Origin of the sequence: Psychrobacillus sp. NPDC096389 (genome assembly GCF_044762855.1) — a bacterium.
GTDB lineage: Bacteria > Bacillota > Bacilli > Bacillales_A > Planococcaceae > Psychrobacillus.
This window is the reverse complement of record NZ_JBIWFB010000014.1, coordinates 1-52964: the sequence shown is the minus strand read 5'-3', so window position 1 is coordinate 52964 and position 52964 is coordinate 1. Positions and strand designations below refer to the sequence as shown.

Annotated in this window: 52 protein-coding genes, 2 tRNA genes and 1 rRNA gene; 52 read left to right on the top strand and 3 right to left on the bottom strand. The window is 37.5% G+C overall.

The annotated features are described in order from the left end of the window. The 11 genes from rrf to rsmI form a co-directional block, all read left to right on the top strand. Window positions 1–86, top strand: a 5S ribosomal RNA gene (rrf, locus tag ACIQ38_RS22320); the annotation flags it as partial. A gap of 319 nt (window positions 87–405) precedes the next feature. Beyond that, window positions 406–1827, top strand: a complete 1422-nt coding sequence (locus ACIQ38_RS22315; protein WP_402828633.1) for an aminotransferase class I/II-fold pyridoxal phosphate-dependent enzyme — start codon at window positions 406–408, stop codon at window positions 1825–1827. Window positions 1828–1829: 2 nt separating this feature from the next. After that, window positions 1830–2471, top strand: a complete 642-nt coding sequence (gene tmk, locus ACIQ38_RS22310; RefSeq protein ID WP_402828631.1) for a dTMP kinase — start codon at window positions 1830–1832, stop codon at window positions 2469–2471. 46 nt (window positions 2472–2517) lie between these two features. Beyond that, on the top strand, window positions 2518–2847 hold the full coding sequence (locus ACIQ38_RS22305; RefSeq protein ID WP_142540898.1) for a cyclic-di-AMP receptor: 330 nt from the start codon (window positions 2518–2520) through the stop codon (window positions 2845–2847). A 24-nt stretch (window positions 2848–2871) separates the two neighbouring features. After that, window positions 2872–3312 (top strand): YaaR family protein, encoded by a 441-nt coding sequence (locus ACIQ38_RS22300; RefSeq protein WP_402828627.1) that lies wholly within the window; start codon window positions 2872–2874, stop codon window positions 3310–3312. A 95-nt stretch (window positions 3313–3407) separates the two neighbouring features. Further along, window positions 3408–4415, top strand: coding sequence for a DNA polymerase III subunit delta' (holB, locus tag ACIQ38_RS22295; protein ID WP_402828624.1), 1008 nt, complete (start codon window positions 3408–3410; stop codon window positions 4413–4415). Further along, window positions 4408–5238, top strand: a complete 831-nt coding sequence (locus ACIQ38_RS22290; protein ID WP_402828621.1) for a PSP1 domain-containing protein — start codon at window positions 4408–4410, stop codon at window positions 5236–5238. Before holB ends, ACIQ38_RS22290 begins: the two co-directional genes overlap by 8 nt. Window positions 5239–5250: 12 nt before the next feature. Further along, window positions 5251–5604: a DNA replication initiation control protein YabA gene (gene yabA / locus ACIQ38_RS22285; protein ID WP_185908019.1), complete on the top strand. Its 354-nt coding sequence runs from the start codon at window positions 5251–5253 to the stop codon at window positions 5602–5604. A gap of 64 nt (window positions 5605–5668) precedes the next feature. Next, window positions 5669–6415, top strand: coding sequence for a tRNA1(Val) (adenine(37)-N6)-methyltransferase (locus ACIQ38_RS22280; RefSeq protein ID WP_402828616.1), 747 nt, complete (start codon window positions 5669–5671; stop codon window positions 6413–6415). Next, the gene (locus ACIQ38_RS22275; RefSeq protein ID WP_402828613.1) at window positions 6402–6689 is read left to right on the top strand and encodes a GIY-YIG nuclease family protein; all 288 of its coding nucleotides are present in this window, start codon (window positions 6402–6404) and stop codon (window positions 6687–6689) included. The genes ACIQ38_RS22280 and ACIQ38_RS22275 overlap by 14 nt, the downstream gene beginning before the upstream one ends. After that, window positions 6667–7545 (top strand): 16S rRNA (cytidine(1402)-2'-O)-methyltransferase, encoded by an 879-nt coding sequence (gene rsmI / locus ACIQ38_RS22270; RefSeq protein WP_402828610.1) that lies wholly within the window; start codon window positions 6667–6669, stop codon window positions 7543–7545. The genes ACIQ38_RS22275 and rsmI overlap by 23 nt, the downstream gene beginning before the upstream one ends. A gap of 44 nt (window positions 7546–7589) precedes the next feature. On the opposite strand, the gene ACIQ38_RS22265 is transcribed toward rsmI, so the two are convergent. Next, window positions 7590–7865 (bottom strand): transition state genes transcriptional regulator AbrB, encoded by a 276-nt coding sequence (locus ACIQ38_RS22265; RefSeq protein ID WP_142540905.1) that lies wholly within the window; start codon window positions 7863–7865, stop codon window positions 7590–7592. A 947-nt stretch (window positions 7866–8812) separates the two neighbouring features. Here ACIQ38_RS22265 and metG point away from each other — a divergent pair. From metG to ACIQ38_RS22140, 25 genes are all read left to right on the top strand, one after another. Further along, window positions 8813–10765, top strand: a complete 1953-nt coding sequence (gene metG, locus ACIQ38_RS22260) for a methionine--tRNA ligase (protein WP_402828607.1) — start codon at window positions 8813–8815, stop codon at window positions 10763–10765. A 487-nt stretch (window positions 10766–11252) separates the two neighbouring features. Beyond that, a complete protein-coding gene (locus ACIQ38_RS22255) occupies window positions 11253–12032 on the top strand; it encodes a TatD family hydrolase (protein ID WP_402828604.1) in 780 nt (259 codons plus the stop codon). Between the two features lie 123 nt (window positions 12033–12155). Beyond that, entirely contained in the window at window positions 12156–13355 is a 1200-nt protein-coding gene (locus ACIQ38_RS22250) for a resuscitation-promoting factor (RefSeq protein WP_402828601.1), read from the top strand. Window positions 13356–13439: 84 nt separating this feature from the next. Then, on the top strand, window positions 13440–14000 hold the full coding sequence (rnmV, locus tag ACIQ38_RS22245) for a ribonuclease M5 (RefSeq protein ID WP_402828598.1): 561 nt from the start codon (window positions 13440–13442) through the stop codon (window positions 13998–14000). Window positions 14001–14003: 3 nt separating this feature from the next. After that, a complete protein-coding gene (gene rsmA, locus ACIQ38_RS22240) occupies window positions 14004–14882 on the top strand; it encodes a 16S rRNA (adenine(1518)-N(6)/adenine(1519)-N(6))-dimethyltransferase RsmA (protein WP_402828595.1) in 879 nt (292 codons plus the stop codon). A gap of 154 nt (window positions 14883–15036) precedes the next feature. Then, window positions 15037–15300, top strand: a complete 264-nt coding sequence (veg, locus tag ACIQ38_RS22235) for a biofilm formation stimulator Veg (RefSeq protein ID WP_053591096.1) — start codon at window positions 15037–15039, stop codon at window positions 15298–15300. Between the two features lie 130 nt (window positions 15301–15430). Continuing rightward, window positions 15431–15604 (top strand): small, acid-soluble spore protein, alpha/beta type, encoded by a 174-nt coding sequence (locus ACIQ38_RS22230; RefSeq protein WP_093276510.1) that lies wholly within the window; start codon window positions 15431–15433, stop codon window positions 15602–15604. Window positions 15605–15801: 197 nt separating this feature from the next. After that, window positions 15802–16668, top strand: a complete 867-nt coding sequence (gene ispE / locus ACIQ38_RS22225) for a 4-(cytidine 5'-diphospho)-2-C-methyl-D-erythritol kinase (RefSeq protein WP_402828590.1) — start codon at window positions 15802–15804, stop codon at window positions 16666–16668. A 55-nt stretch (window positions 16669–16723) separates the two neighbouring features. After that, the gene (gene purR / locus ACIQ38_RS22220) at window positions 16724–17575 is read left to right on the top strand and encodes a pur operon repressor (protein WP_402828587.1); all 852 of its coding nucleotides are present in this window, start codon (window positions 16724–16726) and stop codon (window positions 17573–17575) included. Continuing rightward, a complete protein-coding gene (locus ACIQ38_RS22215; RefSeq protein WP_402828584.1) occupies window positions 17553–17924 on the top strand; it encodes a RidA family protein in 372 nt (123 codons plus the stop codon). Before purR ends, ACIQ38_RS22215 begins: the two co-directional genes overlap by 23 nt. Before the next feature lie 779 nt (window positions 17925–18703). Beyond that, window positions 18704–18994 carry a septation regulator SpoVG gene (gene spoVG / locus ACIQ38_RS22210; protein WP_402828581.1) on the top strand — a complete coding sequence of 97 codons (291 nt, stop codon included), beginning with the start codon at window positions 18704–18706 and terminating at the stop codon, window positions 18992–18994. 176 nt (window positions 18995–19170) lie between these two features. Continuing rightward, complete coding sequence (glmU, locus tag ACIQ38_RS22205; protein WP_402828578.1) at window positions 19171–20541, top strand: bifunctional UDP-N-acetylglucosamine diphosphorylase/glucosamine-1-phosphate N-acetyltransferase GlmU; 1371 nt, start codon at window positions 19171–19173, stop codon at window positions 20539–20541. A gap of 22 nt (window positions 20542–20563) precedes the next feature. Next, complete coding sequence (locus ACIQ38_RS22200) at window positions 20564–21529, top strand: ribose-phosphate diphosphokinase (RefSeq protein WP_402828575.1); 966 nt, start codon at window positions 20564–20566, stop codon at window positions 21527–21529. A 72-nt stretch (window positions 21530–21601) separates the two neighbouring features. Further along, window positions 21602–22201 carry a 50S ribosomal protein L25/general stress protein Ctc gene (locus tag ACIQ38_RS22195; RefSeq protein ID WP_402828572.1) on the top strand — a complete coding sequence of 200 codons (600 nt, stop codon included), beginning with the start codon at window positions 21602–21604 and terminating at the stop codon, window positions 22199–22201. Between the two features lie 86 nt (window positions 22202–22287). Continuing rightward, window positions 22288–22851: an aminoacyl-tRNA hydrolase gene (pth, locus tag ACIQ38_RS22190; RefSeq protein ID WP_402828569.1), complete on the top strand. Its 564-nt coding sequence runs from the start codon at window positions 22288–22290 to the stop codon at window positions 22849–22851. Between the two features lie 45 nt (window positions 22852–22896). Further along, window positions 22897–23127, top strand: coding sequence for an anti-sigma-F factor Fin (locus ACIQ38_RS22185; protein ID WP_402828566.1), 231 nt, complete (start codon window positions 22897–22899; stop codon window positions 23125–23127). A gap of 91 nt (window positions 23128–23218) precedes the next feature. Beyond that, window positions 23219–26743 (top strand): transcription-repair coupling factor, encoded by a 3525-nt coding sequence (gene mfd, locus ACIQ38_RS22180; protein WP_402828563.1) that lies wholly within the window; start codon window positions 23219–23221, stop codon window positions 26741–26743. A 95-nt stretch (window positions 26744–26838) separates the two neighbouring features. Beyond that, window positions 26839–27375: a stage V sporulation protein T gene (spoVT, locus tag ACIQ38_RS22175; RefSeq protein WP_402828638.1), complete on the top strand. Its 537-nt coding sequence runs from the start codon at window positions 26839–26841 to the stop codon at window positions 27373–27375. A gap of 555 nt (window positions 27376–27930) precedes the next feature. After that, window positions 27931–29535, top strand: a complete 1605-nt coding sequence (locus ACIQ38_RS22170; RefSeq protein ID WP_402828560.1) for a putative polysaccharide biosynthesis protein — start codon at window positions 27931–27933, stop codon at window positions 29533–29535. A gap of 18 nt (window positions 29536–29553) precedes the next feature. Beyond that, on the top strand, window positions 29554–31011 hold the full coding sequence (gene yabN, locus ACIQ38_RS22165) for a bifunctional methyltransferase/pyrophosphohydrolase YabN (protein WP_402828557.1): 1458 nt from the start codon (window positions 29554–29556) through the stop codon (window positions 31009–31011). Between the two features lie 7 nt (window positions 31012–31018). Then, window positions 31019–31309: an RNA-binding S4 domain-containing protein gene (locus ACIQ38_RS22160; protein WP_402828554.1), complete on the top strand. Its 291-nt coding sequence runs from the start codon at window positions 31019–31021 to the stop codon at window positions 31307–31309. 78 nt (window positions 31310–31387) lie between these two features. Then, complete coding sequence (gene yabP / locus ACIQ38_RS22155) at window positions 31388–31690, top strand: sporulation protein YabP (protein WP_402828551.1); 303 nt, start codon at window positions 31388–31390, stop codon at window positions 31688–31690. Beyond that, on the top strand, window positions 31687–32184 hold the full coding sequence (gene yabQ, locus ACIQ38_RS22150) for a spore cortex biosynthesis protein YabQ (protein ID WP_402828548.1): 498 nt from the start codon (window positions 31687–31689) through the stop codon (window positions 32182–32184). Before yabP ends, yabQ begins: the two co-directional genes overlap by 4 nt. A gap of 24 nt (window positions 32185–32208) precedes the next feature. Then, a complete protein-coding gene (locus ACIQ38_RS22145; protein WP_402828545.1) occupies window positions 32209–32604 on the top strand; it encodes an FtsB family cell division protein in 396 nt (131 codons plus the stop codon). A gap of 140 nt (window positions 32605–32744) precedes the next feature. Then, complete coding sequence (locus tag ACIQ38_RS22140) at window positions 32745–33176, top strand: S1 domain-containing RNA-binding protein (RefSeq protein ID WP_282240958.1); 432 nt, start codon at window positions 32745–32747, stop codon at window positions 33174–33176. 706 nt (window positions 33177–33882) lie between these two features. Here the strand turns inward: ACIQ38_RS22140 and ACIQ38_RS22135 are convergent. Together ACIQ38_RS22135 and ACIQ38_RS22130 are read right to left on the bottom strand one after the other, a co-directional pair. Beyond that, a tRNA-Glu gene (locus tag ACIQ38_RS22135) sits at window positions 33883–33954 on the bottom strand. Between the two features lie 89 nt (window positions 33955–34043). Further along, window positions 34044–34117, bottom strand: a tRNA-Met gene (locus ACIQ38_RS22130). Window positions 34118–34501: 384 nt separating this feature from the next. Between ACIQ38_RS22130 and ACIQ38_RS22125 the strand changes: the two genes are divergently transcribed. From ACIQ38_RS22125 to lysS, 16 genes are all read left to right on the top strand, one after another. After that, entirely contained in the window at window positions 34502–36871 is a 2370-nt protein-coding gene (locus tag ACIQ38_RS22125; RefSeq protein WP_402828636.1) for a SpoIIE family protein phosphatase, read from the top strand. Window positions 36872–36911: 40 nt separating this feature from the next. Further along, window positions 36912–38297 carry a tRNA lysidine(34) synthetase TilS gene (tilS, locus tag ACIQ38_RS22120; RefSeq protein WP_402828542.1) on the top strand — a complete coding sequence of 462 codons (1386 nt, stop codon included), beginning with the start codon at window positions 36912–36914 and terminating at the stop codon, window positions 38295–38297. Between the two features lie 19 nt (window positions 38298–38316). Next, window positions 38317–38859, top strand: a complete 543-nt coding sequence (hpt, locus tag ACIQ38_RS22115) for a hypoxanthine phosphoribosyltransferase (protein WP_402828539.1) — start codon at window positions 38317–38319, stop codon at window positions 38857–38859. 98 nt (window positions 38860–38957) lie between these two features. Beyond that, on the top strand, window positions 38958–40958 hold the full coding sequence (ftsH, locus tag ACIQ38_RS22110; protein ID WP_402828537.1) for an ATP-dependent zinc metalloprotease FtsH: 2001 nt from the start codon (window positions 38958–38960) through the stop codon (window positions 40956–40958). A gap of 376 nt (window positions 40959–41334) precedes the next feature. Further along, window positions 41335–42117, top strand: a complete 783-nt coding sequence (locus tag ACIQ38_RS22105; protein ID WP_402828534.1) for a type III pantothenate kinase — start codon at window positions 41335–41337, stop codon at window positions 42115–42117. Beyond that, window positions 42118–42999: an Hsp33 family molecular chaperone HslO gene (gene hslO / locus ACIQ38_RS22100; RefSeq protein ID WP_402828531.1), complete on the top strand. Its 882-nt coding sequence runs from the start codon at window positions 42118–42120 to the stop codon at window positions 42997–42999. Beyond that, entirely contained in the window at window positions 42983–43912 is a 930-nt protein-coding gene (locus ACIQ38_RS22095; protein WP_402828529.1) for a peptidyl-prolyl cis-trans isomerase, read from the top strand. The genes hslO and ACIQ38_RS22095 overlap by 17 nt, the downstream gene beginning before the upstream one ends. 118 nt (window positions 43913–44030) lie before the next feature. After that, window positions 44031–44954, top strand: a complete 924-nt coding sequence (gene cysK, locus ACIQ38_RS22090; RefSeq protein ID WP_402828527.1) for a cysteine synthase A — start codon at window positions 44031–44033, stop codon at window positions 44952–44954. Between the two features lie 259 nt (window positions 44955–45213). Beyond that, entirely contained in the window at window positions 45214–46626 is a 1413-nt protein-coding gene (locus ACIQ38_RS22085) for an anthranilate synthase component I family protein (protein ID WP_402828524.1), read from the top strand. Continuing rightward, window positions 46623–47213: an aminodeoxychorismate/anthranilate synthase component II gene (gene pabA / locus ACIQ38_RS22080; RefSeq protein WP_402828521.1), complete on the top strand. Its 591-nt coding sequence runs from the start codon at window positions 46623–46625 to the stop codon at window positions 47211–47213. The genes ACIQ38_RS22085 and pabA overlap by 4 nt, the downstream gene beginning before the upstream one ends. Then, the gene (pabC, locus tag ACIQ38_RS22075) at window positions 47214–48050 is read left to right on the top strand and encodes an aminodeoxychorismate lyase (protein WP_402828519.1); all 837 of its coding nucleotides are present in this window, start codon (window positions 47214–47216) and stop codon (window positions 48048–48050) included. After that, complete coding sequence (gene folP, locus ACIQ38_RS22070; RefSeq protein WP_402828516.1) at window positions 48047–48904, top strand: dihydropteroate synthase; 858 nt, start codon at window positions 48047–48049, stop codon at window positions 48902–48904. The genes pabC and folP overlap by 4 nt, the downstream gene beginning before the upstream one ends. 5 nt (window positions 48905–48909) lie before the next feature. Next, complete coding sequence (gene folB / locus ACIQ38_RS22065) at window positions 48910–49275, top strand: dihydroneopterin aldolase (RefSeq protein WP_402828513.1); 366 nt, start codon at window positions 48910–48912, stop codon at window positions 49273–49275. Next, complete coding sequence (gene folK / locus ACIQ38_RS22060; RefSeq protein WP_402828510.1) at window positions 49272–49784, top strand: 2-amino-4-hydroxy-6-hydroxymethyldihydropteridine diphosphokinase; 513 nt, start codon at window positions 49272–49274, stop codon at window positions 49782–49784. The genes folB and folK overlap by 4 nt, the downstream gene beginning before the upstream one ends. 31 nt (window positions 49785–49815) lie before the next feature. Next, the gene (dusB, locus tag ACIQ38_RS22055) at window positions 49816–50841 is read left to right on the top strand and encodes a tRNA dihydrouridine synthase DusB (protein WP_402828507.1); all 1026 of its coding nucleotides are present in this window, start codon (window positions 49816–49818) and stop codon (window positions 50839–50841) included. Window positions 50842–51024: 183 nt separating this feature from the next. Further along, a complete protein-coding gene (gene lysS / locus ACIQ38_RS22050) occupies window positions 51025–52515 on the top strand; it encodes a lysine--tRNA ligase (protein ID WP_402828504.1) in 1491 nt (496 codons plus the stop codon). Window positions 52516–52964: the final 449 nt, after the last annotated feature.

Below are 52964 nucleotides of genomic sequence, written 5' to 3'. Positions count from 1 at the left end.
GTTCCCATACCGAACACGGAAGTTAAGCTCTTTTGCGCCGATGGTAGTTGGGGGTTTCCCCCTGTGAGAGTAGGACGTCGCTGGGCACATTAAAAGGAAGTCGTTACCGAGTAATCGGTAGCGGCTTCCTTTTTATTTGTAGAAGATTAACCACCAGTAAGGAATAATCATGGTATTTAAAAGGCAGATTTGAACAACTTGAATCATATATTTTGAAACAAAACATAATTTAATTAGATAATTATACTTGAGGTACAATAGTATTTCAGTTGGTTGTTTAATCTCTTATCTACATAGTATTTTATAAAGCAGTACCATTATATAAGTAACTGGAAAACATAAAAATGCTCTATTCATGTATAATAAAAGAAGATGGTTAGAAACGATATTGTGAGGTAGTATAACATGCAGGAAAAACGACCGTTAGTCGAGGCATTAGAAAAATTTCATAACAAAAGAAGTGTTTCTTTTCATGTACCTGGACATAAGAACGGACTTTTATCAAACTTGCCAAATGTATTAAAAGAAACTATGCGGTATGATTTGACAGAGTTAAGTGGATTAGATGATTATCATCATCCAGAAGAAGCAATTAAAGAAGCAGAGCAGCTACTTTCAGAAACTTATAAAACGCAGAAAAGTTATTTTTTAGTCAATGGAACGACTGTAGGAAATTTAGCAATGATTTATGCTACTTGTCAGTTTGGTGAGCAAATTATAGTACAAAGAAATGCTCATAAATCTATTTTTCATGCGATTGAATTAGTCGGGGCTGAACCTATATTTGTTGCACCAGAATGGGATGAGCGAACGAAAACAGCATCTTATGTTTCATTGGAAGTTATTGATAAAGCCATACAGCAGTATCCTATGGCTAAAGCCGTTGTACTAACCTATCCAAGTTATTATGGGGTTGCTTCTTCTAATCTGCACCATATTATCGATTTATGTCATATGAATAATATGCCGGTCTTAGTGGATGAAGCTCATGGGGCACATTTCCGTGTGAATAAGGGATTTCCCAAGTCTGCATTAATGTGCGGAGCAGACGTAGTTGTTCAATCGGCTCACAAAACATTGCCAGCACTAACGATGGGATCTTTTTTACATTTTAATTCGAAGTTAGTCAAATTAAATAAGATAAATAAATATTTGCGAATGCTACAATCAAGCAGTCCTTCCTATCTCTTATTAGCTTCACTGGATGATGCAAGAAGTTATGTCGAAAGATACAATGAAATAGATTATAAACATTTTATAGATAGAAGAAAGTTATTTATCGATGCGTTACAAACTATATCTAGTCTGGAAATAGTGCAAGTAGACGATCCACTTAAATTATTAATACGAGTAGGGGAGTATGCTGGTTTCCAAGTACAAAAAGCATTTGAAGCGCAGAATATTTATGTAGAATTAGCGGATACACATCAAGTATTAGTTATTTTGCCTTTATTAAAGGGAGAGCATGAATATCCATTTGCAGATATTAGAAAGCGTATAAAGAAAGCAGTAGATCAATTAGGAAAAGAGTTGCCAAATAGTCCTGGAGAAATCCAACCGATTATTCAATATCCTATTTCAACATTACATATGAGTGTCGGTGTATTGAATGAAAAGCAAGGTCAATGGATTCCATATACCCGTTCGATCGGAAGAATAGCAAAAGAAATGCTGATTCCCTATCCACCAGGAATTCCTCTTTTAATAGCAGGCGAGAAAATCACAGTTTCAATGCTAACTGAATTAGAAGAATGGTTGGATAAGGGTGCGGTATTTCAAGGAGAACATAGACTTGTAGAAAAGTTAATATATGTAGTGGAGGATTAATAGTGCAAAAAAGAGGGTATTTTATAACTAGTGAAGGTCCTGAAGGGGCTGGAAAAACAACCGTCATGAATTTACTTGGAGAACAATTAACACAAGAGGGTTATGACGTTGTAATGACAAGAGAACCTGGTGGGATTATGATTTCTGAAAAAATTAGAAACATAATTTTAGATAATAAGCATACAATGATGGAAAGCCGTACGGAAGCTTTACTGTATGCTGCAGCAAGAAGACAGCATTTAGTTGAAAAAGTAAAGCCTGCTCTTGAAGCTGGAAAAGTAGTAATATGCGATCGTTTTATAGATAGTTCGCTTGCATATCAAGGTTTTGCAAGAGGTATTGGTGTGGAAGAAATATTAGCTATAAATAAGTTTGCAATAGGCGATACAATGCCAAACAAAACGATTCTATTCGATATTGAACCAAGTGTAGGGCTTGCCAGGATAAACGCCCATGAAAACCGCGAAAAGAATCGTTTAGATGTAGAAAGTCTAACATTTCATGAAAAAGTAAGGGAAGGTTATTTATCATTAGTTGAACAGTATCCAGAACGTATAGATGTAATTGATGCTTCTCGTTCAGTTGATGAAGTATTAAAAGATGTATACCAAATTGTAAAAAGCGAATTAGAAATAGTTAGATAATTCATGTTATAATAAAAAGAAGAAAATACAATAGGAGTGAGTATCGATGAAATTGATAGTAGCAGTAGTGCAAGATCAGGATAGTAACCGATTGTCCAATGCTTTAACGAAAGCGAAGTTCAGAGCGACAAAACTGGCGAGTACAGGTGGTTTTTTACGATCTGGAAATACTACTTTTTTAATCGGTACCGAGGACTCATTAGTAGCTTCGGCTTTAGAATTGATAAGAGATAATTGTCGAGCAAGAGAGCAAATGGTTGCGCCTGTTTCTCCAATGGGAGGAAATGCAGATTCGTATATTCCATATCCAGTAGAGGTTGAAGTAGGAGGAGCTACAGTATTTGTTCTGCCGATTGAACAATTCCATCATTTTTAATAATGAAGGAAGGGGTAGAAAAAGTTGAAGATAAATCAAGATGTACGAGTAGGTATAGATAAAGTAAGAAAAGATTCCATTCATAATGGTCCAAGATCTACAAACTTTGGACAAATGATCACTAGACATGAACAAAAAATGCAGACGGAAACAATAACAAAACTGCTAGGAGATATATCAACGGCAGGGGATCGCCTTGCACGATCAAGAAATTTGCGTGATATGGCAAAGTTTAAAATGCTAATTCGAAAGTTTCTACAAGAAGCCGTAGATTTTGGAATGGGGTTAAAACAATCCCATACGTGGAATCGTTTTGGTGAAGGTAGGAAGTTGAAGATTGTTGAGACAATTGATGAGAAGTTAGTAGAATTAGCTGAAGAGATTTTAGACCAGGAGAAAAGTTCCATTGATCTATTAGATAAAATTGGAGAAATAAAAGGTCTACTTGTTAACCTTTACACGTAAACTTCCCGTGTTTTCGCCACCTGCGAGACACGGGATTTTTTAGAACTTACTTAAGCAAATGATAAAAGCATTCGATAATAAAGAAGGTGAGATATATGGAAGACTGGTCAATTGATGAAGTCGATAAATTACAACCGGTAGCAATTAAGCAAATTCAATCAATTGTTCAGAAGAACCGAATTGGGCATGCTTATATCATAGAAGGTGCAAAAGGTACTGGCAAAGTAAAGGTAATGCAGTTTTTTGTACAACTTATATTATGTGAGAACCGAAACGAAAATGTTCCATGTGAAACATGTAGAAGTTGTAAAAGATTAAAATCCGCTAATCATCTAAACTTTATGGAACTTGAACCAGATGGACAATTTATTAAGCGTGGTCAAATAGATGACTTAATACATGAAATGAGTAAAACAGCTATTGAAACTGGTCGTAAAATATATGTTATCCATCAAGCAGATCAATTGAATGCTAGTGCTGCTAATACATTATTGAAGTTTTTAGAAGAACCACAGAGTGAAATAACGGCGATTCTTTTAACGGATAGAATGCATGCACTCATTCCAACCATTCGTTCTAGATGTCAGCATTTAAGTTTAGCTGCTATGCCGCAATCCGTTCTAAAACAAAGACTTATAGAAGAAGGAATAACTGAATCGATGGCTTCTACTGTTTGTCGGATGACGAATCAAGTCGAGGAAGCGATAAAATTAGCGAAGGACGAGCAATTTGGACTTGCAAGGAAATCAGTGTTAAAATTGGTTGAAGCGAGTGGAAAAAGTGTGCAAGAAGCATTAATGTGTATTCATGAAGACTTTGGCCCATTGCTTAAAGAGAAGGAGCAAGCAGAGCAAGCATTAGATTTACTCCTATTCGCTTATCGTGATATAGTAGCTATAAAAGCAAGTAACATCGCAGTCTGTACTTATCCCGATATGGTTCATTATTGGAAGCAAGTTGCCCTGCATACTACGTATGAGCAATTATCCAAACAATTAGAAATAATTTTACATGCAAAACAAAACTTGCATAAGAACATGAACCGGACACTGATGATGGAGCAATTAATGCTAAACTTGCAGGAGGTATTTACTTTTGTATAATGTTGTAGGAGTTCGCTTTAAAAAAGCGGGTAAAATATATTATTTTGATCCAGTAGATTTTGCGTTAGAGAAGGATGATTACGTTATTGTAGAAACCGCTAGAGGGGTTGAGTACGGCAAAGTAGTAGTACCGATCAAACAAGTAGGCGAGCATGATGTAGTTCTTCCTTTAAAACAAGTAGTCAGACCTTCTACGGAGAAAGATCGAATTCAAGTGGAAGAAAATCGTTTAGAATCTGTACAAGCTTTGGCATTAGGCACTGAAAAGATTCTAGAAAGAGCTTTAGAGATGAAGCTTGTGGATGTTGAATATACGTTTGACAGAAACAAAATTATTTTTTATTTCACTGCGGAAGGTCGAGTAGATTTTCGTGATTTAGTGAAGGATTTAGCTTCAGTATTTAGAACTCGAATTGAACTAAGACAAATTGGAGTACGCGATGAAGCTAAAATGCTAGGGGGCATTGGTCCATGCGGACGTATGCTTTGTTGTTCTACATTTTTAGGTGATTTTGAACCAGTATCTATTAAAATGGCAAAAGATCAAAATTTATCATTGAATCCATCTAAAATATCAGGTTTATGTGGACGCTTAATGTGTTGTTTAAAGTATGAAAATGATGAATATGAAGAAGCAAGAGAACAAATGCCTGACATCGGTGATAAAATCGAAACGCCCGATGGATTTGGAAGAGTAGTAAGTATGAATATTTTAGAACGGGTTTTACGTATAGAGTTAAATGATCCCCAGAGAGTATTAGATTACACGTTAGAAGAAATTATTAGCCATTCGGAAAATCCGGTACAATGGTCGGGGCAATGAGGTGAATGTGTGATGGACCGTAATTTTTTAGATACAATTATAGAATTTGAAAAACAATTAGAGTCCACGCAGCTGCAATTTCGAGCTTTAAAAGAATTTGTGGCGATAATGGTAGAGGAACGTCAAACGCTACAACAAGAGAATAACCATTTAAGACAGAGACTCGATGAAATGCATGAAAAAGAAGCATTAAATGAGAAAGTTCGAGAAGAAAGATTAAACAAAGCTGATATTGGAGAAGGTCATGATAATTTAGCACGACTTTATCAAGAAGGCTATCATGTTTGTCATGTTCATTTTGGAAGTTCTCGAAAAGAAGAAGATTGTCTATTTTGCTTATCATTTTTAAATAAACAAAACGTATGATCAATTGACTGATGCCACTCCAAAAGAGGGTGTCAGTCTTTTGTTTTGCTTGGAGGAATCAATTATGGAACAATGGTTAAAGGATGACGAACGACTCGATTATTTATTGGCAGAGGATTTACGGATTATTCAAAGCCCATCAGTTTTTTCATTTTCATTGGATGCCGTTTTATTGGCAAGGTTTACATATGTACCGATTAAAAGAGGAAAAATAGTAGACTTATGCACTGGTAATGGTGCCATTCCGTTATTTTTAAGTGCCCGTACGCAAGCAGAAATAATAGGCATTGAATTACAAGAAAGACTTGCAGATATGGCGACAAGAAGTGTAGAGTATAACGAACTTTCAGAACAAATTATGATTCAAAAAGGTGATGTTAAAGGTATTGCTACACAAATTGGATCGGAAAAGTACGATGTTGTCACTTGTAATCCGCCTTATTTTCCAGCCCATGAAGCAAGTGAACGGAATTTAAAAGAACATTTAGCGATTGCTAGGCATGAAATCCATCTCACGCTAGAAGAAGCAGTCATTTCTGCAAGCGAACTATTAAAACAAGGTGGAAAGGCTGCATTTGTTCATCGACCTGGAAGATTACTTGATATTATAACAGCGATGAGAGCAAATCGACTGGAGCCTAAACGTATTCGATTTGTTTATCCAAAAGAAGGAAAAGAAGCAAATACACTATTAATAGAAGGAATAAAAGACGGGAAGCCAGATTTAAAAATTTTACCCCCTTTATATGTATATGGTGCAGATGGTCAATATACAGAAGAAGTAAAAGAGATGCTATATGGAAAAGAATGAAAAGATTCATACATTTTATGTTTTAGAATGCATGGATGGTTCCTACTATGCTGGTTATACGAATGATTTAGCAAAAAGAATTATGGTGCATAATGAAGGAAAAGGTGCAAAGTATACACGAGCAAGACGCCCCGTTATCTGTATATATAATGAAACATTTGAAACGAAACGTGAGGCAATGCAAGCAGAATATGCTTTTAAGCAATTATCGAGGAAGCAAAAGATTCATTATATGGGAGGGCAAATAAAGGATGAAATCTCAGAAATCGACTGAGCACGAACAAAGTAGCAGTTTATATTTAGTTGCAACGCCTATCGGCAATTTAGAAGATATGACAATGCGTGCTATTCGAATATTAAAAGAAGTAGACATGATTGCAGCAGAAGATACACGCAATACGAAAAAACTTTGTAATTATTTTGAAATAGCGACGCCTTTAATGAGCTACCACGATCACAACCAGCAAGCCGGAGGAGAAAAGATATTAGATTTGTTGAGAGAGGGAAAACGCATAGCGTTAGTGAGTGATGCTGGACTTCCTTGTATCTCAGATCCTGGTGCAGACATTGCTGCAAAAGCGGTTAGTGAGGGGTTTGCGGTCATTCCGGTCCCTGGAGCAAATGCAGCACTAAGCGCATTAATTGCTTCAGGGTTATCGACACAGCCTTTTTTCTTTTACGGATTTTTAAGTAGAAATAAAAAAGAAAGAAAAGCAGAGATTACACAGCTTCAAAAAAGGCAAGAGACTGTAATTTTATATGAATCGCCTCATCGATTAAAGGATTCCTTAAAAGATATGCAGTCAATTATGGAGGGCACTCGTCAAATTGTATTAGCGAGAGAACTGACAAAAAAGTTTGAGGAGTTTCTAAGAGGGACAATTGATGAAGCGGTAAACTGGGTAGAGCAAAATGAAATTCGTGGGGAATTTTGCATTGTATTAAATGGTAATAATGAAGCTCCTTTAGATGAATCAGATGTACCGTGGTGGCAAGAGTTAAGTATAGAGGAACATGTGAACAATATAATAGAAGAAAAACAATTTACGACGAAGGAAGCTATTAAAGAAGTAGCAATCCAAAGAGGTTTGCCAAAAAGAGACGTTTATCAAACTTATCACATAGAATAAATAAAAACATCCGTATTCTAAAAAAGAATGCGGATGTTTTTCTATTATTTTAAGTTATTTTGAATCTCTTTAATTAGTAATTCTGCACCTTCAGGGCTTAGAATTAGTTTACCGCCAACAAGACGAAGGTTATCATCTGATACTTCACCAGTTACAGCGCAAGTCATGTTAGGCATGTATTTTTTTAGAATGATTTTATCGTCATCAACGTAGATTTCTAGAGCATCCTTTTCTGCAATTCCTAGTGTGCGGCGAAGTTCAATTGGAATAACTACGCGTCCTAATTCGTCAACTTTACGAACAATACCTGTAGATTTCATAATAGTTTTCTCCTCTCAAGAGTTCAAATTTTTCGTCATTTTTCGACATAAATCTATTACATATATATAATCATACCAAGTACTACCATTTACGTCAATAATTAAATTATGAAAAACATTGCGTTATATCATAAAAATTTGATCAAATAATATATTAATAGATAAAAATTTGATTAATAAATTTAAAAAAAGTCATTATTTTGGAATAATAACCATTTTATTTAATAATTTAGGTAGTTAAACATAAACTAAGAATATGTGTGCAGATTAGTTAATTTATACTAATACCATTTCACTATATGGGGGGTAAGTATCTTATTTTTCACTAGAACAGTTTTAGTTCGCCTTAGACAAAATAATAACAACGTCATTTTCGATAATTTTATTGTGGGTATTTAAAGGAGCATGGTCTAAATATGCGACATCATGGTTGCTCTCCGAATATGCGATTTTGGCACACTATCGCTTTTAGCAGGTATTTCTTGCTTTTTATTTGCAGAGCTCGTGCTAGTAATATGTTGATACTATATTGAAGGGGAATACCTCTTTCCAATTGAAAAGGCGAAAATGTGAAAGAGAAGGACTGAGCAGCCAAAATTACATCTTTGGCTGCTTTTATTTGGATAGGAAAGTTGCCATTTTTTTATTCTCAAAAGCTTGGGCACTTTAATTACCAGTGTTTTTGAAGAGTGACGGACCAACAACTACCACCCATCTTTTAAGTAATGGTATAAAACTTGTTTCGTTCAATGCGCACCAAAAGCATCTATATAATAGAGTGCTTTTGGTGTTTTACAATCATAACAATCAATTTACTGGATAATTGTATTTATTCAATATGTGGGAGTCGACAATTATACAGTATAGTTATTAATTATTTGAAACAAATACTTTGTTTAGATAGAATAGAATATAAAGTAGATTTTCGCATTGGAGGCATTTTTACATTGAAAGATCAACAAAAAACATTTTATTTAACAACGCCGATTTACTATCCAAGTGGCAAGTTTCATATTGGTACTGCATACACAACAGTAGCATCCGATGCAATGGCACGTTACAAACGACTAAGAGGCTATGATGTTAGGTTCCTTACAGGAATGGACGAGCATGGTCAAAAAATTCAAGAAAAAGCACAAGAAGCAGGTAAGGAGCCACAAGCATACGTCAATGAAATTGCGGAAGCAGCGAAAAAGGTATGGTCTTTGATGGACATTTCATATGATGATTTCATTCAAACAACAGAAGAGCGCCATACCAAAACAGTTGAAAAGATATTTCAACGTTTTTTAGACAATGGAGATATTTATAAAGGTGAGTACGAAGGGTGGTATTGTACTCCTTGTGAATCTTTCTTTACAGAGAACCAGTTAGTAGATGGTAATTGTCCAGACTGTGGTAGACCTGTTCATAAAGTAAAAGAAGAGTCTTATTTCTTTAATATGAAGAAATATACAGATCGTTTATTAACTTATTATGAAGAAAATTTAGAATTTATCGAACCGGAATCTCGAAAAAATGAAATGATTAATAACTTTATTAAACCCGGATTAGAGGATTTATCTGTTTCCAGAACATCATTCGATTGGGGAATTCAAGTACCAGGAGATCCGAAGCATGTTATTTATGTATGGGTGGATGCGCTAACAAACTACATTACTTCACTAGGTTATCTTGCAGAAGACGATTCATTATTTAAAAAGTATTGGCCGGCGGATGTACATGTTGTAGGAAAAGACATTGTAAGATTCCATACAATTTATTGGCCGATTTTCTTGATGGCACTAGATTTACCACTACCTAAAAAAGTATTTGCACATGGATTTATTATGATGAAAGACGGCAAAATGTCTAAATCTAAAGGAAATGTTGTGTACCCAGAAATGTTAGTGGAACGTTACGGGTTAGACGCAACGCGTTATTTCTTATTGCGTGAGCTACCATTTGGACAAGATGGCGTATTTTCTCCCGAATCGTTTGTAGAACGTACAAACTTCGATTTGGCAAATGATTTAGGTAATTTGTTAAACAGATCCGTGTCGATGATCAATAAATACTTCGATGGAAAAGTACCAGTAGCTCTAAGTGAGCCGACAGAATTCGATGCAGCTCTTCAGGAATTTGCAAAAGAAACAATTGAAAAGTATGAAGCGAGCATGGAGAACATGCAGTTTAGTGTTGTATTAAGCGATTTATGGGCTTTCATTTCTCGTACAAACAAATATATTGATGAAACACAACCATGGGTGCTTGCAAAAGAGGAGGCACTTCGTGGTCAGTTAGCGGCTGTAATGACCAATTTAGCTGAAAGTTTGCGTCAAATTGCAACATTAATCCAACCATTTATGACGAACAGTCCAAAAGAAATGATGAACCAGCTTGGACTGACTGAAGAATATTTGGAATGGGATAAACTTGGAAGTTTCCATGTGATTGGAGACAATATAAAGGTAATTCAAACGGGTGTCCCAATATTCCCTCGTCTAGATGTGGATGTGGAAGTAGCTTATATTCGTGATCAAATGCGCGGGTCTGTGCAAACACCACAAGAAGAAGTAGAAGAGGTAGTAGAGGCCGAAGAAATTTCAATCGATGATTTCTTTAAAGTGGATTTACGAGTAGCTACTGTTTTGGAATGTGAACAAATTCCAAAGGCAGATAAATTATTAAAGCTACAACTAGACATGGGTTATGAAAAACGTCAAGTTGTATCTGGAATAGCGAAGCACTATAAACCGGAAGAGCTTATCGGGAAAAAAGTGATTGTCGTTGCTAATTTAAAACCAGTTAAACTTAGAGGAGAACTATCTCAAGGGATGATTCTTGCGGGTGAAAAGGATGGCTATTTGACGCTAGCAACAGTAGATGAAAAGCTTGAAAATGGCGCACAAGTGAAATAATAAGTTAAAATAGACCTGTCGCTAAAAAAGTGACAGGTCTTTTTATCGCTTTAGTAAATTCTAAAACTTTATATATGTTGTAAACCTTTTTGTAAGTAATGTAAATAATATCATTTTATAATCAAACGCAGTGTAGAGATAATGTGTCTTAGTGACCGCTGTGATTTTCGTTGTAGCCGTACGCTTTCCGCCGGGTGAGCGATGAATCATTCACGTCGCTTGCGCGTAAGTTGATCAAGCTCTACACGAAGTTGGACGATCTCTCTTCCAAACACTGCAAATAGATGAAATTATGCCTATAAGCTAAAACTAATAGTGCTTCCTTAAGACGCACTATCCCTATTAAATGCACCATATTAATGTTAACCATTTCCATTTGCCATATAGGGACTGAAATAGAAGCTTATGCTTTTCTTATTAAAAATGCTATTTTCAAATACTATTCTAAAATCTATATAAATGAATTTAAGTGAGGAGAAGAAGTTAAATGTTTATAGATACACATGTACATTTAAATGCCGACCAATATGACGAAGACTTACAACAAGTAATTGATCGAGCATTACAAGCAGATGTAAAGAAAATGGTTGTTGTCGGATTTGATCGTAAAACAATCGAACGAGCAATAAAACTAGCGGAAGAATATGCATTCATCTATGCAGTAGTAGGTTGGCACCCGGTAGATGCAATTGATTGTACAGAAGGTGAACTTCAATGGATTGAAGAACTCGCTGCACATGAAAAAGTAGTAGGTATCGGAGAAACAGGACTGGATTATTACTGGGATAAATCGCCAAAAGATATTCAACAAACATTATTCCGAAAACACATTCGTTTAGCTCAAAAAGTGAATCTACCGATTATTATACATAATCGAGAAGCGACGGAGGACGTCATACGTATTTTAAAAGAAGAGGATGCCTACCTCACAGGTGGCATTATGCATTGTTTTGGAGGAAGTGTCGAAACAGCACGACAATGTATCGACATGAATTTCATGATTTCTCTTGGCGGGCCCGTAACATTTAAAAATGCAAAGAAACCTAAAGAAGTAGCTGCGGAAATTCCTTTAGAGCATTTATTAATTGAAACAGATGCCCCTTATTTAGCACCTCATCCTCATCGAGGAAAGAGAAATGAGCCTGCCCTTGTTACACTTGTTGCAGAAGAAATTGCAAGATTAAAAGGGCTGCCAATTGAACAAGTTGCAGAAGCGACAACGATAAATGCAGAACAATTTTTCCGCATAGCAGACAAAAAAATATAGGCTTTTTGACGTCCAAAATATAGTCTACTTTTGCTGTGTTTGAATTGTGTAAAAAAATATAAAAAGTTGACAAGATGACGAGTACTCTATATAATCACTCGAGTGAACAAGGAGGCGTTTTTCATGTCAAATAATACCATGAAAAACCTGTTCTTTCATTCATTGAGGAGCAAGCAAACACTAGTAACTATTGCATCTTTACTATTGTTTCTTGCAGTCGTTTCTTTCGTTTTATACGAAGGAACTAAGAAAACTGTTGCTTTAACAGTTAACGGTGAACAACAAGAGATTTTAACGCACGCAAATACAGTCGGAGAACTACTAAAACAAAATAATATAGTAGTTGCAAACGATGACTTTTTACAACCCTCAGTGAACACTTCAATCAAAAATAATTTAAAGGTTGAGTGGGAGCAGGCAAGACAAATAGAAATTACAGTGGATGGTGAAATTCAAACAATCAACACTACTGAACATTTAGTTTCAGAAATACTCGCAAAAGCAAATGTTCAAATAAATGAACATGATGCAATAACACCTGCTGCGGATGCAGAGGTTGGACCGAAAAATAAAATTGCAATTGAAAAAGCGTTTGAAGTCACGCTTTTAGATGGTAACGAAGAAAAGAAGGTATGGTCCACTTCGACTACGGTCGCTGACTTTTTAAAACAATCTAACATTCAACTGAATGAATTCGACCGAGTAGAACGGCAAATGGATGAGATGGTCATTCCAGATTCCGTTATAAAAGTGGTGCGAGTAGAAAAGGTCACCGATGTAGTTGAGGAAGCTACAAACTTTGCAGTAGAAACGAAAAAAGATGACTCGCTATTAAAGGGAACAGAAAAAGTAGTACAAGCAGGTGAAAAAGGATCTGTTTCACGAACTTATGATGTTCAAAAAGAAAATGGGGTAGAAGTGTCCCGCAATGTTATTAGTGAAAAGGTAATAAAAGAACCTAAGAAAAAAGTAGTGGCAGTTGGAACGAAAGTAGTAACTGCTAGTGTATCCCGTGGCGCAACAGATAGTGCAGGAAATGAGTTCTATGTAACAGCAACTGCATACACGGCTTATTGTAATGGTTGTTCTGGTGTGACTACAACTGGGATTAATTTAAAGTCTAATCCAGATGTGAAAGTAATTGCAGTAGATCCTAAGGTAATTCCATTGGGCTCTAAAGTTTGGGTAGAAGGCTACGGTTATGCAGTAGCTGGAGACACTGGTGGTGCCATCAAAGGAAACAAGATTGATTTATTCATGCCATCTAAATCGAAAGCATATGACTTTGGGCGTAAGAAGGTACGCATTAAAGTATTAAATTAATGTTATATAGCTTCCCTTTCATTGATAGGGGAAGCTTTTTTGCGTTATGATAAGAAGTAATAAAGTAGAAAAGAGGAAGTACCTTTGCGAATAAAAGAAGTCATTGTTGTAGAAGGTAAAGATGACACAACAGCTATTAAGCGTGCAGTAGATGCAGATACAATTGAAACGAATGGATCCGCTATTTCTAAAGAAACACTGATGAAAATTCAGCATGCACAAGAGAAAAGGGGAGTCATCGTATTTACAGATCCAGATTACCCAGGGAGACGGATTCGTGCAATTATTGAAGAGCATGTTCCTGATGTGAAGCACGCGTTTTTATCAAAAGAAAAAACGGTTGCCAAAAACGGCAAAGGATTAGGTATTGAACATGCAAAAGACGAGGATATCCGCCTAGCACTTGCGAGTGTTTATACTCCTAAATCTGATATGGATGTAGCAGTGAGTATTCCTTTAGAGATATTGGTAGGAGGAAAGTTGATCGGCCATCCAAATTCCAAAGAGCGAAGAACAAGGCTTGGAGAATATTTAAAAATAGGATATACAAATGGGAAACAATTACAAAAGCGACTTTCCGTTTTTCAAATTAGCATACAGCAGCTAGAAGAAGCAATTTCACTATTGGATATGGAGGATAAATAATTTATGCAAAAAGATATAGCTACCCCAGTTCGAACGCAAGAAATACTAAAAAAATATGGTTTTTCCTTTAAAAAAAGCTTAGGTCAAAACTTTTTAATCGATCCTAATATTTTGCGCAATATCGTAGGACATGCAGATCTTACAAAAGATTCTGCAGCAATCGAAATTGGACCAGGAATTGGTGCTTTAACAGAGCACTTAGCAAGAGCAGCAGGAAAAGTAGTCGCTTTTGAAATAGACCAAAGACTGCTACCAGTACTAGAAGATACGCTATCACCTTATGACAATGTAGAAATTGTCCATTCCGATATTCTAGAAGCAGATGTGAAACACCTATTCGTAGAAAAGCTAGAAAATTATAAAGACGTTATGGTAGTGGCAAATTTACCATACTATGTTACAACGCCTATTTTGTTGAAATTATTAATGGATCGTTTACCTATTCGAGGAATGGTTGTTATGATGCAAAAAGAAGTAGCTGACCGCATTACTGCGAAACCTGGCACAAAAGCTTACGGATCACTTTCTATAGCAATTCAATACTATATGAAAGCAGAAGTAGCCATGATTGTACCAAAAGCAGTCTTTATGCCTCAACCTAATGTAGAATCTGCTGTTATTAAGTTGACGCGTCATGAAACATCACCTGTACATGTAATTGATGAAGATTTTTTATTTCAAGTATCTAGAGGCTCGTTCGTGCAAAGAAGAAAAACGATTATCAATAATCTGCAATCCTCCTTACCAAATGGGAAACAGAAAAAAGAGTTAATTCTACAATCTTTAGAAAAAGTAGGTATTAATCCGACGAGAAGAGGCGAAACTCTATCTATCGAAGAATTCGGTCATTTAGCGGATGAATTGTATCCTCATTTTCATTAATCCTACTTGTTACAATATTAGTAATGTTTATAAACAAAAGTATGCATGAGAAGAAATAAAAACGTTGACAAAGGGTACCTCTGGTTGTTAAAATATTTTGTTTGACAAAAAAATAAATGCATGATATAGTAGTATTCAGTGAGGTGTAAGCGGAATGCCAAAAACTTTAGCTGATATTAAGAAGTCATTAGATCATCATTTAGGCAAGCGTTTGCAATTAAAAGCAAACGGGGGACGTAAGAAAACAATCGAGCGAGCTGGTGTATTAAGAGAAACGTATCACGCCGTATTCGTTATCGACTTGGATCAAGATGAAAATTCTTTTGAACGTGTATCTTATAGTTATGCAGACATTTTGACAGAAGCAGTAGAAATCACTATTTTTGATGAAGCAAATAATTTAATCGTTGTAAAATGAGTATTTAGAACTTTTATTTTTTATATTAGCAAACAAACTCTTTCTCTGTTCTTTGGAATGGAAAAAGAGTTTTTTGCTGTTTTGTGGACATACTAGAAAAGCTAATTGTTAAAAAAGGAGGATTCACCACATGGCTAGAAAAGGTATTATGTCTAATGAATTAAAAGAAGAGATTGCAAAAGATCTTGGATTTTATGATGTAGTCAAAACCGAGGGCTGGGGTGGAATAAAATCACGTGATGCGGGTAATATGGTGAAACGTGCAATTGAAATGGCCGAGCAACAAATGAAATCACCAAAGTAAATGAGATTCCAAAATAGTGAACAATTAGCAATCAGAAAGGGCAGAGAAATCTGCCTTTTCTTTTTTTAAGTCTGCACAATGCGGACCATACAGTCGCTGCGACCTTAGAGTGCAACCTGCAGACACAGATGCTTCCGCTTTACTTATGTACTGTGGTAAAATAGGGGACAGCATATGTTGGAAAAGGAGCAGATGGGATGTACTATGTAAAAGCACCTGCCAAAATAAACTTAACGCTCGATGTATTACATAAACGTCCAGACGGCTATCACGAAGTAGAAATGATTATGACAACCGTTGATTTAGCAGACCGTATTGGGCTGGAAACAAGAGAAGATGGAGCTATACATATATTATCGGTTGATCGCTTTGTTCCAAATGATCATCGCAATCTGGCGTATCAAGCTGCGAAGATATTGCAGGAAATGTATCATGTGAAATTGGGTGTATCGATCAAAATTGAAAAAAATATTCCTGTTGCGGCGGGACTAGCTGGCGGAAGTAGTGATGCGGCCGCAACGCTTAGAGGATTGAATACGGTATGGAATTTAGGTCTTACATTGGACGAGCTTGCGCAAATAGGTACTAGAATTGGCTCAGATGTAGCTTTTTGTGTGTATGGTGGAACCGCACTTGCTACGGGTAGAGGAGAAAAAATTCAAGAGCTACCTTCTCCAGCCAATTGCTGGGTAATTCTTGCAAAGCCGACACTCGGTGTTTCGACTGCAGATATTTATGGAAACTTAAAAATAAAAGACATTACCCATCCGAATACAGAGCAAATGATTCAAGCTATTGAAGAAAAAGATTTTGAATTAATGTGTGCATCTGTAGGAAATGTACTGGAAGAAGTCACATTAAAACTATATCCAGAAGTGGCAGTCCTAAAAGACCAAATGCAAAAATTTGGAGCAGATGCTGTATTGATGAGTGGTAGTGGTCCAACTGTATTTGGGTTAGTAAATCAGGAATCGAGAGTACAACGAGTATATAATGGGCTTCGTGGATTTTGTGACGAAGTATATGCTGTTCGACTAATGGGCGATAGAGACACACTTGCTTAAACACGGATGATTGTGTTAAATTTTTATTAAAATATTCGTATTTGGAGGTGATTGGATGAAGTGGAAAAGAAGTGAACGATTAGTAGATATGACGCAATACTTGATGGAACATCCTCATAAATTAATACCTTTGACATTTTTTGCTTCTTTATACGAATCGGCCAAGTCTTCTATTAGTGAAGATTTAACCATTGTGAAAGAAACATTTGAAGAAAGAGGAAGAGGCTTATTAGTAACTGTGCCGGGAGCAGCTGGCGGTGTGAAGTTTATTCCGACGATGACAGATGAAGATGTAAAAGTAGTAGCGGCTGATTTGATGGAGCAGCTTTCTAAAGCAGAACGGTTACTACCGGGTGGCTATTTGTATATGACTGATTTGTTAGGGAACCCAACGCTGATGAATAAAGTAGGAAAAGTATTTGCATCGGCTTTTGCAAATGAAAAAATAGACGCGATTATGACTGTTGCCACAAAAGGTATTCCTATTGCGCACGCCATAGCAAGACATTTAAACGTACCTGTCGTCGTTGTCCGTAGAGATAGTAAAGTAACGGAAGGTCCTACTGTTAGTATTAACTATGTATCGGGATCTGCAAGACGCATTCAAACGATGGTTCTTTCTAAAAGAAGTATGGAAAAAGGGCAACGTGTATTAATCACTGATGACTTCATGAAAGTCGGAGGTACGATTAATGGAATGAAGAGCTTACTCGAAGAATTCAATTGTGAGCTAGCAGGTATCGCTGTATTGGTAGAAGCGGAGCATGAAGGGGAGCAGTTGGTAGAAAATTATTTATCCCTTGTAAAACTACACGAAGTAAATGAAAAAAGTGGTACAATTGCTTTAACAGAAGGAAACTATTTTGTGAAGGGTGGAAATTTAGATGAAAGCAGTATCAACAACTAATGCACCAGCAGCAATCGGACCATATGTACAAGGAGTTATTGTAAATGGAATGTTTTATAGCTCTGGTCAAATTCCTTTAACTCCAGGGGGAGAAGTCGTAGAAGGTTCTATTACGGAACAAACAGCCCAAGTATTTGCGAATCTAGAAGCTGTATTAACAGAAGCCGGCTCTTCCTTATCCAAAGTCGTAAAGACATTGGTTTTCTTGAAAGATATGAATGATTTTGCAGAGTTCAATGATGCTTACGAAAAGCACTTCGCAGGCCATAAACCGGCTCGTTCTGCTGTAGAGGTAGCAAGATTACCGAAAGACGTAAAAGTGGAAATCGAAGTAATTGCATTAGTATAAACAAAAGTATGTTTTCTTCGGAGAACATACTTTTTTATATGGAGTGCAGTATAGGGAAAGTGCGTCGTAGTGACCGCTGTGATTTTCGCTGCTGTAGATTCCAGCAGCAGAAATCAATTGAAATTGCCTAATTATTTAGCATCGTCTCGATTAAAACAATTATCTTTTCATGGTCTGTATCCGGTAAATGGCTTAGAGCAATCAACTAGTCATTGAAAGCAACTAATTCTACACTCAAAGCAACTAAAATCAGTGCAAGAGCAACTAAAATGCCGATGAAAGCAACTAGTTTCTTACAATAGCTCTTTACTTGGATTGAGACGACCATCTGCTAGACTAGTTTGTCGTGTTCAAAGGCAACATTGTTGGATTCTTAGTCTATATTGTCTCGTTTATCCATTTATTGATAGTTTATAGCGCTGATAAGTCAATGTTACTTCATTGATTTTTGCCCCAGGGCAGCGGTGAAGGCTCATCACTCACCCCCGGAAAGCGTCCGTTCTGCAGTGAAAATCCCAGCGGTCACCTAATAGAACCTTCTACCACGCCCTATCTCTATAATACTGATAAGTCATAGTCGTCTCACACCAACTACACTTGGTATCTTCAAAATTGGTTACTCAAAGCCAAATAGTCGATTTCTTTTCGCTGTGAATGACGCATTTGCTCCTTATTTTATAATATTAAAAATATTCTTATTCAAAAGAAGGAGAATCGAAACTCTTGTGGAATAGTAATTGAGAGAGATTGATGCAACTATGAAAAAGGGTGGTGATTAAATGGAAGTAACAGACGTGAGGTTACGCAAAGTACTAACAGATGGTCGTATGCGGGCTATCGCTTCCATTACACTGGATAACGAATTTGTTGTGCATGATATTCGAGTGATAGATGGGAATACAGGTCTATTTGTTGCAATGCCTAGTAAAAGAACTCCAGAAGGTGAATTTAGGGATATTGCCCACCCAATAAATCCTGGAACTCGAAACAAAATTCAAGAAGCAGTATTATATGCGTATCATTTGAGTAGTGACGCAGAAGAAGAGAGATTGACAGAGGCAAGCATCTAGTATTATAAAAATGCACAATGAAACCATTTCTATACCAGAGATGGTTTTTTTGTGCAGGAAAATTATATATATTACTTGCTTTGTCATGTATTTGTCAAGAGATATTTCCTTGAAAAATCGTTCCATTTCCGCTATAGTCAAAAGAGGAAATTAGCCCACTGGAGGGAAAACGGAAAATGACAAATACTTTTGCGGTTGTATTAGCAGCTGGTAAAGGAACTCGTATGAAGTCAAGTCTATATAAAGTATTGCATCCTGTCTGTGGAAAGCCTATGGTGGAACATGTTGTCGATAACATGGAAAGACTCGGTGTGGAAAAAATCGTGACAGTTGTTGGCCATGGTGCGGAAGTCGTTCAAAGTGAACTAGGAAATAGAAGTGAGTATGTACTTCAAGCAGAACAGCTAGGGACAGCGCATGCAGTTTTACAAGCAGAAACAAGCCTTGCCAACCTATCTGGAACGACTATTGTGATTTGCGGCGATACTCCACTTATTACGACAGAAACAATGAACGACTTATTGAATCACCATAAACAAACAGGAGCCAAAGCGACAATTTTAACGGCAATTGCAAATGATCCAACCGGATACGGAAGAATTATTCGTGCAGAAGGTGGAAATGTACAAAGCATTGTAGAGCAAAAGGATGCATCTGCAGAAGAACAGCTTGTAAATGAGATTAACTCAGGTACCTACTGTTTTGATAACGAAGCATTATTTAAGTCGTTGAAATTAGTGAAAAACGAAAATGCACAAGGTGAATATTACTTACCGGATGTAATTGAAATTTTGCAAAAAGAAGGAGAAGTAATTTCTGCTTTCGCAGCAAAAGACTTCGATGAAATTCTTGGAGTAAATGATCGAATCGCACTTTCACAAGCCGAACAGATTATGCGATCCCGTATTGCTCATCATCATATGCGTGAAGGTGTAACAATTATTGATCCCCAAAGTACATACATTAGTAGCGATGCTATCATTGGTACGGATACAATTATCCAACCAGGTGTAATGATCGAAGGGAAAACGACGATTGGAAATAACTGTACGATTGGTCCAAATAGTCATATCGTAAATAGTACTATTGGAAATGGAACAACTGTTCATTCTTCGGTTATATTATCAAGTGAAGTTGGAGATCATACAGCAATTGGTCCATTTGCACATATTCGACCACAAACCGAGGTTGGAAATGATGTGAAAATTGGAAATTTCGTCGAAGTGAAAAAATCGACAGTAGGAAATGGAAGTAAGATTTCTCACTTAAGTTATATGGGTGACGCATCAATAGGTTCAAATGTTAATATTGGATGTGGAACAATTACCGTAAATTATGATGGAAAAAATAAATTTGTCACAACAATCGAAGACGATGCTTTTGTTGGTTGTAATTCCAATTTAATAGCGCCAGTTACGATTGGCAATAAAGCGTACGTTGCTGCAGGATCTACAATTACAAAAAATGTACCTGGAGAAGCTCTAGCCATTGGACGCGCAAGACAAGAAAATAAAGAAGGCTACGTTAATAAATTAAAACTAAAATAACCCACTATCCAGGAGGATTACCATGTCAGAACAATACGCATACGAAAATTCGAAGTTAAAAATATTTACACTAAATTCCAACAAAGAATTAGCAGAAGAAATTGCAAGAGAAGTAGGCGTTCCACTTGGAAAATCTACAGTAACTAGATTTAGTGATGGCGAAGTCCAAATCAATATCGAAGAAAGTATCCGCGGATGTGACGTTTTTATCGTTCAATCCACTTCTGCTCCTGTAAATGAACATATTATGGAGTTATTAATCATGTTAGATGCTTTAAAACGTGCGTCTGCTCGTACAATTAGTGTTGTAATACCTTACTACGGCTATGCTCGTCAAGATAGAAAAGCGCGTGCTCGTGAACCAATTACAGCTAAACTTGTAGCAGATCTTCTAACAACAGCAGGTGCAACTCGTGCAATCGTATTGGATTTACATGCGCCTCAAATTCAAGGATTCTTTAATATTCCGATTGATCATTTAGTGGCAGCACCAATTTTATCAGACTATTTCTTAGAAAAAGATATCGATCCTTCTGAATTAGTTATCGTATCTCCAGACCATGGTGGAGTTACTCGTGCGCGTAAAATGGCAGACCGCTTAAAAGCTCCAATTGCTATTATTGATAAACGTCGTCCACGTCCAAATGTTGCAGAAGTAATGAATATTGTCGGAAATGTAGAAGGTAAAACAGCTATTTTAATCGATGATATTATCGATACTGCTGGTACTATTACTATCGCAGCTCAAGCGTTAATGGAAAGCGGTGCGAAAGAAGTATACGCTTGTTGTACACACGCTGTATTGTCAGGCCCTGCAATTGAACGTATCGATAACTCGGTAATTAAAGAACTAGTTATTACGAATTCTATCGAATTATCAGAAGAAAAAACATCTCCAAAAATTAAAGAATTATCTGTAGCGAAATTATTAGGTGATGCAATCGTACGTGTATTTGAGGAGAAATCAGTTAGTACTTTATTTGATTGATAAATAAATGTTTGAAAACTTCCGGTTAAGGGTATACATATTGGTAGAACTTACCCGGGAGGATGAGAATAGATGAGTACAATTGTAAAAGCACAAGCAAGGACACCAAAAGAGAATACGAAGTTAAGAAATAGTGGACATATTCCAGCCGTTGTTTATGGTTTTCAAATGGAATCACAACCAATATCGGTTGACGAGAAAAACTTATCGAAAACACTTCGAGAAGTAGGTCGTAATGGAGTTATGAAACTAGAAGTTAACGGCGAAACGATTAACGTCGTGATGAGTGACTATCAAATGAACATATTAAAAGGTCAAATGATACATGCAGACTTTTTAGCGATCAACATGAAAGAAGAATTAGAAGTAAATGTTGCTGTTCATGTTATAGGTAATTCAGTAGGCGTTTCTGAAGGTGGATTATTGCAACAACCAAATAGAGAATTGACTATTACTGTAAAACCATCAGATATTCCTGAAGCTATTGAGGTGGATGTTTCTGAAATGACGATTGGTGATACATTGACTGTTGCAGATGTTCGAGACAAGATAGATTATACGATAACGAATGACGATGATTATACGTTAGTTACTGTATCTGCACCTCGAACGGAAGTAGAGTCAGAAGAAACCGAAGCAGTTGTGGAAGAAACAAATACAGAAGAAGAATAATAATACAAAGAGATTGTCTTAAGACAATCTCTTTCATTATGTTTATGATAAAATAAAGGAAATACGTATTAAAGGAATGGAAATGAATGAAAATTATTGTTGGTCTAGGAAATCCGGGAAAGCAGTATGAAGGGACGAGACATAATATTGGTTTTCATGTGATAGACGAACTTGCAAATCGTTTCAATATCCCGCTCACACAATCCAAATTTAATGGCATGTATGGTATTTCCCATATCGGTACTGAAAAAGTGATGCTCTTGAAACCGTTAACATATATGAACTTATCTGGTGAATGCATCGTACCGATGATGGATTATTTTGAAGTAGAAGATGAGGACCTGGTTGTTATTTATGATGATTTAGATTTACAAGTAGGAAAGCTTCGACTTCGTCAAAAAGGAAGCGCTGGAGGACATAACGGTATTAAATCCCTTATCCAGCATCTCGGTACGCAAGAATTTAATCGGATTCGTATTGGAATTGACCGACCTAAAAATGGGATGAAGGTTCCAGATTATGTGCTATCCAAATTTAGTGATGATGAAAAAGATGAAATGAGCGCGGCAGTGAAAAAAAGTGGCGATGCTTGTGAAGATTGGTTGTCGAAAAGTTTTTTAGAAGTGATGAATACATACAACGGTGCATAAATTTTAATGAAAAGACCTATACTTCCTAAAAGGAGGTTGATGGTTATGACGATTCATTATAAATGTCGCCATTGTGAGACAGAAATTGGGCAATTACCGTTTGATAGTATAGATGAGCAGTTTTTAACTAAACATGAAATAACACCAGAAGAACAACATGAATACATAGTAAATGGGGCAGAGGGCGAGTATACCGTGCAGTGCATATGTGAAGAATGTCAAAACTCTCTTCAAAAGTTTCCTAATTACTATGCATTAAAAAAATGGATACAGTAAAGATGCTTTGGCACGATTTCGTGCACAAAGCCTTTTCTGTTTTATAATCATCCAATTAAGTTCTTTTGTTTGTTGGATAGGGGAGGATTGAATGGAACTTTTAAGCAATCTATTAATCGAAGATACACATATAGAAAAACTAGTAAAAGAATTAGAGAGCGGAAATGATCAGCAACTAATAACTGGCCTCACTTCTAGTGCAAGAGCTGTCTTCACAGAAATGTTATATAAGGCTCGTCAGAAAGCTATTCTTATCGTTACACCAAATTTGCTACATGCCCAAAAACTATCAGAGGACCTAGTGAAGCTAATTGGAGAGGATCTAGTACGCCTTTATCCAGCAGATGAGCTTATAGCTGCTGATATATCCATTACAAGCCCAGAGCTTCGTGCTCAGCGTTTAGAAGCATTAGATCATATGCTGACCAAGAAAAATGGAATTTATATAGTACCGATTGCCGGATTTAAAAAGCATATGCCAAACGTAAAGGATTGGAAAGAAAGTATCATTTCAGTTGTAGAGGGCGAAGAAATTATACTAGAAACATTTCTTCCAAATTTAGTTGCTATGGGTTATGTAAGACAGCCAATGGTCACTGCTCCAGGAGAGTTTGCTTTAAGGGGAGGAATTATAGATATTTATCCCTTGTATTTAGAAAATCCGATTCGAATAGAGTTATTCGATACGGAAGTCGACTCGATTCGAACCTTTTCTGCGGAAGACCAACGTTCGTTAGGGAAACTGAAGGATGTTCGAATATTACCAGCTACCGAATATGTCTTAACTGAAAGAAAAAAGAAGTTACTTGCCCAAAAATTAGAACAATCTTTAGCGGATAGCTTGAAAAAAGTTAAAATACAGGAAGTAAAAGATCAATTTTATCAAAACATTCAACATGATATTGAACTTTTAAACCAAGGCGAGCAACCGAAAGAATTTATGAAATACGTGTCCTTGTTAGATGAAGAGAATAGCTTCCTAGGGAACTATTTCAACCAGAATGGAATGGTTTTATTTGATGAGCTTGGAAGAATTCAAGAAGTAGCAGAGACATTAGAAAGAGAAGAAAATGACTGGTTTTTATCGCTACTAGAAGAAGGTAAGACGGTTCATGATGTAAAGCCTTCGCTTCCATTAAAAGAGATTATTCACATGTTTTCGAATGAAAAAGTCTATTTTTCTTTATTTTCACGGACATTTTCTGGAATAACCATTAAAAAAAATGTCAGTATTTCTTGTAAACCAATGCAAAATTTCCATGGCCAAATGCACTTATTGAAAAACGAAGTGGAGCGGTTTATCCAAGGGAAGTTTCGCGTTGTTATTTTAGCCGATGGAAAAGATCGCGTCCAAAAAATTCATACTGTTCTAGAAGATTATGAAATAGTTTCGAAGATAGGAGCTTCACCGGAAGATTTACAAAAGACTGGTCTATTTATCGTAGAAGGGGATTTAGAGGCAGGTTTTGAGTTACCTCTTCAACGAATAGCTATTATTACAGACGCTGAATTGTTTAAACAAAAGCATAAGAAAAAAACGAGAGCACAAAAAGTCTCAAATGCCGAAAGAATAAAAAGCTATTCCGAGATAAAGCCCGGAGACAATGTCGTACATATACACCACGGGATAGGGAAGTATATCGGTATAGAAACGCTATTAGTGAATGGAATTCATAAAGACTATTTGCATATTAGATATCGTGGCGAAGATAAACTCTTTGTGCCGGTCGACCAAATAGACCTCATTCAAAAGTACGTTGCTTCAGGAGAGAAGGATCCAAAGCTTCATAAACTAGGTGGGGCGGACTGGAAGAAAACAAAAACAAAAGTATCTGCCGCTGTTCAAGATATTGCAGATGAGCTTATAAAACTATATGCAAAACGAGAAGCTGAAGTAGGATATGCGTTTGAGCCAGATAGTGAAATGCAACAATCATTTGAGGCAGCTTTCCCTTATGAGGAAACAGAAGACCAACTTCGTACCATTAGTGAAGTGAAGCAAGATATGGAGAAAGCCCGTCCAATGGATCGTTTAGTATGTGGGGACGTAGGTTATGGGAAAACGGAAGTAGCTATTCGTGCAGCATTTAAAGCAGTAATGGAAGGGAAACAAGTTGCCTTTCTCTGTCCTACAACGATTCTTGCACAACAGCATTATGAAACAATGCTGGAACGTTTTCAAGACTTTCCGATTGAGGTCGGTTTGCTTAGTCGTTTCCGTACGAAAAAGCAACAAACAGAAACACTTAATGGACTAAAAAAAGGAATGGTAGACGTTGTAGTAGGAACCCATCGAATTTTATCAAAAGACGTAGTGTACCATGATTTAGGACTACTTGTGGTTGATGAAGAACAACGATTTGGTGTAAAGCATAAAGAAAAGATTAAACAATTAAAAACAAATGTAGACGTTATTACATTAACGGCTACGCCAATTCCACGTACATTACATATGTCGATGATTGGGGTACGGGATTTGTCTGTTATTGAAACGCCACCTAAAAACCGTTTTCCTGTACAAACATATGTCATGGAATTTAACGGTGCGCTCGTACGAGAAGCAATTGAACGAGAACTTGCAAGGGGCGGACAGGCATTTTATCTATACAATCGAGTGGAAGATATTACGCGAAAAGTGGATGAAATTCAAATGCTTGTACCAAGTGCAAGAGTAGGATTCGCACATGGGCAAATGTCTGAAACAGAACTTGAATCGGTTATTATTAGCTTTTTAGAAGGCGAATATGATGTTTTAGTTACGACGACGATTATTGAAACAGGTATTGATATACCAAATGTTAATACACTTATTATTCATGATGCAGATAAAATGGGCTTATCCCAGCTGTATCAATTACGCGGACGTGTAGGGCGATCTAACCGGGTAGCATATGCTTATTTAATGCATCAAAGAGATAAAGTATTAACGGATGTAGCAGAAAAAAGATTACAAGCGATTAAAGAGTTTACAGAGCTTGGTTCGGGCTTTAAGATTGCTATGCGCGATCTTTCTATTCGGGGTGCAGGTAATCTACTTGGCTCACAGCAGCACGGGTTTATTGACTCAGTTGGGTTTGATCTGTACACGCAAATGCTGGAAGATGCAATAGAAGAGAAAAGAACAGGAATTAAGAAAGAGGATATTCCGGATTTAGAAATTGTATTATCAACGGATGCTTATATTTCAGATGAGTATATTCCAGATGGATATCAAAAGATTCAAATGTATAAACGTGTCAAAGCAATGGAGAAGGAAGAGGAGTATTTGGATCTTGTAGATGAATTACAAGACCGTTTCGGTGATTTGCCACTTGAAGCAGAGAAATTACTACGAATTGCACGCATGAAGGTTTATGGTAAATCTGCTGGAGTAGAATCGATTAAAGAAGTAAATAAAATGGTTTCTATTCGCTTTAGTGCGGAAGGTACACAAAATATAAATGGTGCCTACCTTGTAGAGAAATCGATGAAATTTGGGCGTGCAGTAGGGTTTACGATGGATAATAATAATCTAGTCATTACAATAGATGAACGGAAAACAGGAAAATTTAACCCGTTTGACGTATTAGAAGAAATGATGTTAGCCCTTCCAGAAGCAAAAAAAGAAATAGCGTAAGCTAACTTCCACTTTGCATATTTTTTGGTAATGTGATGCATACTATGGCAGAAATGAACTTTAGTTTCCAATCTGTCGAAAGTGAGGCAAATTACATGAAAGCAACTGGCATCGTACGTCGTATTGATGATTTGGGTCGAGTAGTTATCCCGAAAGAAATACGTCGAACACTTCGCATCCGAGAAGGAGATCCGTTGGAAATATTTACGGATAGGGATGGAGAAGTAATATTAAAGAAGTATTCACCTATAAGCGAGCTTGGAAGTTTTGCAAAAGAGTACGCGGAAACTTTGTATGAAACATTAGGAACCCCGGTTCTAATAAGTGACCGCGATGAAATGATTGCAGCAGCAGGATTATCGAAAAAAGATTATTTAAATCGTAGGCTAAGCCCAGATGTAGAGGAAATCGTAAGTAAGAGATCCGTTGTGATGGAAAAACATGAAAACTCTGTCGAGTGGGTACCAGGGATTTTCGAAACGGTTAAATCCTATTGTATCGCCCCTATCATTTCATCAGGGGATCCAATTGGAGCAATATTTTTAATATCAAAAGTGCATTTTATCGGGGAAGCAGAACTAAAAGCAATTGAAACCGCTGCAAATTTCCTGGCAAAACAAATGGAAAGCTAAAAAAATCTTCCTCTTTTACAAAAGAGGAAGATTTTTTTGTCTTTTAGGAACCAAATGGTAGGTGAAATGGCGCCATTTAGGGATAAAGTGTCGTACGGTATGCTAAAAAACAAAATTTAGTCCAGTTTTCCAATTAAGAAAATCCAGTAAATGGCTTAGGGCAATCAACTGATTGGTGAAAGCAACTAAATCTACTCCGAAAGGAACTAAAATCAGCATGAGAGCAACGAAATTGCATATGAAAGCAACTAATTCTTGAAACAGCAAGTTTACTTGGAGTGAAATGATGATAATTTTTCCGTATTCTGGAAACGATATACCTTAAAGTCCGCTGAACTCGCCGGGCCACACCTGCTAGATACATTTTGTCGCGTTCACAGTGGATTTTGTCTCGTTCAATCATTAATTGTTAACTCCGGTCTTTTATTTGTTAGTAAATTCCATGTTTGTAGCAGACAATTCATTCAACTCTTTCCTACGCATTATCCCTTACTGCACACTACCGCTTTTCTTGTGTATAATAAATGCATTGCTGGATGGAAGAAGGATTTAACAATGAGTAACGATTGGAATATGAAGACGTATATGAAAGGAGCAGCGATGCTTACTATTGCAGCGATCATTGTGAAGCTGTTAAGCGCTGTGTATCGTGTACCTTTTCAAAACCTAGTAGGCGATGAAGGTTTTTATATTTATCAACAGGTGTATCCGTTTATTGGAATTATTACAACTTGGACTTCCTATGGTTTTGCGGTTGCCTTATCTAAAATACTATCTGACTATAAATCAGCCGGAAAAGAAAATGCTATACCGCAAGTTCGGCTAATTGCATTTTTCTATATCGGAATACTATCTATTTTATTTTTTGTTGTGTTGTATTTTGGAGCGAGCTTTTTTGCAGTGGCCATGGGGGATGCAAATTTAGCTTACTTATTAAGAGCTGGATCGTATGTCATTTTATTGATGCCGATGCTTGCTGTATTAAAAGGGGAATTTCAATCTAATGGTCATATGCAGCCAGTGGCGTATGCGCAAATAGTGGAGCAGGCGATTCGAGTTTCGGTTATTTTACTTGGTACTTGGATTGTTGTATCGAAAAGCTTCGACTTATATAAAGCGGGAAGTATGGCAATGTATGGTGCGGTAGCGGGTGAACTTGCAGGCGTATTATTTTTGGCCTTTATTTATTGGAAAATAGTTGGACAAAAGAAGGAGCATCCCAAACAGCAATTTGTACAACTATGGCCAATCGTAAAAGATTTGACGATGATTAGCATTAGCGCCAGTATAAGTGCATTATTATTTTTGCTATTACAGTTAGTCGACTCATTTACCATTTTTCAAATGCTTTTAGAAAAAGGTATGGGGAAGCAAGAGGCGATGGAGACAAAAGGAATATATGATCGTGGTCAACCAATTGTACAGCTAGGGATTGTGATTGCTTCTACATTGTCTTTGGCAATTGTTCCACTTGTAGCACACCGGATGAATAAAGAAAAAGGACGAACGGCAATTCCTTTTATGCAGCTTACGTTTCGCGTGGCTTTCACATTTAGCGTTGCTGCAGCATTAGGTCTTATTGTAGTACTTCCATTTGTGAATGAAATGCTTTTTCAAACGAGAGATGAATCAATCACTTTAATGGTATTTTCTTTTCAAATTATTTGGATGTCTTTAATACTGACATTGATGGCAATGCTACAAGGGAGTGGAAGAGTGAAGATTCCTACGTTGTTTTTGTTACTTGGTGTATGTAGTAAATGGCTCATAAATGGTATGCTTGTACCAGTATATGGTGTTTTAGGAGCAGCTATAGCGGGGAATATTAGTTTACTTATCGTCTTTATATGTATGTTTTATTATTTTAAAAGAAGTTGGAAGATACGTTTTGCTTCCTTAGCATTTTATAAAGGAATTACTATTTCTTCTATAATGATGGTCGGAGTGGTTACAATCTATAGTTTAGTAGCAGATGCGTATTTTTTTGATTGGTTACCTAGCCGCATAGAAGCACTTGTAATATCTTTAAGTGCGGTTACAATCGGCGCCTCTACTTTTTTAATTATTTTAGCAAAAAGACGGGTTATAGCGGAGAAAGAGTGGTTTTTGTTGCCGTTTGGCAGACGGATGGCAACTTTTCAGCTGTGGTTAAATAAATAACAGTAAGGATGTGTGCAGATGAATGAAATAACGATTATCGGACTTGGAGCAAGTGATTTAGATCAACTGCCTTTAGGTATATATAAACAACTAAAAACAGCAGAACATTTATATGTGCGTACAGAGCAACATCCGGTATTGCAGGAGCTGAAAGTAGAAGGGTTAACTTGGACAAGTTTCGATTCTATATATGAAAAAAATGACCAATTTGAAGTGGTCTACGGAGAAATAGTACAAACGCTATTGAAACTGGCAAAAGATGCTCCTATTACATACGCAGTGCCTGGGCATCCGCTAGTGGCGGAGCAAACAGTTCAGTTATTAATCGAAGCAGAGCGTAAAGGAACAGTAAAAATTCGAATCGAGGGTGGTCAAAGCTTTTTAGACCCAATTTTTGCTGCCCTTCGAATTGATCCAATTGAGGGGTTCCAATTAATAGATGGTACTAGTTTTAAACGGGACGATGTTCAAATGGGTTCGCATGTATTAATCGGACAAGTATATGATGCATTTAGTGCATCTGAGGTAAAACTAACGCTCATGGAAAAGTATCCCGATGATTATGAAGTGACTATCGTAACAGCAGCGGGCTCCGCAGGGGAAAAGCTAACAAAAGTACCTTTATATGAATTAGATCACGTAATGGAACTGGATAATTTAACGACTTTGTACGTCCCACCTATACATGAGCAAGAAAAACGCTTGAAGGAATGGCAAACATTGCGCCAAATTGTTGCAGACTTAAGGGGTCCTAATGGGTGCCCATGGGATAAAGAACAAACGCATGCAACATTGAAGAAATATGCAGTAGAAGAAGTGTATGAGCTATTACAGGCGATTGAAGAGGAAGATGATGACCATATCGTTGAAGAGCTAGGAGATGTACTTTTACAAGTATTTTTACACGCCCAAATCGGGGAGGATAGTGGATACTTCAGTATGGAAGATGTACTGAGCTCCATTTCGGATAAAATGATTCGTAGGCATCCACATGTATTTGGAGACGTCACGGCAAATAATACCGAAGATGTTATGCGCAATTGGCAAAAGATAAAAAACGAAGAGCAAAATAGGGATGAAGAGTCACTATTAGACGGAGAAATGCGTTCAGATTCTTCGCTGTTAACATCTTTCAACTATCAAAAGAAAGTGGCGAAAGTTGGTTTTGATTGGCCAGATGTTTCTGGTGCTTGGGACAAGTTCACAGAAGAGCTAGTAGAATGGAAAAAAGAATTACAATCGGGTACAAAAGAAACGCAAGTAGATGAACTAGGAGACGTGTTATTTACGATCGTTAACTTAGCTCGTTTTTACGGTTTATCTCCCGAGCAGGCAATGATACAAGCGAACGAAAAATTTAGAAGAAGATTTCAATTTATCGAGTCGAGCGTGAAAAAGGGAAAAGGAAACTTCTCTGACTATGATTTAGAAGAGCTCGATCGTTTTTGGAATGAAGCTAAGAAACTAGAGAGGTAGTGTGGACATGAGATTAGATAAATTTTTAAAAGTTTCGAGACTGATTAAACGAAGAACACTTGCAAAAGAAGTGGCGGATCAAGGACGAATAACGATTAACGGCAAAGTAGCGAAAGCAAGCTCTGATGTCAAAGTGGGAGATGAGTTATCTATTCGCTTCGGACAAAAAGTAGTAACCGCTTCTGTCGATGCTGTAAAAGATTCAGCGAAAAAAGAAGATGCTGCTTCTATGTTTACAATAATTAAAGAAGAACGACTGGAAAAAGTAGACCCAGCATTTATAGATGACGAAGATTAAGAAAAAAAGCATGACGCATTTGTCATGCTTTTTTTTTATGTGCATACAATGGATTAGGACAAGGAGAGGAGAGAGCATATGCAATATCAAGCAGAAAACCAAACAATTACTATTCCGACAGGGGATCACTTAATATCACTAAGAAATCGAAAAAGAATGGATTTAACTTCAGTAAAAGCGATTGAACGATTTGACCAACAAGAGTTTTATGTAAGAACTTCACAAGGATTACTTCTGATTAAAGGAGAAGAATTGAAGATTGTCCATTTAGATGTAGATAAAGGCTTACTAACTCTAGAAGGAGTCGTTAAAGCAATACAGTACGACGAGGAGCAGAATTTAGACGGTGCTAGAGGGTTACTTCATAAACTATTCGGATGACACTCTCTCTACAATTTTATAGCTTATTATTAATGGTTTTGAGTGGGATATTAATAGGGGCAATCATTGAAGGTGCGCGCTTTGTGATGAACAGTTTTCCAAAGCGTACCTTTGTTTTTAAATATAGTGCCGCCCTAGAAATAGTAGTTTGGATTATACTAGGATTAGGAACTTTTTATATTCTTTTCAATGTGCGGGATGGTATATGGAGAATATACGATCCACTAGCGCAAATAGTTGGTATACTGTTGTATGAGCAATTATTTCAACCGATATTTCGGTTAGCGGGAAGAATATTTTTGAGGATCGTTATCCAACCGATTTGGTTTCTTATCCGCATATTTATAACAATAATTAATAAAATTTTCAGATTAATAGGATTTATTCTTGTAACTATAGTGCGACCGTTTCACTTTATATATAAAAAAATATGGCATTTGGCTCTTAAGAAAAAACCGAACTTCCGTTATAATAAAAAGTACACGAAAAATTAAGATACTTTGACGGGAGCGAGCAAAATGGGTGAAAAGCAAAGAAGTGTATCTGTTGGAAAACAAGTTGCTGCAATTAATACAGATTATGTTCGCTCTTTAGAACGTCAAGAAAATCGTAAAAAAGCAAAAAAAGTACGTTTATTTAGACGTTTAGCTGTTTTTGGAATTATGTCTCTAGCGCTAGTAGGATTATTAATATCGACTTTGATAAACAGTAATCAAGCATTAGAGGAAAAAAGATTGCAAAAAGAAAAAGTATCGGAAGAATTAGCAAAGGTACAGGAAGAACAAGAGATGCTAAAGCTTCAAATATCTAAATTAAACGATGATGAGTACATTGGAAAATTATTAAGAAAAGAATATTTCCTTTCAGAAGAAGGAGAAATCATCTTCACGCTTCCAGATGCTAAAGAGAAATAATTTAAAAAAACAAGTGATAAAAGAGTAGTCTTATTGACACTCTTTTTTTGTTAGCTATAATAAAGGTAGGGACGGTATGAAAAAATTCATATCAACTCGCTAAAAGAGTCGCTTAAATTTTAAGGAGGAGCATTTTTTTTATGTCAATTGAAGTAGGCAGCAAGGTACAAGGTAAAGTAACAGGAATCACTAACTTCGGAGCATTCGTCGAGCTGCCAGGAGGCTCAACAGGTCTAGTTCACATTAGTGAAGTTGCGGATAATTATGTGAAAGATATTAATGAGCATTTAAAGGTTGGAGATGTTGTTGAAGTTAAGGTGATGAATGTTGAAGCGGATGGCAAAATCGGATTATCGATCCGTAAAGCAAAGCCTCAAGCGGAAAGACCAGAGAGACCAGAACGTTCTCAGCGTCCACGTAACAACAATCGCCCAAATGATCGCGATCGTCCAAACAAAGAGAATTTTGAGCAAAAAATGGCAAGATTCTTAAAGGATAGTGAAGATCGTTTGTCTACGTTAAAGCGTGCAACAGAATCTAAGCGCGGCGGCAGAGGCGCAAAAAGAGGATAATATGCTGTCTGTTTTATCGGTAGAAAAAATGTTTAATAGATGAAAAGGCGTTCAGCTTAGCTGACGCCTTTTTTGTGCTATAGAAAATTATTTGCTGAGCAGTATAGAGATAATGCGTCTTAGTGAATTAAGAGAAGTGTCCACTGCAAAATCAAAAATTGGTAACAAATGAGAGTGGGGAATTAACAATAAATGGTTGAACGAGACAATATCGACTGTGAATGCGACAATCTGGATGCGGAACACGACAAACCAGTCGAGTAGATGCCGGAAAGGCGATTTGCGCCGGTTTTCAGGTTTACTATTTCCGTAATATGTAAAAACAGGCTTCATCTCAATCCAAGTAAAGAGCTATTGTAAGAATTAGTTGCTTTCATCGGGGATTTGGGTGCTCTCGAGCTGATTTTAGTTGCTTTCGTTATAGAATTGGTTGCTTTCCATGAACCATTGATTGCCCTTAGCCATTCTTTGGAATTTCCTGCGACAGCGTGAGACCCTGCAAGAGCGTTAGCGAAGTAGTGGCTCGTCACTCTGCCGGCTAAAATACAGCGGTCACCTAATAGAATTTACTAAGATGCATTATCCCCATATTGTGCAAATAATTCTTTATAAAAGTAAATTGTTCTATACATCATTAACCGTAAAAAAGGAAAACAACAAAAAAGCAATTCCTAAAGGTACACTTTAGAAATTGCTTTTTATTAGATGACCCCTACGGGATTCGAACCCGTGTTACCGCCGTGAAAGGGCGGTGTCTTAACCGCTTGACCAAGGGGCCATATGAAAATGCATCATTTTTATATGATAATTATGTAAACCATCCGACATTATCCGTGTAAGATAAGATAAAAATCAATTAAAAATGTATGGCGGCAGAGGGAGTCGAACCCACGACCTTTCGGGTATGAACCGAGTGCTCTAGCCAACTGAGCTACACCGCCGTTTTAACGAACAATTAACATATTACAATCCTTTCGTTAAAGTGTCAATACTTCTTTTAATAATTTATAAAAAGATAAAAAAGAAAGTTTATTCCGACAAATTAAACTTAGCTTCTATCTGTTTTATGTGATATCTATGACATACTAGAAAAGTTCAACTAAGTCTCGATTTCCCTCAATCAAATACTACTCTCATTGCATTTTGGTGTCATTTGAATATCGCCTAATAGAAGCTTTTTTAGTCGTTTTACAAATTTCACTTCATGACCGAAAGCGTCGAAAACTTTTTATAGGCAGTTGTCAGAAAGAGACATACTTTTTGTACATGCAGTAGGTATACTTCGATCAATAGTTGAATACGGGGAGGTATATGATTTGAAAACAATGTATGAGCAAGAGCAAAAAAGAGGTTTTTCTTTTAGAAGGGTAATAGAGGGTATACAAGCACGAAAAGTGTCCATCTCACTTACGGTTATTTTTTTTATTCTTTCATTTTTCTTGGCTCAAGTTGTACTATTCGAAGCTTCTGTACCATTTTTTCTTCCGATTTGGGCACTTGTTAGTTTGCGTTTTCCACGTTTTCTTCCATGGACATTGGCTGGGGCCTTGCTTGGTAGTGTGACGTTAGGACTCGGACAAGTTGTCATCCATGCATTGCAAGCGCTTATATTTCCGCTTTATTCGAAAAGGGTTATAAAGAAAATACCGATTCCACTCTTTGTTCTAATGGATGTCGTAATCATTCAGTCTATATGGCAATACGTTTCGTACAGTGGTGACATTCCTGGTACTGTTTGGTTGGCGATTGCATATGAAGGGGTTCTTGCTTTATTTATGACGATTTTTATGTTTCAGCTTTTTCTTCCGATGCCAGATTTCATTCACAAAAGGTGGACGGCTGAAAGGATGGGGGCTGCATTATTAATAGGGGCACTCGTATTCACTGGGATGTCTTCGTATATTTTCGGGTATGTTTCTGTTCCACTAATATTTACGCATTTGATTATTGCGGTATCAGCGGCGGTAGGGGGGATTCAGCTGGCGACAGTAGTTGCGGTGCTCGCCGGAACCGTTTTGAGTATTTCGAAGCTTAGTTTTAGTGGAATGATTGCTGTATATGCATTAACTGGCTTTTTTGCAGGACTTCATAAGCCGTTTGGTAGGTTGTGGCAGGCATTTGGTATGCTTGGAGCAACATTTTTCTTTTTACTATATGACCGGACTTTACCTTTAGATGCTGTTTATATTGGATCGCTGGTAACTGCTTCGTTATTGTTTTTTATTGTGCCATCTAGCTGGATCAAAACATTAAAGGACCAACTTTTTCCGGATACTTCAAATATCCTTTTAAGAAGGCAGAAGTGGATGACGGAAAAAGTTAATCATCAGCTGCAGGAGTTCCAGCATTTTGTTGACTTCATCACAAGGTTTATATCGGATCGTTTTGAACCGAAAGCGACGGCTCAAAAAGGACAAGCTTCGCCGTTACCCATCTGTCAGTCTTGTTTTCGATACGAAACATGTTGGGGTGAAAAATCTAACGGCATTCCTGCGCTAATGAAACAATGGGAAGAGCAGCCTAATAAGACAAGATTCCAGATAGAAAAGAAAATGCAGTACAAATGTATAAAACCAAATCAAATTATGAAAGAATTAAAAGAGAAAGAGGCGAAAAAACAATTATCATATGAAATGCAACATGGCAAAAAAATGTTCGCACTAAAACTTCGTGATATGGGGAATCATATGGGTGAGCTCATGAGTAACTTAGAAAATGATGTGACATTATATACTTCCCATGAAGAAGAAATTAAACAAAAGTTCCAGCAGTGTAATATCCCGTACTTCCAAATTGATGTTTTAAATATTGAAATAGGCCAAATGGAAGTTGTATGTTGTTTACCGATAGAGTCTAAAGCAAAAATGACTGGAGAGAGGTTGATTTTGCCGATTTTATATGAATTATGGAAAGAGCCTTTCGAAATTACATCGATGAAAGAGATGCATCATCCGTATGAACATGTGCAAATGACTTGCAAATCATCTGTACGTTTTGATGTAACGCATGATATTTATACTTCTTCTAGTAGAAACACAATTTATTCGGGAGATGCACATGCTGTATTTCAACTACATCCTGGGTTGCTTGCGGTTATTTTATCAGATGGAATGGGTAATAATGTGGAGGCACACCGTGAAAGTAGAAGAGTTATGCAATTTATGCGTGAATGTTTGAATAAAAAAATGGATCCAGAAACGACCATGCATACGTTGCACTACATGATGAGTTTGCAAGATGATACAGATAGTTATGCTACAGTAGATCTGGCGTTAATTGACTTACAAAACGGAGAGCTTTGGTCATGGAAAGCGGGAAGTATGTCAACGTACTTAATTCGTGGAAATGAAATGCGGAAAATTGAAAGTCAACATGTGCCATTTGGATTTTTACCAACCTTTTCAATCGAGGCTAGGAAAGTGGACGTAAAAGACGGAGATGTATTAGTGATGCTTTCTGATGGTGTCTTCTCAGCGAACACCTCCATTGAAAAGCAGGAGATGTATTATAAGAAAATATTACAGGATCCTACGATGAATGCAGAGCGTTTTGTGAAAACGTTAGAAGAAACCTATTCTTTACCGGGAGATGATCGAACCGTTATTTTTATGCAAGTGAAACACGCAGTGCCAGAATGGTCCATTTTTTCACCGCGCCAAGCAGCAAAATACCAAGAAAACATGGTACACTATTAAGAAAAGTACCCGAACAGAACAAAAGAAAAAAGGTGAAAAAATGCATGCGTTCGTTCGAAAAGTAAAAGAATATATAGATAAGCACCAACTTATAAAAAAAGGGGATCGTCTTCTCATTGCTTGTTCAGGTGGGGCAGATTCTATGGCATTGGTACAAGCTTTGAATAATTTAAAAGAAATATATCATGTCGAAATGGGAATCGTGCATACAGATCATCAGTTAAGAGGAGAAGAATCGGCAGAAGATATGAGATTTGTCGAAAGCTTTGCAGCCAGTTTGAATATTCCATTTCATGCGGCAGCCCTTCAAGTACCAAAGAGGGTTGCTGCAGAAGGTGGTAATGTGCAAGTAATATGTAGAGAAGAACGATATACTTTTTTCGAACAAACAATGAAAAACTTTCATTACCAAAAGCTAGTGCTCGGTCATCATGCGGATGATCAAATCGAATCTGTGATTATGTCACTGGCACGAGGTTCTAATTCCTCTACTATTACCGGAATACCAAGATCAAGACATTTTGCTGAGGGGCAGATTATACGTCCCTTTCTATGTGTAACGAAAAAAGAGATTTTCGAGTACATGGAATGCAATACGTTATCATTCAGACATGATCCAAGCAATGATAAACATACATATACTAGGAATCGTATACGCCATACCATTGTTCCGCTTTTAAAAGAAGAAAACCCCAATATAAGCGATAGTATTCGTACATTTGTGGAAAAACAAAAGCAGGATGAGGACTTTCTTCAAAATATGGCGGAAAAAAAGTATGAACAGCTTGTGACAGTTGATCAAGATGGCGTTTTTTTTCTAGATACAAAGTGCTTTATAGAAGTGCCCATTGCTTTACAAAGAAGAGTGATTCTACTACTATTAAAGTATCTATACAACAACTCCGAAATACTTCTTAATGATCACTTAATCGATTCCATTTTGGCTGCTTGCAATAAGGATGATGGCAATATTGTTATTCATTTGCCTCAGGATTATTTCCTCGCACGTCATTACAATAAAGTTCAGTTCTCCTCTGTTAAACAACAACCTATCGTTACTAGGAATGTAGTGGAAGAGGATAGTTGGATCCATATTGGTGCTGGTTATTCCATCTATTTATCGAGAAACTTGACCACTGCTATAGCTGGTGAAAAGTGGTTTGTCCAACTGGAAAACGATTCCCTTCCCCTATCAATACGCCAAAAAGAGGAAGGAGATCGGATCCAGATTAAAGGGATGATTTCTCCTAAAAAAGTATCTAGAGTATTTATAGATGAAAAAGTTTCAGCTCAGGAAAGATTAGAGTGGCCACTACTTGTAACATCGAAAAAAGAAATAATAGCAGTAATTGGACTTCGTTATGGAAAAATTTTTTCAAAGAAATATCACTCGCAAAACTATGTTTTATACATAAAGCGAGACTAATCATTAGGGGGGACTTAATATGTTAGAAAAAGACATACTTAACGTTTTATTAACAGAAGAACAAATCGAAGAAAAAGTACGTGAACTAGGTGAAACATTAACATCTGAATACAAAGATAAGTTCCCGCTAGCTATTGGTATTTTAAAAGGGGCTATGCCTTTTATGTCGGATTTAATGAAGCGTGTAGACACGTATATTGAAATGGATTATATGGATGTTTCTAGCTATGGAAATGCTACCGTTTCTTCAGGAGAAGTGAAAATCATCAAAGACTTAAACACTAGTGTGGAAGGTCGCGATATTTTAATCATTGAAGATATCATTGATAGTGGAATGACTTTAAGTTATCTAGTAGATTTATTCAAATATCGTAAAGCGAAATCCATTAAGCTTGTTACATTACTGGATAAACCAACTGGAAGAAAAGTAGATCTTAAAGCAGATTATGTAGGATTTGAAGTTCCAGATGCATTTGTTGTTGGTTATGGATTAGATTATGCAGAGAAATACCGTAATTTACCATACGTTGGTGTGTTGAAGAAGGAAGTTTATTCTTTTTAATGCAAATACTACACTAAAAGGCTTTTCATTGTACGTTAAAAAATTCGTGTGATAAGATTATCATTAGTTTTTCTGTTTACCTTGTGAGGAGGCTGGGAATGAATCGAGCATTGCGCTACGCTATATTATACTTATTGATATTTTTTGTAATTGTTGGGATATTTGCGACGTTTAATTCGGGCAATCAACCAACTAAAAATATTCGTTATGACGAATTTATGACTTCTCTTAAAAGTGGAGAAGTGACAAGCTTTAGTATGCAGCCTGAACAAGGAGTTTACTTTGTTGAAGGTAAGATGAAGGGTTACAAAGAAGGGGAAACTTTCTTAACAAAGCTCCCATATAACTTTGAAGAAGCACAAACAAAAGTTTTATCATTAGCGGAAGCAAATGCAGTTCAAGTTGACATCATAGAAGCTCCGAAAACGAGTGGCTGGGTTCAATTTTTCACTGGATTGTTACCGTTTCTAATCATCATTATTTTATTCTTCTTCTTATTAAGTCAATCACAAGGCGGTGGAAACCGTGTGATGAACTTCGGTAAGAGCAAGGCAAAATTATATGATAATGAAAAGAAAAAAGTAAGGTTTACAGATGTAGCTGGTGCAGATGAAGAAAAAGCTGAACTAGTAGAAGTAGTAGATTTCTTAAAAGACCCACGTAAGTTTGTAGAAATTGGAGCGCGTATTCCGAAGGGGATTTTGTTAGTAGGTCCTCCGGGTACTGGTAAAACGTTGCTTGCTCGTGCTGTTGCAGGAGAAGCTGGCGTACCGTTTTTCTCTATTAGTGGATCGGATTTCGTGGAAATGTTTGTCGGTGTCGGGGCTTCCCGTGTACGTGACTTATTTGAAAACGCGAAGAAAAATGCACCATGTATAATTTTTATTGATGAAATTGATGCAGTAGGTCGTCAACGTGGAGCTGGTCTTGGTGGTGGGCACGATGAGCGTGAACAAACACTTAACCAATTGCTAGTTGAGATGGATGGTTTCGGTGCAAACGAAGGTATTATCATTATCGCTGCAACGAACAGACCGGATATTTTAGACCCAGCTCTTCTTCGTCCAGGTCGTTTTGACCGCCAAATTACAGTAGGTCGTCCAGATGTTAAAGGACGTGAAGCGGTACTTAAAGTACATGCTCGTAACAAACCACTGGATGAATCAGTAGATTTAAAAGCAATTGCACAACGTACTCCAGGATTCTCTGGTGCGGATTTAGAAAACTTATTAAACGAGGCAGCACTTGTTGCAGCTAGACGTAATAAGAAAAAAGTAGATATGAGTGACATTGATGAAGCAACAGACCGTGTAATCGCGGGTCCTGCTAAATCAGGTAAAGTCATTTCTAAAAAAGAACGCAATATTGTTGCTTTCCATGAAGCAGGGCATGTGGTTATTGGATTAACACTAGATGATGCGGAAATCGTTCATAAAGTGACAATCGTACCTCGTGGTCAAGCTGGTGGATATGCAGTAATGTTACCAAAAGAAGATCGTTACTTCATGACTAAACCAGAGTTACTAGATAAAGTAGCAGGATTATTAGGTGGTCGTGTAGCGGAAGATATTACTTTTGGTGAAGTATCTACCGGTGCGCATAATGACTTCCAACGTGCGACAGGTATCGTGAGAAGCATGGTTACTGAATATGGGATGAGTGACAAGCTTGGTCCAATGCAATTCGGTCAAGCGCAAGGAGGAAATGTCTTCCTTGGACGTGACTTTAACTCGGAACAAAACTATTCGGATAAGATTGCTTATGAAATTGACCAAGAAATGCAAACAATGATTAAAGAGCAATACGAGCGAACAAGACAAATTTTAACGGAAAGACGCGAATTATTAAATTTAATCGCCAATACGTTATTAGAGGTAGAAACACTCGATGCTGCTCAAATCAAACATTTAGAAGAGCACGGAACACTTCCAGAGAGACCTTACGAAAAAGCGAATCAGGAAGCAGAAGTGAATCTAAAAAAAGAAGAGTCAATTGAAGCGGTAGGAGCTCCTGCAGATCCATCTACAGGCGACTTACCGAAAGAAGAAGACACTGCGAGCATACCAGATAAAGCAATTCAAGAAGAACGTAGAGATTAATAGAATAGGGAAGCTGATTGTTTATTGCATTCGTGCGAGGCAATCAGCTTTTTTTCTTGCTTTAGGGGCTTATAATCCTATGGTAAGCAAAACTTTGTCTCGACAAATATAAAAGTAATGTCACTATTTAGGGACAAGGTTTCGTAGTGACCGCTGTGATTTTCGCTGCAGGTTCATCACTCACCCCACGGAAAGCGTCCGTCCTGCTGTGAAAATCACGGCGGGTACCTAATAGTCCTTACTAAGACGCATTATCCCTACATTGTTCTGCACCCCCTTTGTTCGTCGGTATAGACCCAGGCTACTGTGCTTTCGTTCTTGTCTTCATATATGGTATGATATTTTGGAAAACTTACGAAAAGTGAGGACAAGCTAGATGATACTTGTGTTAGATACGGGGAATACGAACATTGTTTTAGGGGTATATGAAAATGATGTGTTAATCCATCATTGGCGGATGGAAACAGATCGCCTGAAGACAGAGGACGAATATGGAATGCAAGTGAAGGCGTTATTTTCGCATGCAAATATTACTTTTGAACAAGTAGAAGGAATTATTATTTCTTCTGTAGTGCCTCCAATCATGTTTTCTTTAGAAGCGATGTGTAAAAAATACTTTGGTATAAAACCATTAATAGTAGGTCCTGGTGTAAAAACAGGTTTAAATATTAAATATGAAAACCCTCGTGAAGTGGGGGCGGATCGAATTGTAAATGCGGTTGCTGCCATTCATGAATATGGGAATCCTCTTATTATTGTAGATTTCGGTACTGCGACAACTTTTTGTTACGTTAACGAGAAAGGCGAATACATGGGAGGCGCTATTGCTCCAGGTATCGGTATATCAACGGAAGCATTATTTACAAAAGCGAGTAAGCTTCCTAGGATCGAACTTACTCGACCGGAGCATGTCATCGGAAAAAATACAGTGTCAGCTATGCAAGCAGGTATTGTGTATGGTTTTGTAGGGCAAGTTGATGGTATTGTGAATCGGATGAAAAAGAATTCAAAAAAAGCTCCTACAGTAATTGCGACAGGTGGAATGGCTTCTTTAATTGGGGAAGAAACAACCGTAATAGACGTTATTGATCCTTTCTTAACGTTAAAAGGATTGTATTTAATATATCAACGAAATATAGATGAAAGAGGGATAAGATAAATGAATGACTATTTAGTAAGAGCATTAGCTTTTGAAGGAAGTGTTCGAGCATTTTCCGTTCGAACAACAGATACAGTAGGTGAAGCACAACGCCGACATGAAACGTGGCCGACCGCTTCAGCAGCACTTGGCAGATCAATGACTGCTGCTGTAATGATGGGTGCAATGTTAAAAGGCGAAGACAAGATCACAGTGAAAATAGAGGGCGATGGTCCGATTGGTCCGATGGTGATCGATAGTAATGCCAAAGGGGAAGTGCGTGGTTACGTGACAAACCCACAAACACATTTTGAGTTGAATGAAAAAGGGAAATTAGATGTTCGTCGTGCAGTAGGAACAGAAGGCACACTGACAATGGTCAAAGATTTAGGTATGAGAGATTTCTTTACAGGGCAAGTACCGATTACTTCTGGCGAAATCGCAGAAGATTTTACGTACTATTTTGCTGTATCCGAACAAGTGCCTTCTTCTGTTGGGCTAGGTGTTTTAGTTAACCCGGATAATTCGATTTTAGCTGCAGGCGGGTTCATCATTCAATTGATGCCTGGTACGGACGACGAAACAATTACAATTATCGAAGAGCATTTAAATAAGATGGAGCCAGTTTCTAAGTTAATTGAAAAAGGATTAACTCCAGAGGAATTGTTATTTGAGATTTTAGGCCAAGAAAATGTCCAGATTTTAAGTACAATGCCAGTTGCATTTGAGTGTAATTGTTCCAAAGAAAGATTTGGAAGAGCAATTATTAGTTTGGGGGAAAGCGAGATTCGTGAAATGATCGCTGAAGATGGAGGAGCCGAAGCACATTGTCATTTCTGTATGGAAAAATATAATTACACAGTAGATGAATTGGAGTCATTTATCGATGAAATCAATGCGTAATAGCGAAGATTCTCAACCAAAAAGGCGTTTAAAAACGAAACCAGTACTTCTTGTACTCGGCATATTGTTGCTAGGTAATTTACTATGGTTTATTGCTTGGTTAATACCGAATGAAAAGGTTGTCGAAACGAAAGAAGAAGTAGCTTCAGTTGATGGGAAAGTTATTACGAAAGAGCAATGGATGGCTTCGATGGAGTCCATGTATGGAAAAGAAGTATTATTAGATATGGTCAATGCAGAAGTAATGGAAGCAGCGGCCGAGAAAAACAATATTAAAGTAAATGACGCGGAAATCGATTTGGAACTTGCACTTATTCGCTCCACTCAAGAAGGAGTCGATACATCATTTCAATCATTCGATGAAGAAGTGATGCGTAAAAAAGTTCGTGCGCGGTTAATTTTAGAAAAAGTATTAGCAAAAGATATTGTGATCGAAGATGCTGACATTCAAGCATTTTATGAGAACAATAAAAATTTATACAATATACCAACTTCATATCGTACAAGTGTTATTTATAGTTCCACAGAAGCAGAAGCAAAAGAAGTAGTGAAAGAACTGAAAAATGGTTCTTCGTTTGATGGATTAGCAAGAGAGCGCTCTACTGATATAAGCTCAGCTAGTTTAGGTGGTGATATCGGATATGTTGCGGAAGATACTGAAACAGTAGATGAAGCATTATGGAAAGCTTTGCCGAAAATAGATGTGGGTAAATGGAGTGATGTTATTCCGTTAACAGATGGTCGCTTTGCGGTTGCGCAAGTGAATAGCGTGTTTAAGGGGCAGTCTTTTTCATTCTCGGATGTTGAAGATCATATTCGTAGAGAGCTTGCACTAGATCAATTGCCACAATCAGTTACACAAGAAGCGTTTTGGGAAGAATTTAATGCAGATTGGTTTTATAGCGAGAAATAAAAGCATACTCTAAGGAGTGTGCTTTTTATTTCACTACCATTATTGACAATGCGTCACTAACATTGGTATGATAAAGAAAATAAAACCTATTAACTAAGTAGGGATTAGGAGTGGAACTATGACGAAGTTAGCACAATCCGTATTAGATTTAATTGGAAAAACGCCGATCGTAAAATTAAACAGAGTAACCAACGCAGAAGACGCAGAAGTTTACGTAAAACTAGAATACTTTAACCCTGGTAGTAGTGTAAAAGACCGTATTGCATTTGCAATGATCGAAGCGGCTGAAAAAGAAGGAAAATTAACAGAAGGCAGCACCATTATTGAGCCAACTAGTGGTAACACAGGTATTGGACTAGCAATGATTGCTGCGGCAAAAGGATATAATGCAGTACTAGTAATGCCAGACACAATGAGTTTAGAACGTAGAAACTTGCTTCGTGCATATGGAGCTGAGCTTGTACTAACACCTGGAGCAGACGGGATGAAAGGTGCAATTGCTAAATCCGAAGAGTTGGCAAATGAAAATGGATGGTTTATGCCACAACAATTTAACAACGGATCAAATCCAGAAATTCACCGCCTGACTACAGGACCTGAAATTGCAGAAGCGTTTGATGAATTACACGGATTTGTATCAGGAATTGGAACTGGTGGAACGATTACTGGTGCTGGTAGCGTATTAAAAGAAAAATTCCCAGGTATTCAAGTCGTTGCGGTAGAACCACAAGATTCTAACGTATTATCTGGTGGTAAACCAGGTCCACATAAAATCCAAGGAATTGGAGCAGGATTTGTTCCGAAAGTATTGGATACGCAAATTTACGATTCCATTACGCAAGTTTCCAATGAGGATGCATACGAAACGTCTCGCGAAGTTGCAAAGTCAGAAGGTATTTTAGGTGGAGTTTCTGCGGGAGCTGCTATTTACGCGGCACTTCAACTTGCAAAAGAGCTTGGTAAAGGGAAAAAAGTAGTCGCAATTATTCCTGATAACGGAGAACGTTATTTAAGTACCCCGTTATACCAATTTGAAGATTAATAAAGTGAAACTTCAATCAGTGGGGGGTTCTTCATCCCCACTGATTGTTAGTTGAACCAATCGGGCTTTTACGGGCAGTTGATCTCCCACTTATCTTTTCGATTTTCTTAAATCTTAAAGTGGGAGTCTTACTGCCCGTTAATGCGGGATAAATGCTAGTGGAGAGGAGGCAATTATTGCTTTCTCTCTTTTTTTGTGGCGAAAAGGAGTAGTTTCAAGTTAAGATGAAGGCAAACCGTTTATAGGGGGATTTGAAAAAGTGGAATTACAACTTCAAACGCATGCATTTCAACTATCAAAGACTGCGTTTTTTTATGCATATAAAGAAATCACAAAAGAGGAGTCTCATCATTTGTTTTTTGAAAGTGGACGAGGAGGTCATTTGTCTGTAGCAGCTTGGAATCCATTAGCTGTAACTAGGTCCACAGAAACGGGATTACATATTGAGTGGAGAAATGGAAGGGTAGAAGAGCGTGAGGGAGAAGCGCTTGCGGAGTTAGAAAAGCTAGTTGCTACTTATAAACTGCCTTTTCAAGAAGATTTACCTGATTTCCAAGGTGGGGCTGCTGGTTTTATTAGCTATGATTACGCACGGAAAATAGAAGTGTTGCCCACAATAGCAGCGGATGATTTGCATATTCCAGATGTTTACTTTTATTTATTTGATGTTTGGGCTGTATTAGACGTTGAAACGGAAGTTGTCACATTGATGAAGTTATCTACGAGTACGGTAGATTTAGTAAAGTTAGAAGAACAATATAGAGCGGCGGCGGAAACGGGTCTTGCATTGAGCGTTTTTAGCTCAGGAGCAGCGGTGGAAGTAGCGGAAGATCATTCGAAGTTACATGTATCTGTAGATTCTTTAGGATTTGAAGATGCTGTTCGAAAAGTACAGCAATATATTGCCCAAGGCGACGTTTTTCAAGTGAATTTATCCGTTCGCCAATCAAAAGAATTGAAGGCTGAACCCATTGCTATGTACGAAGCATTGAGAGCTTTTAATCCATCTCCCTATATGGCATTTATTCATTCGCCTGAATTTGCTGTTGTATCAGGATCACCAGAATTATTAGTGAAGAAAAAAGGAACAGCATTATCCACCCGTCCAATTGCAGGGACAAGGCCTCGTGGTAAAAGTGATGCCGAAGATATCGCTTTAGCCAATGAACTAATCGACAATGAAAAAGAACGCGCAGAACATGTAATGCTTGTAGACTTAGAGCGAAATGATTTAGGGAAAGTGTCTACATACGGAACAGTCGAGGTAGACGAGTTCATGGTCATTGAGCGATATTCGCATGTGATGCATATTGTTTCCAATGTAAAAGGAACATTACGTGAAGGAGTATCGAATACGGAGATTGTGCGTGCAATGTTTCCTGGTGGAACGATTACGGGTGCTCCTAAAATTCGTACAATGGAAATTATCGAGGAACTGGAACCGGTTCGAAGAGGAATCTATACAGGATCTATTGGTTGGCTAGGATTTTCAGGTGATTTAGAGTTCAATATTGTCATTCGCACTGCATTTATTCAAGATGGGATGGCATATATCCAAGCTGGTGCTGGTATTGTTATTGATTCGATACCTAGCGCTGAATATGTGGAGTCACTAAACAAAGCAAAAGCAGTTTGGCAAGCAAAGGCAATGGCAGAGGGGGAAAGTAAATGATTTTAATGATTGATAACTACGATTCCTTTACATATAATCTCGTTCAATATATTGGAGAGATAGGGGTGGAAGTGAAGGTTGTTCGAAATGATGAATTAACGATAGATGAGATTGAACGACTAGCACCACAAGTCATTGTTGTTTCCCCGGGGCCATGTACGCCGAACGAAGCGGGCATAAGCTTAGATGTCATTACGCATTTTGCTGGGAAAATCCCTATCTTTGGTGTTTGTTTAGGACATCAATCGATTGGACAGGCATTTGGTGGAAAAGTGATTCGGGCAAAAAAGTTAATGCATGGGAAAACCTCTCCTGTTTTTCATGACAGCAAAGGGGTTAATGAACATATGCCAAATCCTTTTCGTGCAACAAGATACCATTCTCTTCTCGTGGAAAAAGAGTCGCTGCCGGATTGTTTAGAAGTAACCTCTTGGACGGAAGAAGGAGAAATCATGGGATTACGCCATAAAGAGTTTCCAGTTGAAGGGGTGCAATATCATCCAGAGTCCATTATGACGGAAGAAGGGAAAAAACTCATCCGAAACTTTATCGAAAAGTATAGCTTCCTTGCAAAGGAGCATGTGTAAATGGATGCTTGGAAGAATGGTAAGGTATATACCAGAAATGAATTAACGATTTCTGCCTATGATCATGGCTTTTTATATGGGTTAGGCTTCTTTGAAACTTTTCGCACATACGAAGGCCGAGTGTTTTTATTCGATGAACACTGGATGCGCCTTTGTCGTGCTTTGGCTGATTTTCGTATGACAATGCCATATGATAAAGAGACTATTTTAGCAGCGATTGAAACTTTAACAAAAGAAAATAACGGGGAAGATGGTTATTTTCGATTAAACATCTCGGCAGGTGTTCACGATATTGGGCTTCAGCCATCCCAATACGAAGAGCCTACCGTGATCTTATTCCGAAAAGCTTTGCATATTACACCAAGAGGTACAGAGAAAAGTGCAATATGGCTTAAAACGACTCGGAATTCCCCGGAAAGTGCGGATCGTCATAAGTCCCATCATTTCGCAAATAATATACAAGCAAGATTTGAAATAGAATCATTGGCCACGCATGAAGGAGTTTTCCTGACAGCAGAAGGATATGTTGCAGAAGGAGTTACATCCAATATATTCTGGGTGAAAGATAAGAAAATCTACACACCTTCGCTTGAAACGGGCATACTTGCAGGAATAACAAGGGAATGGATTTTAAATAATTTCGAAGTAGAAGAAGGCTTGTTTACGAAAGATGTATTAGAAGCGGCAGACGAAGTTTTTATTACAAATGCGGTACAAGAAATTGTCCCTATTAAAGAGTTAGATGGAAAACGATTTTTAGGTAATCACGGTCCTGTTTATACGGCACTGCATGATGCGTATGTAAAGTGTATTCAGGAGGAAAGGACAGTAAGATGAATTTACAGAATCATACCGGGCTTTTTGAGGCTGGTGGAGTTACATTAGATTTCCAAAAAGAAACGATTGTGATGGGTATTTTAAACGTCACTCCTGATTCTTTTTCGGATGGTGGAAAGTTTAATGAAATAGAGGCAGCTGTTGGTCGAGCGAAGCAAATGGTTGCAGATGGAGCAAAAATCATCGACGTAGGAGGAGAGTCTACTAGACCTGGACATACGGTTATTTCCGATGAAGAGGAAATCGCAAGGGTTGTGCCGGTCATCCAGGCTATTCGTGCAGAAGTAGATGCAGTCATATCCATTGATACGTATAAATCAGCGGTTGCTCGAGCAGCGGTTCTTGCAGGGGCACATGTCATTAATGATATTTGGGGTGCGAAGAGAGATCCGAAAGTAGCGGAAGTTGCCGCTGAACTAGAGGTTCCCATTATTTTAATGCATAACCGAGACAATGAAGAATATAAGGATTTCTGGCCAGAGGCGAAGCAAGACTTAGAAGAATGCATTCAAATTGCAAAATCAGCAGGCGTTCCAGACGAACATATTTGGCTAGACCCAGGCATTGGGTTTGGGAAAACAACTGAGCAAAACATATGGATGATGCAACATTTAGATGATTTAGTTGATATGGGATATCCTGTGTTATTAGCAACATCTCGTAAACGTTTAATCGGTAACGTGTTGAACCTTCCCGTAGACGAACGTATGGAAGGAACAGGAGCAACTGTTTGTTATGGTATACAACTTGGCTGTCATATGGTCCGAGTGCATGATGTAAAGGAAATTGAGCGAATGACTAAAATGATGGATGTGTTGACAGGAAAACAGAAATACGTGGAAAGGGAGGATTAACTGTAATGGATTATATTCATTTAAATGACTTAGAGTTTTATGGCTACCATGGAGCGCTAGCAGAAGAGACAAAGCTTGGTCAAATTTTTCGTGTAACGATTACGTTAGCATGTGATTTAAAGAAAGCGGGCGAAACCGATAATTTAGAAGAAACGGTTAATTATGCGGAAGTTTTTGAGTTGTGCAAGGAAATTGTGGAAGGTAAACCTTATTTATTAATAGAAGCAGTTGCAGAGAAAATTGCATCACGTATTTTAGAAGTCTATAGAACGAAAGTTAGTGGATGTCGCATTCAGTTAGTGAAGCCTAATCCGCCGATAGCAGGACATTATGCTTCAGTTGCAGTCGATATTACGAGGGGTTCAATATGAATAAAGCGTATATTTCATTAGGTTCAAATATTGGGGATCGCCTACTTTTCCTCCAACAGGCCGTACGATCATTGCAAGATGTGAAAGGTATAAAAGTATGCCAAGTATCTTCCGTATATGAAACAGATCCAGTAGGCTATGTAGATCAGGATGCATTTTTGAATATAGTAGTGGAGCTTGAGACTTCATTGACCCCACATGAATTACTTAAAAAATGTAATGAAATAGAGGCGGAGCTAGGTCGTACTAGGGAAATCCATTGGGGTCCGAGAACCGTAGACCTTGACATTTTGTTGTATAATGAAGAGAATGTGAAAACGGAGAACCTCATTATTCCGCATCCAAGGATGACGGAAAGAGGCTTCGTCCTTGTACCATTAGTTGAGATAAACGCAGATGTAAGAGACCCTCGAACAAATCGTTCTTTCATGGACTTTGCCAATGTTCAAAAAGAAGGCGTTCATGTATGGAGAACTTTCGATGGAGTAGACGCATTCGTTTTAATATAAGAATAGATAAGTAAAAGGTAGGTGAATAATCGTGACAAATACATCAACAAAACCATTTCAAATTGGTGATTTTGTGATGGATAATCGTGTCGTACTTGCTCCGATGGCTGGTATATGTAACTCAGCTTTCCGTTTAACGGTAAAAGAATTTGGAGCAGGACTAGTTTACGCTGAAATGATTAGCGATAAAGGGATCGTTTTGAAAAACGAAAGAACCTTAAGTATGCTGTATATCGATGAACGTGAAAATCCATTATCCCTTCAAATTTTTGGAGGAGAGAAAGAGACGCTAGTTGCTGCTGCGAAATATGTTGATCAACATACAACTGCTGACATTATAGATATTAATATGGGATGCCCTGTAAATAAAATTATCAAATGTGAGGCAGGGGCTAGATGGCTTTTAGATCCAGAAAAGATTTACGAAATGGTATCAGCGGTTGTAGATAATGTAAAAAAACCAGTAAGTGTGAAAATGCGTACAGGGTGGGATGATGAACATCTATATATGGTAGAAAATGCTCGCGCAGTGGAACGTGCCGGTGGAGCAGCAGTTGCAGTACACGGACGTACTCGAATGCAAATGTATGAAGGGCAGGCCAATTGGGATTTGATTCGCCAAGTGAAAGAATCAGTGAATATCCCTGTAATTGGAAATGGAGATGTAAATACTCCTCAAGATGCAAAACGTATGCTGGATGAAACAGGTGTTGATGCTGTAATGATTGGACGAGCAGCATTAGGAGACCCTTGGATGATTTACCGTACAGTAGAATATTTAGAAACAGGTGTATTAAAGCCAGAACCAACTGCACAAGAAAAAATAGACGTTTGTTTATTGCACTTTGATCGTTTAACTGCTTTAAAAGGGGAAAAGATAGCGGTTAGGGAAATGCGCAAACACGCTGCTTGGTATTTGAAAGGTATTCGTGGTAATGGGACAGCAAGAAATGTGATTAACGAAACGGAAACCGCACAAGAGCTGAAGGATTACTTACGTTATTTTGCAGAAGAAGCTTCGAAAGAGTATAGCTCTGTCGATTCCATTCTTGCTTAATAGCAAAAAAAGAAGGGCTGTCACTACGTGTGATAGCTTTTTTAAGTTTTGCTTGGTAATCTGAATAATGGAAAATATCCAACGATGAAGGAAAAAGATGAATAGAACACAGAAATTGTGTACAATAAGTTCAATGTTATAAAAGATACTTGCGAAAAAGTAAGTAGTGGAGGAGTGACCGACATGTCTAATGTAGAAGAATTAAATGATCAACTTTTGGTGAGAAGACAAAAGATGACTGCAATACAAGAAAAAGGACTAGATCCTTTTGGTGGGAAATTTGAGCGTACACATTTGAGTAATCAAGTAATTGCCGAATTTGAAGAGTTTACAAAGGAACAACTAGAAGAAACAACACATGAAGTAGTTATTGCTGGACGTATTATGACGAAGCGCGGAAAAGGGAAAGCGGGATTTGCCCATATCCAAGACTTCGGCGGTCAGATTCAAATTTACGTACGAAAAGATGCAATTGGTGACGATGCATATGAGTTATTCAACTCAGCTGATTTAGGAGATATTGTAGGGGTACGAGGAAATGTGTTCCGCACACAAGTAGGAGAGCTATCTGTTAAAGCGATGGAGTTCACATTTTTAACTAAATCACTTCGTCCGATGCCTGAGAAATTTCACGGTCTAAAAGACGTAGAGCAACGTTACCGTCAACGTTACTTAGATTTAATGACAAGTGACGAAAGTAAAACAACGTTCATTACGAGAAGTCGTATCATTCAATCGATGCGCCGTTATCTTGATGGACAAGGATACTTAGAAGTAGAAACTCCGTTATTGCATTCTATTGCAGGGGGAGCAGCTGCACGTCCTTTCATTACACATCACAACGCTTTAGATATGGAATTATACATGCGTATCGCAATTGAGTTGCATTTAAAGCGTTTAATAGTAGGTGGATTAGAAAAGGTATATGAAATTGGACGCGTATTCCGTAACGAAGGTGTTTCAACACGTCATAACCCTGAATTTACGATGATTGAGTTATATGAAGCGTATGCTGATTATCAAGATATCATGAACTTAACTGAAAACTTAGTGTCACATGTTGCACAAGAGGTATTAGGCTCTACAACAATTATGTATGGTGAAGATGAAATCAATCTAGCACCAGGCTGGAGACGCTGGCATATGGCGGATGCAGTAAAAGAGACTACTGGAGTAGACTTCTGGAAGCAAATGACGAAAGAAGAAGCTCATGCATTAGCTAATGAACATGGAGTAGAAGTGAAACCTTCTATGGAAGTAGGTCATGTATTAAACGAATTCTTCGAACAGAAAGTAGAAGAAACATTAGTACAACCAACGTTTATTTATGGACATCCAGTTGAAGTATCACCACTTGCAAAGAAAAATCCAGAAGACGGTCGTTTTACAGATCGCTTTGAGTTATTCATTGTACGTCGTGAGCATGCAAATGCATTTACAGAGTTAAATGATCCAATCGATCAACGCCAACGTTTTGAAGCACAGTTAGTAGAAAAAGAAGCGGGTAATGATGAAGCGCATGAAATGGATGAAGATTTCTTAGAAGCATTAGAATACGGTATGCCTCCAACAGGTGGTTTAGGCATAGGGATTGACCGTTTAGTAATGTTATTAACGAATTCAGCTTCTATCCGTGATGTACTATTATTCCCAACTATGCGCCATAGAGATTGATTAACAGATGATTTGGAAAAGGAAATGCTACTATCTAGTGGTGTTTCCTTTTTTATTCTTCTATATATAGTGTTTAAGAGTAAGTGTAAAATGATTTGAAACTTATTTTGAAAAAGTACTTGTCAAAATACACAGAGGGTGATATAGTTATCAAGTTGTCATTTTCACTACTGATTTCAAGCGAAAAACAAATTGAAAAAAGTTGTTGACACTGAAAAACAGAAATGTTAAGATATTAAATGTCGCTAAAACAAAACGACAAATTAAACAACATGAACATTGAAAACTGAACATGCAAAACGTTAAGACATATAGCTTGATAGATTAACTTGAGTTAACTTGATAGCCAAAAAATTTGACATCATTTAATGATGATGCCAGCAAAACAAAATGAGCTTTTTAAGTTCTCTATTATGGAGAGTTTGATCCTGGCTCAGGACGAACGCTGG

Coding starts and splice junctions, on each gene's coding strand:
- purR (WP_402828587.1), top strand. CDS start 16,724: ATGAAGTGGAAAAGAAGTGAACGATTAGTAGATATGACGCAATACTTG.
- ACIQ38_RS22170 (WP_402828560.1), top strand. CDS start 27,931: ATGAGTAACGATTGGAATATGAAGACGTATATGAAAGGAGCAGCGATG.
- tilS (WP_402828542.1), top strand. CDS start 36,912: ATGCATGCGTTCGTTCGAAAAGTAAAAGAATATATAGATAAGCACCAA.
- glmU (WP_402828578.1), top strand. CDS start 19,171: ATGACAAATACTTTTGCGGTTGTATTAGCAGCTGGTAAAGGAACTCGT.
- holB (WP_402828624.1), top strand. CDS start 3,408: ATGGAAGACTGGTCAATTGATGAAGTCGATAAATTACAACCGGTAGCA.
- ACIQ38_RS22095 (WP_402828529.1), top strand. CDS start 42,983: ATGAAATCAATGCGTAATAGCGAAGATTCTCAACCAAAAAGGCGTTTA.
- yabN (WP_402828557.1), top strand. CDS start 29,554: ATGAATGAAATAACGATTATCGGACTTGGAGCAAGTGATTTAGATCAA.
- ACIQ38_RS22230 (WP_093276510.1), top strand. CDS start 15,431: ATGGCTAGAAAAGGTATTATGTCTAATGAATTAAAAGAAGAGATTGCA.
- folB (WP_402828513.1), top strand. CDS start 48,910: ATGGATTATATTCATTTAAATGACTTAGAGTTTTATGGCTACCATGGA.
- ACIQ38_RS22275 (WP_402828613.1), top strand. CDS start 6,402: ATGGAAAAGAATGAAAAGATTCATACATTTTATGTTTTAGAATGCATG.
- ACIQ38_RS22215 (WP_402828584.1), top strand. CDS start 17,553: ATGAAAGCAGTATCAACAACTAATGCACCAGCAGCAATCGGACCATAT.
- spoVG (WP_402828581.1), top strand. CDS start 18,704: ATGGAAGTAACAGACGTGAGGTTACGCAAAGTACTAACAGATGGTCGT.
- lysS (WP_402828504.1), top strand. CDS start 51,025: ATGTCTAATGTAGAAGAATTAAATGATCAACTTTTGGTGAGAAGACAA.
- ACIQ38_RS22250 (WP_402828601.1), top strand. CDS start 12,156: ATGTCAAATAATACCATGAAAAACCTGTTCTTTCATTCATTGAGGAGC.
- pabA (WP_402828521.1), top strand. CDS start 46,623: ATGATTTTAATGATTGATAACTACGATTCCTTTACATATAATCTCGTT.
- ACIQ38_RS22145 (WP_402828545.1), top strand. CDS start 32,209: ATGGGTGAAAAGCAAAGAAGTGTATCTGTTGGAAAACAAGTTGCTGCA.
- ACIQ38_RS22200 (WP_402828575.1), top strand. CDS start 20,564: ATGTCAGAACAATACGCATACGAAAATTCGAAGTTAAAAATATTTACA.
- ACIQ38_RS22185 (WP_402828566.1), top strand. CDS start 22,897: ATGACGATTCATTATAAATGTCGCCATTGTGAGACAGAAATTGGGCAA.
- pabC (WP_402828519.1), top strand. CDS start 47,214: ATGGATGCTTGGAAGAATGGTAAGGTATATACCAGAAATGAATTAACG.
- hpt (WP_402828539.1), top strand. CDS start 38,317: ATGTTAGAAAAAGACATACTTAACGTTTTATTAACAGAAGAACAAATC.
- rsmA (WP_402828595.1), top strand. CDS start 14,004: ATGCAAAAAGATATAGCTACCCCAGTTCGAACGCAAGAAATACTAAAA.
- ACIQ38_RS22265 (WP_142540905.1), bottom strand. CDS start 7,865: ATGAAATCTACAGGTATTGTTCGTAAAGTTGACGAATTAGGACGCGTA.
- ACIQ38_RS22255 (WP_402828604.1), top strand. CDS start 11,253: ATGTTTATAGATACACATGTACATTTAAATGCCGACCAATATGACGAA.
- veg (WP_053591096.1), top strand. CDS start 15,037: ATGCCAAAAACTTTAGCTGATATTAAGAAGTCATTAGATCATCATTTA.
- folP (WP_402828516.1), top strand. CDS start 48,047: ATGAATTTACAGAATCATACCGGGCTTTTTGAGGCTGGTGGAGTTACA.
- yabQ (WP_402828548.1), top strand. CDS start 31,687: ATGACACTCTCTCTACAATTTTATAGCTTATTATTAATGGTTTTGAGT.
- spoVT (WP_402828638.1), top strand. CDS start 26,839: ATGAAAGCAACTGGCATCGTACGTCGTATTGATGATTTGGGTCGAGTA.
- ACIQ38_RS22160 (WP_402828554.1), top strand. CDS start 31,019: ATGAGATTAGATAAATTTTTAAAAGTTTCGAGACTGATTAAACGAAGA.
- cysK (WP_402828527.1), top strand. CDS start 44,031: ATGACGAAGTTAGCACAATCCGTATTAGATTTAATTGGAAAAACGCCG.
- rsmI (WP_402828610.1), top strand. CDS start 6,667: ATGAAATCTCAGAAATCGACTGAGCACGAACAAAGTAGCAGTTTATAT.
- mfd (WP_402828563.1), top strand. CDS start 23,219: ATGGAACTTTTAAGCAATCTATTAATCGAAGATACACATATAGAAAAA.
- ACIQ38_RS22105 (WP_402828534.1), top strand. CDS start 41,335: ATGATACTTGTGTTAGATACGGGGAATACGAACATTGTTTTAGGGGTA.
- yabP (WP_402828551.1), top strand. CDS start 31,388: ATGCAATATCAAGCAGAAAACCAAACAATTACTATTCCGACAGGGGAT.
- ACIQ38_RS22125 (WP_402828636.1), top strand. CDS start 34,502: ATGTATGAGCAAGAGCAAAAAAGAGGTTTTTCTTTTAGAAGGGTAATA.
- ACIQ38_RS22280 (WP_402828616.1), top strand. CDS start 5,669: ATGGAACAATGGTTAAAGGATGACGAACGACTCGATTATTTATTGGCA.
- ACIQ38_RS22315 (WP_402828633.1), top strand. CDS start 406: ATGCAGGAAAAACGACCGTTAGTCGAGGCATTAGAAAAATTTCATAAC.
- hslO (WP_402828531.1), top strand. CDS start 42,118: ATGAATGACTATTTAGTAAGAGCATTAGCTTTTGAAGGAAGTGTTCGA.
- pth (WP_402828569.1), top strand. CDS start 22,288: ATGAAAATTATTGTTGGTCTAGGAAATCCGGGAAAGCAGTATGAAGGG.
- yabA (WP_185908019.1), top strand. CDS start 5,251: ATGGACCGTAATTTTTTAGATACAATTATAGAATTTGAAAAACAATTA.
- ACIQ38_RS22140 (WP_282240958.1), top strand. CDS start 32,745: ATGTCAATTGAAGTAGGCAGCAAGGTACAAGGTAAAGTAACAGGAATC.
- ACIQ38_RS22195 (WP_402828572.1), top strand. CDS start 21,602: ATGAGTACAATTGTAAAAGCACAAGCAAGGACACCAAAAGAGAATACG.
- folK (WP_402828510.1), top strand. CDS start 49,272: ATGAATAAAGCGTATATTTCATTAGGTTCAAATATTGGGGATCGCCTA.
- ftsH (WP_402828537.1), top strand. CDS start 38,958: ATGAATCGAGCATTGCGCTACGCTATATTATACTTATTGATATTTTTT.
- ACIQ38_RS22305 (WP_142540898.1), top strand. CDS start 2,518: ATGAAATTGATAGTAGCAGTAGTGCAAGATCAGGATAGTAACCGATTG.
- ispE (WP_402828590.1), top strand. CDS start 15,802: ATGTACTATGTAAAAGCACCTGCCAAAATAAACTTAACGCTCGATGTA.